Origin of the sequence: Streptomyces canus, assembly GCF_030816965.1 — a bacterium.
Lineage (GTDB): Bacteria > Actinomycetota > Actinomycetes > Streptomycetales > Streptomycetaceae > Streptomyces > Streptomyces canus_E.
The window spans coordinates 9,307,485-9,363,625 of sequence record NZ_JAUSYQ010000002.1 but is presented as its reverse complement, the minus strand read 5'-3'; the positions used below and the strand labels follow the sequence as shown (position 1 = coordinate 9,363,625).

The window sequence follows — 56,141 nt, the reverse complement described above, 5'->3', positions numbered from 1 at the left end:
GTCGAGAAAGCCGTGGTAGGCGGACTCGTAGGCGGCGACCAGTTCGGCCTCCGTGCTCCAACGCTCCCCCGGGTTGAGGGGTGTCGAGAAGTCGTTGAGCCCCAGTCCGATGACGACGGCCTGCGGCCTCCAGTCGGCCGGCTTCTGCCAGACGTCGCCCTCCACGCTCAGCAGGGCACGGTCGTAGTAGGTGCGGAAGTCGGTGCCGGGGCTGCTGCCGTTGTAGTTGCGGACCATGCCACGGCCGGAAAAGGCGTTGATCTGGTAGTCGGCGCCGAGGCGTCGGGCGGTGAGGGCGCCGAAGGAGAGGTCGGAGTTGGTGTTCCGGTCGACTCCCCCGTTGTTCGAACAGTCACGCGTGCCGGAGACGTTGCCGTAGCCCGCGGTGTTGGAGTCGCCGATGAACTCGATCTGCCTGCGCCGGGCGGACGGCCTGGCGAGGATCGCACCGCCCGGAGCGGCGACGAAGCCGCCGAACCGGCCCTCGGCCCAAGGGCATTCCGTCCGCTTGACGAGCCGCACGCGATGCTCGGTGTCGGTGAGCCCCTTGACCCAGGCGGTGGTTCGGCCCGGGGTCACGAGGGTGGCCGTGGTCCTGCCGTCTATCTGGACGTCGTAGTCGTTGACGGAGTCGTCGAGGACAACGCCGACGCCGGTACCGCGGAAGCGGCCCTCGAAGTAGATGCCGGGCCAGCTGTACCGCACGAACCCGTCGGCGGCCGCTTCGACCCGGCCCACCGTGTGGAAGCGGGCCGGGGCGGCGCTGGACGCCCGCGAGGGAGCGGTGACGGCGGCGACCAGGCCGGCGGCGGTGGCGGTCACCAGTGTTCTACGGGATAAGTGACGGGGCGCAGGGGGCTGCATGTGGCCATCCTTCTCAGGCGGGGACGGTCGAAGCGGGATGCGGTGCCTGGCCCTGGGAACTTTCCGCACGGCACGGGAGCGCTCCCACATCCCTGGCGTTCTTCAAAGTGACCGCCTCAGGCGTGCCGGTCAACCCCTCCCGACAGCATCTTCACGCGAGCCTGCGAGGGCGAGGGAATGAGTCCGGATCTTCCGGGTAGCAGAGTCGATGCTTGCCCGGGGGAAGGGCCGTCACACCTGGGGAGGTCAAGGCGGCTCTTCCCCCACTCATGTGCCGAGTCATGCTGGAGGGTCTCGGTGGGGCGTGGCGGTGTCATACGCCGAACAGACTTCTCGCGTTGTCGTGGCACACGGCCCGCAGCCACTCCGGTCCCAGGTCCAGCCGTTCCAGGGCGTGGAGTTGGTGCAGGTAGGAGTAGGGGATGCTGGGGAAGTCGGAGCCGAGCAGGATGCGGTCGCCGAGTGCGGCGAGCCGGGGCAGCGCCCGGCGCGGGAACGGCATGAACCCCTCGGTGAAGTCGGTGAACGCCATCGTCGTGTCCAGCCGCACCTGGTCGTACCGCTCGGCGAGATCGAGGAACTCCTCGTACTCGGGCATGCCCATGTGCGCGACGATCAACCGCAGCCTCGGGTGCCGTGCCAGCACCCGCGCGATCGGCTCGGGGCTGGTGTGCTTGCCGGGTGCGGGCCCGGAGCCGCAGTGGATCACCACGGGGACGCCTGCCTCCGCCAGCAGTCCCCAGGCCGGTTGGAGGCGTTCGTCGGCCGGGTCGTACCCGCCCACCTGGACGTGCGCCTTGAACACCCGCGCCCCTGCTTCGATGGCCTCGCGGACATAGGTCTCGACGTCCGGCTCGGGGTGGAGGGTGGCGGTGTGCAGACAGTCGGGGGTGCGGTGGGCGAAGTCGGCCGCCCATCCGTTCAGCCATCTGGCCATGCCGGGCTTGTGGGGGTAGAGCATCGCGGTGAAGGCCCTGACCCCGAACTCCCGCAGCAGGGCCGTTCGCTCCGCCTCCGCCTTCCGGTAGGTGATCGGCCATCCCAGCCCACCGATCAGCGGCCCGTTGGTGTCGAAGTAGTCCCAGACCTTGTGCAGGACCCGCTCGGGCATGAAGTGGGTGTGGACGTCGATCAGGCCCGGCAGGCCGAGCCCGCCCCAGAAACGGCGGATCTCGCCGGCCTCCTCGTTCGACGCCACGTCGCGGTCGTTCATGCCGCCCACGATCGTCCCGGGTGAAGGGCGGAGCGACCCTTTCCGCGCGGGGCGCGGTGAGGGATGGGTCACACCGGCAGGTTTCCGAAAGTCTTTCGCCGGGCCTGCCTACCGCACGATGCTCCCGGCCCGCGCTCGTGGCAGGTCGTCACGAGCGCGGGACGGGGATCGATTCTCGGGTCAGGCGCCCAGCGCCGCCAGCACCACGGACCTTGCCTCCTCCTGGACCCGGCGCAGATGGTCCGGGCCGAGGAACGACTCCCCGTAGATCTTGTAGACGTCCTCGGTGCCCGAAGGACGGGCCGCGAACCAGGCGTTGGCGGTGGCCACCTTGATACCGCCGAGCGCGGCGCCGTTGCCGGGCGCCTCGGTGAGGACCTGGGTGACCGGCTCTCCGGCGAGGGTGTCGGCGGTGACCTGGCGCGGGGACAGCTTGGCGAGCAGGGCCTTCTCCTCACGGGAGGCCGGGGCGTCGACGCGCGCGTAGGCGGGGGCACCGAAGCGCTGGGTGAGCTCGGCGTAGTGCTGCGAGGGACTCTTGCCGGTGACCGCCGTGATCTCGGAGGCGAGCAGGGCCAGGATGATGCCGTCCTTGTCGGTGGTCCACACCGAGCCGTCGCGGCGCAGGAAGGACGCGCCGGCCGACTCCTCGCCGCCGAAACCGATCGTCCCGTCGGACAGGCCGTCCACGAACCACTTGAAGCCGACGGGTACTTCGACCAGTGTCCGGCCGAGATCCGCAGCGACCCGGTCGATCATGCTCGACGACACCAGGGTCTTGCCGATCCCGGCTTCCGCGGGCCATTGGTCCCGGTGCGAGAACAGGTACGAGATCGCCACGGCCAGATAGTGGTTGGGGTTCATCAGGCCGGCGTCCGGCGTGACGATGCCATGCCGGTCGGAGTCGGCGTCGTTGCCGGTGGCGATGTCGAACCGGTCGCGCTGCTCGATGAGCGAGGCCATGGCGTACGGCGACGAGCAGTCCATGCGGATCTTGCCGTCCCAGTCGAGCGTCATGAAGCGCCAGGTGGGATCGGTGAGCGGATTGACCACCGTCAGGTCGAGCCTGTGCTGTTCGGCGATCCGGCCCCAGTAGGCGACGGAGGCCCCGCCGAGCGGATCGGCGCCGATGCGCACGCCGGCGGACCGGATCGCCTCCAGGTCCAGCACGTTCGGCAGGTCGGCGACATAGGCCCCGAGGAAGTCGTGGCGGCCGGTGCCGGGCGCGGCCAGGGCACGGGCGTAGGGGATGCGCCGTACGTCCTTCAGGCCGCCGGTGATGATCTCGTTGGCGCGGTCCTGGATCCAGGAGGTCGCCTCGGATCCGGCGGGGCCGCCGCTCGGCGGGTTGTACTTGAAGCCGCCGTCGGCGGGCGGATTGTGCGAGGGGGTGACGACGACTCCGTCGGCGAGCGCCGAGGCCCGGTGCCGGTTGTGGGTGAGGATGGCGTGCGAGACGGCCGGGGTGGGCGTGTATCCGTCGGCCTGGTCGATGAGGACGGTCACGTCGTTGGCCGCGAACACCTCCAGCGCCGTGGCCCGGGCGGGCTCGGACAGGGCGTGGGTGTCGGCGCCGAGGAAGAGAGGGCCGTCGGTGCCCTGGGCGGCGCGGTACTCGCAGATGGCCTGGCTGGTGGCCGCGATGTGGTCCTCGTTGAACGCCGCCGCGAGGGACGAACCGCGGTGTCCCGAGGTGCCGAAGGCCACCCGCTGTCCCGGTTCGGCCGGGTCGGGGTGCAGCGTGTAGTACGCCGTGACCAGACGGGCCACATCGATGAGGTCCTCTGGCCCGGCGACCTGCCCCGCTCGCGCGTTCTGCATTTCCCGGCTCCTCCGCAAGGGTCGACCGTTGGGTACGCCCCTCATTCTCCCCCGCCGGGCCCGCGGGGACGCGCACGGGGGCCACGGTTCTGTCCTCACCCGGCCTGCGGGGGGGGGACCGAGCGGCATGCCGGCGAGCGAGGTCGCCGGGCCGGCTTATGCCACTGCAAACCACCGGCCCACCGGCCCGCCGGACCCCTGGCCCCTGGCCCCTGGCCCCTGGCACCATCCGCATACGTGGCCGGCGCGGGACAACCCGCCTGCGATCAGCATCGGCCACCGCTCGCCCGGCTCGGGGCCGCGCCGCCGCAGTGCTACGACCCGCCTGGGCCACCCCTGGCCCGGATACGAGGGCCCAGGCGCCGAACACATGGAGCACGGGACCACTCCACCGCGTCGGCGATGCCGACCGCGACGGCGGCGAGCAGGCTCAGCCTCGATCGGCTCGTCGCCCCTCCAGTCGGCGGACATCAAGGAGTTCGCTCTCCACGACGACGGCGCGCCTGCCGTCGTGTGTCCTCCGGTGATGGAGCCGGACGGGTGGGCGGGGTCGCTCGTCGGGGCTCAGACGGGGCTCAGCGGCCGGGGGCGCGCTCGGTGACCTCCTGCAGGAACCACTCGTTGCCGTCGAGGTCCTTGAAGGCGGCGAACGTGCCGTAGCTGGCCCGCTCGGGGTGCAGTCCGAGCACCCGGTGGGAGTCACCGGCGTGATGGAAGGCGCCGGTCTCGTCGCGGAACGGTCCGGAGACCTCCACACCGCAGGAGGTCAACTCCTCCTTGGCCTTGAGGATGTCGGTGACAGTCAGCTGGAGACCGTGCAGCGTGCCGGCCTCCTGCCGGGTCAGGCCGTTCCCGAAGATGATCGAGCACTCGGAGCCGGGCGGAGTCACCTGCACGATCCGGTAGCCGTCGTTGACGGGGAAGTCGGCGTCGAGGCGCCAGCCGAGCTGCTCCACGTAGAAGCCCTTGGCGCGGTCGACATCGGAGACGGGCAGGATGACGACTTCGAGCTTCAGGTCCATGGCTGTGTTCTCGCTTTCGTTGGTCAGGTTGGCGTTGGCGGGGTTGGCCCGGTGGTCGCCTGCGCGGGCCAACGATCCGTTCTCCAGAGAAAGTTGGGGCGGACGAGCCGTCATGGCGGCCATGTCATGCCCTCAGGAGGCAGCGGCCCGGGGTGAAAGGTCTTCGCATGCCTGCCGACACCAGGATGCCCCGTCACCAGTTTAGGCAGTGACGCCACCATGACAGCCCTGCCGTCACCAGTCAAGGCGGTGTCACGCCCGCACGCACCTCACCGTCGGGAGACACCAACGCCACACACGAACGATGTCGTCACTGGTTTGACAGGTGACGAATGCCGTGGGAGGGTCGTCGCCTCGAGACCGACAGCGGTCACCGGAAGCACACGGCGGAGGGCTTCACATGATCAACAGGCGTACCTTCAACAGGGCCGTGGGCCTGAGCACCGGCGCGGCCGCGGTCTCACTGTCCGGCCCGCAGACCAACGCATCCGCCACCACAGGCTCGGCTCGGCCGAGCAGCGCCACCGTGCCCACCGTCGCCCCGGGCACCCATACCGGGTTCGGCACGATCAAGCAGGTCAAGGCGGGGCTGCTGAACATCGGTTACGCCGAGGCGGGCCCCGCCCACGGCCCGGTCGTCCTCCTCCTGCACGGATGGCCGTACGACATCCACAGCTTCGTCGACGTCGCACCACTGCTCGCCGGCCAGGGCTACCGCGTCATCGTTCCCTACCTGCGCGGCCACGGCAGCACCCGCTTCCTGTCCCGGCACACCCCACGTACCGCCGAGCAGTCGGCCATCGCGCTGGACGTCATCGCCCTGATGGACACTCTCAAGATCCACCAGGCCGTCCTCGCCGGCTTCGACTGGGGCTCACGCACCGCGGACATCATCGCCGCCCTGTGGCCCGAGCGCGTCAAGTCCCTTGTCTCCACCAGCGGTTACCTCATCACCGACCGCAAGGCGCAGCTGACGCCCGCGATCCCGGCCGTGGAGCACAACTGGTGGTACCAGTGGTACTTCGCGACCGAGCGCGGCAAGGAGACGATGGAGGACGTCGACAAGCGCCTCGCGCTGTGCCGCTACGTGTGGACCCTCGTCTCCCCCAACTGGGACTTCGACGACGCCACCTTCGCGCGCACCGCCGAGGCCTTCAAGAATCCCGACTACGCCGCCGTCGTGCTCTACAACTACCGCTGGCGCATCGGCCTCCTCGATGGCGAACCCCGCTACGACCGCTACGAGAAGCTGCTGGCGGCCCAGCCTTCCATCGGCGTTCCCACGATCACCCTCGACGCGGCCCTGGACCCCTTCACGCCGCCCGGCGACGGCTCCACGTACCGCGGTCACTTCACCGGCGCCTACGAACACCGCACCGTCGCGGACATCGGTCACAACCTGCCGCAGGAGGCGCCGAGTGTCTTCGCCCAGGCCGTGGTCGACGCCGACCGTCTCTGAGTGCTCGTCGACGACGCCGTCCGCGCACGCCGCGACACCTCGTCCGCGCGGTGGACACCTTCCTCCACCACCTCGTGTCCCGCCGGCTGCCCGAACTGAGCCCGGGCCACGCCTGCCAAGGCGCCGGCTCGGGCGTAGGTGCGGTCTGAGGTGGCCACGAAGATGATCGCGGCCGGCACCTCGCGGCCGGCGGCCTCCCGCCCCGGCCGGTGGTCCGCGCAGGCACGGGAGCGCCGCCGCCCTCACCGGAAGGTGAAGCGCGGCGGTGCTGACCGGTACGGGCCCGGCGAGGATGCTCGACGAACCCGTACGGTTCGGATCAGTGGTCGCGCTGAACAGGTGCCGGCATCAGCTTCTGGCCCACTGCTGGTTGCTGCTGCCGTTGCAGTACCAGACATCGACCGCTGTTCCGTTGCCGGTGCCCGCTCCGGCTGCGTCCAGGCAGAGCGCAGGGTTCGCGACGCTGGTCACGGAGAGGTCCGCGTTCAGGTTCCACTGTTGTGCCGCCGCGCCGGTGCAGTCGTCGATGACCACGGGGTCTCCCGCCGTGGCTCCGGTGCCTCCCACCGTCATGCACTTGTTGCCGTAGACGGTGAGTTCTTTGTCCGCGTTCCAGTTCCAGGTCTGGTTGCCGCCGCCGTTGCAGTCCCACAGGTCGAGTTGGGTGCCGTTGGCCGTGCTGAAGCCGGGCACGTCGACGCAGCGGTTGGAGCCCACCCCGCGCAGGACCTCGCCGGGAGGCGCGGGCGGCAGGTCGTTGACGGGCGGGGTCTTGCCGAAGCCGTAGCCCCAGCGCAGCAGGGCGACTCCGGTGGCACTGTTGTCCACCAGGTTGCCCTCGGAGTCCAGCGACTCGATCGAGTAGGCGTCGCCGAACCTCAGCCCCGGCCAGTACACCAGTCCCATGCCCTTGCTGCGGGCGGTGTTGGCCACCGCCGCGAGATACGAGGTGTAGACGTTGCCGTTCCAGGCGCCGTAGTTCAGGCCGATGGTCATCGGGGAGCCGGCCTCGTCGATGATGGTCCGGCCGGCGTACGTGCCGATGCGGGCTTCGAGGTCGGCGGTCCAGTCCGCCTGCTGGGTGTAGCTGGCCCAGAAGCCGTAGAAGTGCAGCGACAGCAGCGTTCCCCGCAGTTCGGGTGCCGCGCCGACACCGGTGACGTTGTCGTTGTAGCCGGTACCGCTGATCACGACACGGCCGCGCGGGACGTCCTTGTGCTGGGCGAGCCAGCCACTGGTGACGGACACCCACTGGTCCAGTGTGTAGCCGTGCGGCTCGTTCATGGGCTCGAAGTAGACCCGCGGGTTGTGCTTGTACTCCCGCACCACGGTGTTCCACATCGTCTTCCAGGCGGCCGTGTCGTCGACCAGGCCGTCCTTGCTGCTGTCGGCCTCCCAGTAGCTGACGATGACCTTGTCACCGTCGGCAGTGGCAGCGTCGATCGTCGCCCGGTACGACTTCCACCAGGTGGTGCCCACACTCGCCGGGTTGATCGGCAGTCGCAGCGTGTTGGCCCCCAGGTTCTTCTTGAAGCCGCGCACCATGCGACCCGTGGTGCGGTACACCGTGCGGTAGTCGTCGGTCACCGACAGCCCGCTGGGCACCACGGCGTCACTGGCGTAGTTGTCCCGCGGGTCTGCCCAGTTCACCCCGCGGAAGTCACTGGTACCGCCCTTCGGCGCGTACGAGGCAGCCGGCGTCTCGGCGGCCGGCTGGGCGAAGGCGGGGGCGGTCAGGAACATGAGTGTCGCGCCGAAGCCGGCCATGAGCACACTGGCCAGTCTTCTCGGTCTCGTCGGGGTCTTGGTCATGTCGTCTCCAGTGACGGAAGGTGCGGAAAGCGGAGTGCGGGTTCGTCACCTGAGCCGAGGCAGTGATGAATGAGGGGCCGGATGCAGTCCCTCAAACCCGTTCAAACCGGCAATGGTTACGTAACCATGGCCCGGACACTGGCACGCCGCCCGCATTGGTGACAAGACCCGCGACGCTTCTCGGTGTCCTGACGAGGTGGTGCCCAGCTCAGCCCCAGGGCCCCACCGGCACGAACGAACTGTCCTGCCGGAACAGATCCGTCCCGGCCGTCCGTTCCACCCGGAGTTGGTAGTTGTAGTGGCGCAGGTAGTACCCGGGATAGTTGTACGACTCCCAGCGGATCGCGCCCGAGGACGAGCCCGTGCGGGCGATGAACGTCGCGTCCTTGGCGAAGGTCGACGTGCCGTCGTTGGCGTCGAAGCGGCCGCGGAAGTCCCAGTGGCGCAGGTAGTTGCCGGAGGCGTCGCGGAAGGAGTAGCCGTTCGGGTCGGCGAGGCCCGCGACGACCGTGAAGGTGGCCGCCGACTTCTCGGCAGCCGTGCTGGAGCCGGTGACCACCGGGAGGTTGAGCAGCGAGGACTGCACCTGCCAGTAGCGTGTCGAGTAGTTGGCCGACTGGAAGGACCGCGTGACGTTCTTCGCGAGCGAAGGCCCGCCGGACACCGTCTCCTTGATGACCGTGAAGTGCCGGGCGGTACCGGAGACCACCGGCAGCGCGGTCGGGGCGGACCATGTCGCGAACGTGTCGTAGCTGTCGCTGTAGTAGTAGGTGCCGTCGCCGTAGCCGTCGAAGAAGATCCGCCAGGCGCCGTTGTCGAGCTGGATCACGGACGGGCCCTCGCGATAGCTGCCCCAGCCCGCCCAGTCGCCGGTCCGGGAGATCGTGTAGGGGCCGGTGAGCGAGGAGGCCGTCGCGTACTCGATGTACTTCGTCGTCTCGTTCTTCGTGAAGGCGTGGTACGTCGAGCCGGCCTTCACGATGTACGTGTCGATGTGGTTCGAGCCGATCCCGGAGAGGGCGACCGGCGCACTCCATGCCGTCAACGCCGAGTTCGTCGCCTTCAGCCGGTACGGCGTGAAGATCCACTCGTCGCTGGTGACCGAGCAGGACACGATGACGTTCACGCTGCCGTCGCTGTCGACGAACCACTCCGGCGCCCACGCACGGGACAGGTTGGCGATCGGGACCGTGTAGTCGTACAGGAAAGTCCAGTTGGCCCGGTCGGAGCTCCGCGCGAAACCGATGGTGGTGCTGACGTCCTGCCAGGTGTGGGTCGTGTAGGTCAGGTAGTAGTAGCCGTCGGTGTGCTTGAAGACGCTCGCGTCGCGGATTCTGTTGCTGGGCGGCGTGTAGGCGGAGGACTTGAGCAGCCGGAAGTCCGTGGCGTCGTCGGACTGGTAGACGTTCACGGTCCCGTCGTTGCTGTTGAGGAACGGCACGATCGTGTAGCGGGTGGCCGAGCCGCTGGGCGGGGCGGCGGCCAGCGCCGTGCCGGCGAGACCGGGCAGTTCGCCCAGCAGGACGGCCGAGGCGGGCAGGGCCGCCATCGCGCGCAGCAGCGTGCGGCGGGACGGCGTGGGGGGTCGTGTGCTCACGGGGCGGCTCTCCCTCGGACAAGAACAAGACGCGACTCTGACGTTCGACGGCGTTCGACCTGCACGTCCGACATGCCGAACAAAGTTCGGGAAGTCGATCAGAAGGTAGGGCTGTGACCGGAACGCGTCAATGCTTCGCGCACGACCTGGTGAGCCCTGTGCGAAAGCTGTGGCACCCGCATGGCCGCCACTCCGGCCTGGCACGTTCCGGCGAAGCGCTTTCCGACGTTACCGTTCGGTAGGCAACGTCGTCCCGGAGTCCCGGAGGTGCCCCCGTATGACGCACGACCGTTCCGCAGGCCTGGTGGAGACCGCCCGCGCCCTGGCCGACGGCACGATCACCTCCCGGGCCCTCGTCGAACAGGCCCTTGAGCGGATCGAGACGTCCCAGGCCTCCCTCAACGCCTTCCGGGTCGTACGGACGAAGGCCGCTCTCCTTGAGGCCGAGGCCGCGGACGCCCAACTGGCCGCCGGGGTGCGGAAGCCGCTGCTCGGGGTGCCCGTGGCCGTCAAGGACGACATGGATGTGGCCGGTGAACCCACGGCGTTCGGCTGCCGGGGGGAGTTCCCGGCGGTCGCCCGGGACGGGGAGGCGGTACGGCGGCTGCGCGCGGCCGGGGCCGTGATCGTCGGCAAGACCAACACCTGCGAGTTCGGGCAGTGGCCGTTCACCGAGGGGCCCGCCTTCGGCGCGACCCGCAATCCGTGGAGCCCGGAGCACACGCCGGGCGGCTCGTCCGGCGGGTCCGCCGCGGCCGTCGCCGCAGGTCTGGTGCCCGCCGCGCTCGGCTCGGACGGGGCCGGTTCGGTACGGATCCCCGCTTCCTGGACCCACCTCGTCGGCATCAAACCCCAGCGCGGCCGTATCTCGACCTGGCCGCGCGGCGAGTCCTTCCAGGGCATCACCGTCAACGGCACGCTCGCCCGCACGGTCGCCGACGCGGCCCTCCTCCTCGACGCGGCCGCCGGCAACCACGCCCTGGACCCGCATCGCCCGCCCGCCATCGATGCCTCGGCGGCGATCGGCCGCGACCCCGGCCGGCTGCGCATCGCGCTCGCCCTGAAGCCGCCGTTCACCGCACTGCCCGCCCGGCTCCAGCCGGAAGTGCGGGCCCGGGTCGTCGAACTCGCCGGGAAACTGAGCGACTTGGGGCACAGCGTCGAGGAGGCGGATCCGCCGTACGGGCAGATCGGGCTCACCTTCATCCCGCGCGCCACGGCCGGTATCGCCGAGCGGGTCCGCGAGGCGCCCTTCCCCGCGCTCCTCGATCGCCGCACCCGGGACGCGGCCCGGCTCGGCGGACTGCTCGGCGGGGCCCCGCTGCGGGTGGCGCGGCGCGCGGAGGCGGTCCTGCACCGCCGTATCGGCGGGTTCTTCACGTCGTACGACGTCGTCCTGGCCCCCACGACGGCCGCGCCCCCGCCGCGCATCGGGGCGATGGCGGAGCTGGGCGGGCTGGCCACGGACCGCGCGATGATCGCGGCCTGTCCCTACGCCTGGCCCTGGAACGTGCTGGGGTGGCCCGGGGTCAGTGTGCCGGCCGGGTTCGTCGGCGGCGGACTGCCCGTCGGAGCGCAGTTGCTCGGCCCTGCGAACAGCGAGCCGCTCCTGCTGTCGCTCGCGGCGCAGTTGGAGGCGGAGCTGCGCTGGCCCGAGCTCTGGCCGGAGTCCCACGTCAGCGCGGATTCACCTGCCGTGTGAGCACCCCTGGCCCGTACCCTGTGACCATGGACGATGCGTCGATGGTCGGGCTCATGGGGCGGGTCACGGGGACGATCGGGCCGGGGCTCGTCGGCGAGGTGATCGTCCGGGTCCGGGGCGGCGCCGAGCACTTCCTCGCCTACCCCGCCTCCGGCACGGACCGGATCGAGCGGGGGACGGTGGTGATGGTGGTGGAGTACCTGCCGCCGAGGACGGTCTACGTCCAGGCGGCGTACGACAGTTGAGCCTGCTCACGCGCAGGTGAGAGGCGTGTGTATCAAGGTTTCGACAAGGATGCGTCAGCCTCTTCACCGTGGCCTCGAACAGGCGCACACTCCCTTCGTTCGGTGCCGAAAGGGCACCATGCAAAGGGGGCGTATGCCGATGGTTGTCGGCGTCGTTGCGGGGGTGGCCGTAGCTGCCATCGCCGTTCTGATCGGTCTGTTCAAACTGATGTGGCGTGTCGCGGAACCCAACGAGGCACTGATCATCTCGGGCTCCAACCACAAGACGGAGGGGCTCGAAGCGGGGATGGGATTCCGCATCGTCACCGGACGCGGCACGCTGGTGCTGCCCGGTGTACAGGCGGTGCGCAAGCTCTCGCTCGACCTGAACGAGACCGAACTGCATGTGGACTGCGTGACCCACCAGGGCATTCCGCTCAAGGTGCGGGGCGTGGTCATCTTCAAGGTGGGCGACGACTTCGTGTCGATCGCCAACGCGGGGCGTCGCTTCCTCGACCAGCAGAAGCTGATGTCCGAGCGGGTGCACAACGTGTTCGCCGGTCATCTGCGGTCCATCGTCGGCGGGTTGACCGTCGAGGACATGATCCGCGACCGGGAGAAGCTCACCGGTCAGACCCGGGCCGCCTGCGGCACGGAGATGGAGAAGCTGGGGCTCATCGTCGACTCCCTGCAGATCCACGAGATCGAGGACCCGACCGGGTACATCCAGAACCTGGCGATGCCGCACGCGGCGGCCGTCCAGCGGGACGCGCGCATCGCGCAGGCCGAGGCGAACAGGCTCGCCACCGAGGCCGAGCAGAAGTCGTACGCCCGGATGGCGGAGGCCACCCGGGACAGCGAGATCCTCCAGGCCGGCTACCAGGCCGAGCGGGACAAGGCGGGCGCCAAGGCGCGCCAGGCCGGTCCGCTCGCGGACGCCGCGGCCCGGCAGGAGGTCGTCGTCCAGGAGACCCGGATCGCCGAACTGGAGGCGCACCGGCGCGAACAGCAGCTGCAGGCGGACGTCCGCAAGCCGGCGGACGCCAAGGCCTACGAGAAGCGCACCCTCGCCGAGGCCGAGCGCGACGCGCAGATCTCCGGGGCCGAGGCCAAGGCCAAGGAGACCGAGCTCGCCGCGGCGGCCGAGGCCACCCGGGTCAAGACGGCCGCGATGGCCGAGGCCGAGGCGACCAAGGCCCGCGGTACGGCCATGGCCGCGTCGACCCGGGCAACCGGTGAGGCCGAGGCCGCGTCGGCTCAGGCCAAGGGCCTCGCGGAGGCCGAGGCGGCCAGGGCGAAGGGCCTCGCGGAGGCGGAGGCCATCAAGGCCCGCGCCGCCGCACTCGCCGAGAACCAGGAGGCGGTCGTCGCCCAGCAACTCGCCGAGAACTGGCCGGAGATCGTCAGGGCCGGCGCGTCCGCGTTCGGCAACGCCGACAACATGGTGATCCTCAACGGCGCCGACGGCATGGCGGACATGTTCGCCAAGGCGCTCACCATGGGTGGCACGGGGCTGGGTCTGGCCCGTCAGCTGCTGGCGTCGATGAACCAGAACGGGCAGCCCGTCAACGGCAGTTCGCTCAACGGGGTGGCGTCGCCGCCCTCCCAGAAAGTGCCGGTCCAGGAGTAACGGGCAGCGGCACCCGACATCCGTCCGGGGCTCTCGGGTACGAGGGTCCCGGACGGCCCGCGTTCACAGCGCGAGCAGCGTGACACCCAGGCCGAGCAGGGCGACGACCTTGGCGGCCTCGAAGGCGACGTAGAAAAGGTGGCCGCGCGAGCGGGGCAGGTCCTCGCCGGCCAGAACGCGGTCGGAGCGGCGGTTCAGGCGGGGGCGGACGACGGCCAGTTGACCGACCAGCAGCACCACCGCGGCCACGGTCCACCCGACGATCCGGCCCGGTGGGTCACCGGCGGCGACGGCCACGACCACCGCGGTGGCCAGGACGCACTCCACGACGTTCAGGGCCCGGAAGACCAGTCGCCCGATGGCCAGGCCGATGCGGACACTGACGCCCGGGGCGCGGAACTTCAGCGGCGCCTCCAGGAAGGAGATCGCCAGCACCATCCCCAGCCACACGAAGGTGACCGCGCTCGCCGTCGCGGCCGACGTTGCGTTCATCCAACCGACCGTACCGCTCGCCCGGTTCGCAGAACGCCTTAAGGTTCCCCACGTGACTGCGTTTACCGATGAGAACGTCCCCGGCCGCTTCGGCGCCACCGCCACCACCGAGGCCGAACCCCGCGAGGTCGGCAGGGTGCGCACCGAGTACTCCCCCGCGCACGACGGCGACCCGGACCCCGGCGAGATCGTGTGGACCTGGGTGCCCTTCGAGGAGAACGACGGACGCGGCAAGGACCGTCCCGTGCTCGTGGTCGCCCGGGAGGCGGCCGGCACCTTGCTCGCCGTACAGCTGTCGAGCAAGCGGCACGACGGGGACCGGGAGTGGGTGCCGATCGGCAGCGGGCCCTGGGACCGGACCGGACGGGACTCCTGGGTGGACGTCGACCGCATCCTGCGCCTCCACGAGGAGGGCATGCGCCGGGAGGCGTGCGCGCTGGACCGGGGGCGGTTCAATTTGGTCAGGCAGCGGCTTCATGAGCGGTACGGCTGGCGCTGAGGCCCCCTTCGGAGAGCTGACGGTCACCGCTGGAGCTGACGCTCCGGAAACGCCCGTACGAACGCTGCGCGCACCACCGCGCCCCGCGTCCGGTCCAGCACCCCGAACACCACATGCTCGAAGGCTCCGGCGAACCGTCCGCCGGGCTCGAGCAGCGCCCGGAACGCCCCCGCCACCTGTGCGGGGTCGTTCTGGAAAACCCCGCACCCCCAGGCGCCCAGCACCAGCCGCCGGTAGCCCTCCGCGACGGCGACCGACAGCACCTGCCCGGCTCGCGCCGCGAGAGCTCGGGGCAGCTCGGCGGTCCGCTCGGGTGCCGTCCGCCGGACCACCCCGGCGTTCGGGGCGGCCGCCGTCAGGAAGCCCACGAGGTGTGCCGCGTCCAGCAGACGGCCGCGATCGTCCCGGAACACCGGCACGGCCGGTGCGTGGATGACCCGGTCGGTGTAGAACGGGTCGCGGTGGGCCCGGTGGTGGTCGTAGAACTCGCGGGCCCCCAGCTGGCAGGTGTACAGCGCGGACGCCCGGCACAGGGCCTCTTCCTGTGCCTGAGCGCCGTTCAGATAACCGCCGCCCGGATTGCGCGCCGAGGCGAAGTTCAGTACGGCGGTGCGCCCGCCGAGCCGATGGGCCGCCTCCAGGCTGCTCTCGCCCGTGACCTCGAAGAACGTGTCCACAGCGGCGAAGACCGGCACCTCGACGGGGCCCGGTCCGTACATCCGCGTCGCCGCCCGGGCCGCGTCGGTCTCGGCGGCCACCACGACCTCGCGGCCGTCCGGGGCTCGATAGCGCCCGGCCGCGACGATCTGTTCCGTCTCCTGCGCGATCCCGCGCAGACGCGCGCTCATGGCGCCACCCCCGTGAGCGCCATGACCGCACGCCGCGCGGTCTCCCCCGTCGTGCCCATGGAGGAATCGTGGGCGATGGCGCGGATGCGGTGCAACAGAGTTTCCGGCGCCCGGCACAGCAGGAAAACGCCTCGAAAACCCCGGGAAAACGGAGATCCACAGCCCCTAATGCAAGGATGTGCCCCCTTGTGCGGAACGAGATGAGGGTCTTGGGTGGGACGAGCGTTGCCGGTCCGACCCACCTGATCCCCGGACTGGTGGCATGGTGGAATCTCAGGAGGATCCCGACATGTCCGACACACCCAGCGACTGTACGCCGGGCGACTGTACGAAGCCCCGTACATCCCTGCCCGAAGCAGAGCTCGAGGCCCTGGTCCGCGGCATCTGCTTCAAGACCGGCCCACCCCGCCGCATCGGGGTGGAAGTGGAATGGCTTGTCCACGAGCTGAGCAGCCCTCGGCTCCCCGTCACACCCGAACGACTCGCGGCGGCCTACGCCGCACTGCGGACCGTGCCCCTGAAGTCGGCGCTCACCGTCGAACCGGGCGGTCAGCTGGAGCTGAGTTCTCAGCCCGCCGACTCCCTGATGGAGTGCATCGGTACCGTCTCCGCCGACCTCGCCGCCGTCCGGGCGGCCCTCGCCGAGCACGGCCTCGGCCTCGTCGGCATCGGCCACGATCCCTGGCACCCGCCCCGCAGGTATCTGCACGAACCGCGCTACGACGCCCTGGAGGCCTGCCTCGACCGCACCGGCCCGGCGGGCCGCGCGATGATGTGCACCTCGGCCTCCGTGCAGGTGTGCGTGGACGCCGGACACGAGGAGCCCGGCCCCCTCGGCCTCGGACGACGCTGGTCGCTGGCACACCAGCTGGGCCCGGTCCTGGTGGCCGCCTTCGCCAACTCCCCGCTCGCCGGTTCCGAGCCCACCGGCTGGCTCTCGACCCGCCAGCTGCTGTGGACGGAGATCGGCGAGGACCGGGCGGGCGGCCCCTCCCTGGACACCGACCCCCGCACTGCCTGGGCCCGGCACGTCCTGGACGCGCCGGTGATGTGCATACGACGGGACAGCGGCCCCTGGGACGTCCCCGAGAGGCTCACCTTCCGGGAGTGGGCCAGGTCGTCAGTGCCCCGGCCGCCGACCCGGGAGGATCTCGACTACCACGTCTCCACCCTGTTCCCGCCGGTCAGACCGCGCGGCCATCTCGAGCTGCGCATGATCGACGCCCAGCCGGGCGAGGACGGCTGGATCGTGCCGCTCGCGGTGACGGCGGCGCTCTTCGACGACCCCGAGGCCGCCGAGACCGCCTACCGGGTGGTGAAGCCACTGGCCGAGCGCACCCACTCGCTGCCCGCGCCGCACAATCCGCTCTGGATCGACGCGGCCCGCCACGGCCTGGCCGACCCCGAACTGCACGAGGCGGCGATCGCGTGCTTCGGGACGGCGCTGGAGGCGCTGCCACGGCTGGGCGCCACACGCGAGGTCACGGATGCCGTCGAGACGTATCTGCACCGCTATGTGATCCGGGGCCGTTGCCCCGCCGACGATCTGCTGGACCGGACGCACGGTTCGCTCGGGAAGAAGGAAGTCCGCACATGACCAACCCGTCCGCCGACGCCTCCGTCGACCCCGAGACCGTCCGCGAGCGGGCCGTGACCACCCTGGTCACCGCCCGGGACCGCACGACCCTGCTCACCAGCTGCGTGGAGGACCCCGACCTGACCGCCCAGCACTCGCCGCTCATGTCGCCGCTCGTGTGGGACCTCGCCCACATCGGCAACCAGGAGGAGCAGTGGCTGCTGCGGACCGTCGCCGGCCAGGAGGCGATACGGCCCGAGATCGACGGCATCTACGACGCCTTCGAGCACCCGCGCTCCGAACGCCCCACACTGCCCCTGCTGTCGCCCGCGGAGTCCCGGCGCTACGCGGCGGAGGTGCGCGGGCGGGTGCTGGACGTCCTGGAGGGCGCCGCGCTCCACGGGACCCGGCTCACCGAGGCCGGGTTCGCCTTCGGGATGATCGCGCAGCACGAACAGCAGCATGACGAGACGATGCTGATCACCCATCAGCTCCGCAAGGGCCCCCAGGCCCTGACCGCCCCCGACCCGGAACCGGCCCCGCTGTTCACCGGCCCGGCCGAAGTCCTCGTCCCCGGCGGCCCGTTCACCATGGGTACCTCCGACGAGCCGTGGGCGCTGGACAACGAACGCCCGGCGCACCGGCGTGAGGTGGATCCCTTCTACATCGACACCACTCCGGTGACGAACGCCGAGTACCAGGCCTTCATCGACGACGGCGGCTACGACAACGAGCGCTGGTGGGCCCCGGCCGGGTGGGCACACATCCGCCGGCACTCCATCCACGCCCCGCTGTTCTGGAGCCGCGACGGCAAACAGTGGCTGCGCAGGCGCTTCGGCGTCACCGAGGTCGTGCCGCCCGACGAGCCGGTGGTCCACGTGTGCTGGTACGAGGCCGACGCCTACGCCCGCTGGGCCGGACGGCGGCTGCCCACCGAGGCCGAGTGGGAGAAGGCGGCCCGCCACGACCCGGCCGCCGGCCGCTCGACGCGTTACCCGTGGGGCGACGCCGATCCCGCGCCCGAGCACGCCAACCTGGGCCAACGGCATCTGCGACCCGCCCCCGCCGGAAGCTACCCGCAGGGCGAATCACCGCTCGGCGTAAGGCAGTTGATCGGTGACGTGTGGGAGTGGACGGCGAGCGACTTCGAGCCCTACCCCGGGTTCCAGGCGTTCCCGTACAAGGAGTACTCGGAGGTGTTCTTCGGCCCCGACCACAAGGTGCTGCGCGGTGGTTCGTTCGCCGTGGACGCGGTGGCCTGCCGGGGCACGTTCCGCAACTGGGACTATCCGATCAGGCGGCAGATCTTCTCCGGCTTCCGCACGGCCCGTTCGGGATCCGTCTGATGTGCCGTCACCTGGCGTATCTGGGCCCTGGGGAGCCGCTCGGCAGCCTCCTCGTGGCGCCCCCGCACAGCCTCTACCGCCAGTCCTGGGCGCCCAGGCGGCAGCGGTACGGCACCGTCAACGCCGATGGTTTCGGGGTCGGTTGGTACGCCGAGGGCGACCCGGTCCCGGCACGGTACCGACGGGCCGGACCCATCTGGGCGGACCTGTCCTTCGCGGATCTGGCACGGGTCGTGAACAGCACGGCGATCCTGGCCGCCGTACGGGACGCGACGCTTGCGGGAGCCGACGCCGAGGCCGCCGCGGCGCCGTACGCCTCGGGGCCCTGGCTGTTCAGCCACAACGGCGCGGTCAAGGGGTGGCCAGGTGCCCTGGCGCCCCTGACCGCCGCGCTGCCCCCGGCGGATCTGCTGTCGATGGAGGCCCGCAACGACTCGGCGTTCGTGTGGGCGCTGGTCCTGAACCGGCTGCGCGGCGGCGACGAGGAGGGCCAGGCGCTGGCCGACACGGTCCTGGAGGTCGCCGAGGCGGCCCCGGGCTCCCGGCTCAACCTCCTGCTGACCAACGGGGAGTCCATCGCAGCGACCGCCTGGGGCGACACCCTCTGGTACCTCCAGCGCCCCGGCACCGGCACCGTCGTGGCCTCCGAGCCCTACGACGACGATCCGCACTGGCAGGAGGTCCCCGACCGCACTCTGCTCGCGGCGAGCCGCACCGACGTCCTGCTCACGCCGCTCAAGGAACCGTCCGCGGAACCACTCGAGGAGCCCAGCACGTGAGTCCGTTCCTTCTGACCCGCACCCTGCCCGAGGACGCCACCGAGGCCGCCCTGCGCGCCGACGTCCTCAAGGGCCTGACGCACACGCCGAAGACTCTGCCGCCGAAGTGGTTCTACGACGCCCACGGCAGCGAACTCTTCGAGCAGATCACCGAGTTGCCCGAGTACTACCCGACCCGCGCGGAACGGGAGATCCTCGTCGCGCGCTCCGGCGAGATCGCCGCGGCGACCGGTGCCCGCACCCTGGTCGAGCTGGGCTCCGGTTCGTCGGAGAAGACCCGGTACCTGCTCGACGCGCTGACCGGGCTGCACACGTACGTGCCGGTCGACGTCAGCGAGAGTGCCCTCACCCAGGCCGGGCACGCGCTCATCGCCCAGCGGCCGGAGCTGAGCGTGCACGCGCTGATCGCCGACTTCACGGGCGGTCTGACCCTGCCGGGGACGCCGGGCCCGCGCCTGGTGGCCTTCCTCGGCGGCACGATCGGCAACCTGCTGCCGGTCGAGCGCGCCGCGTTCCTCGCCTCCGTCCATGCCCTGCTCTCGCCCGGTGACGCGCTGCTGCTCGGCACCGACCTGGTCAAGGACGAGAACGTGCTGGTCAGGGCGTACGACGACGCGGCCGGGGTGACGGCCGCGTTCAACAAGAACGTCCTGACCGTCGTCAACCGCGAGCTGGGCGCCGACTTCGATCCCGGCGCCTTCGACCACGTGGCCCTCTGGGACGCCGAGAACGAGTGGATCGAGATGCGGCTGCGCTCCCGCGCGGAGCAGACCGTGAAGGTCCCCGCGCTCGACCTGGCCGTCGACTTCGCGGCGGACGAGGAGCTGCACACCGAGATCTCGGCGAAGTTCCGCAAGGAGGGCGTCCGTGCCGAACTGGCCGCCGTCGGGCTGGAGTTGGCGCACTGGTGGACGGACAGCGAGGGTCGGTTCGCGCTGTCGCTGAGCGTGGTGCGCTAGCACGGACTCGCGGGGGCCGGTTCTGGCCGGTCCCCGCGGTCAGTCGAGGGCCGCGGCCATCCGCCGGACCGCCTCGGTGATCAGCTCGGGAGACGTCGCCAGGTTCAGCCGTACGAAGCCGGCGCCCCCGGTGCCGAACGGGACGCCGGAGTTCAGGGCGACCCGGCCATGCTCCAGGAAGACGTCCGCCGGATCGCCGGGCAGATCCAGCGCGCGGCAGTCCAGCCAGGCGAGGTAGGTGGCCTGGGCCGGTTCGTGGCGCACGGCGGGCAGCGCCTCGGCGAGGAGCCCGGCCAGCAGCCGGCGGTTGTCGTCGAGGCCGGTGAGCAGTGCGTCGAGCCAGGCGCCGCCGTCCCTCAGCGCGGCGGTGTGGGCGATGACGCCGACATGGCTGGGACCGTGACCGACCTCTTCGGGAAGGCGCGCGAGGTCGTCGGCCGCGTCGGGCCCGGCGACGGCCACGGCGGCTTTGAGACCGGCCAGGTTCCACGCCTTGGAGGCCGACATCAGCGACAGCCCGCTCCCCGCGCCGGGCACACTCAGGTAGGGGACGAACGTCGCACCCGCCGCCATGAGCGGGGCGTGGATCTCGTCGGCCACGACCCGCACGCCGTACGTCCGCGCCAGCGCCGCGACGTCCGCCAGCTCGTCGGCGGAGTGGACGGCGCCGGTCGGGTTGTGCGGGCTGCACAGCAGATAGGCGGGCCGGGCCGCGCCCTTGCGCACCCGCGCGAAGACGCCCTCCAGGACCTCGAAGTCGATCCGGCCGTCCGCACCGAGCTGAGCCTCGACGACCTGCCGGCCCATGTTTCCGACGAACGGGTAGAAGGGCGGGTACACGGGCGAGTTGACGACCACCGGATCGCCCGGTCCGGAGACCAGCTTGAGCATCTCGACGACGCCCAGCATGACGTCCGGGACGATCGCCGTACGCTCCACCGCGAGCCCGTCCCAGCTCCACCGCGTGCGCGCGAAGTCGGCCAGCGCCTCGGCGTACGCCGTCCCGGCCGGGTATCCGGTGTCTCCCAGCGCCACCGCGTCCCGGACGGCCCGCGCGACCGGCTCGGCCAGGGGGACGTCCATCTCGGCGACCCACAGCGGCAGTACGTCCTCCGGGTAGGTCCGCCACTTCATGCTCGTACGCCGTCGGAGCTGCTCCAGGGTGAGCCGGCGCAGGGGATTCACCTCGGCGGGGGCAGGGGTCTCACGAGGCATACCGTCCATGGGCCAACGATAGGGTCGGACAGCTCGCGCTCCGCCGCCGCCTGAGGCACCGTGGAACCATGACGAACCACACCTACCGGGTGACCGAGATCGTCGGCACCTCGCCGGACGGCGTCGACCAGGCGGTCCGCAACGCCATCACCCGTGCCTCGCAGACCCTGCGCAACCTCGACTGGTTCGAGGTGACCCAAGTGCGGGGCCAGATCGAGGACGGACAGATCCAGCACTGGCAGGTGGGGCTGAAGGTCGGCTTCCGCCTGGACGAGTCCGGCTGACCGCTCTCAGGTCCGCCCCTCCCGCTCCTGGGCCACCTCCAGCGCCGCGGAAGGGGCGGTCCAGCGTGCCCGTACGACGGTGAATCCGGCGCGTTCGGCGTCCTCGCAGACCAACTCGTCGTCGTCCACCAGGACCCGGATCTCGCGGGTGCGGGCGAGCTGCTTCAGGATCTCCAGCTTGGTGCGCCGGGCGGGCCGCCGGTCGTCGTTGCGCCGCATGTACACGCGCCCCTCGGGGAGCCCCTGTGCGCCGAGCCAGGCCAGCGTGTCGCGCCGGCAGCGCTCGGGCCGCCCGGTGAGGTAGCGGATCTCGCACTCCTCGGCGCGCTCCAGCACCAGCGCGATGCCCTCAGGGATCGGCGGATCCTCCGGAGCGGCCGCGAAGAAGGCGTCCCAGTCGCGCGGCCTGCGCTCCAGGAACCGCTGCCGGTGGGCCGTGTCGGCCAGGGTGTTGTCCAGGTCGAACACGGCGAGCGGGCGCTTGCTGCTGTCGGTCACCTCACCCACCCTAGACCCGGCAACCTTCCCGCCCCGGGCGACCACTGCCTGGCGATACAGCAGTCAGGCCGAGGCGGGAGACCCCATGCACGTGAACAAGGCGATCTGGACGGCGGCAGCGGTGAGCGCCGTACTGATGACGGCATTACCGGCGACCCAGGCGTCCGCGGCGCCGACGACGCTGGTGGTGGCGACGGACGGGAACGACACCGCCCCGGGCACCCTCGACCGGCCCTTGCGCACCGTCCAGCGGGCCGTGGACCTGGCGAAGCCCGGCGACACCATCGCCGTACGGGCCGGGACCTACGCGCTCACCGACAACATCACCATCGCCACCTCCGGCACCGCGTCCCAGCCCATCTCTCTCGGCGCCTATCAGGGCGAACGGGTCGTGATCGACGGCGAGCAGCTGGCCGCCAGCCACACCCCGGTCGGCGGCAGCATCCCGCGGGCCGAGCGCGGGGCGATCCACCAGGAGGCGTCGTACTGGCGGATCTCGGACCTGGAGATCGTCAACGGCCCCTACGGCGTCTACTGCGACGGGTGCAACGGCAATGTCTTCGCCCGTCTGAAGACCCACGACAACTACGAGTCCGGCTTCCAGCTCCAGGGCGCGTCCAGCGGCAACCAGATCCTGGACCTGGACAGTTACGCCAACCGCGACCCGCGCAAGAACGGCGAGAGCGCCGACGGGCTGGCCATCAAGGAGGGTTCGGGCACCGGCAACGTGGTGCGGGGCGCCCGGCTGTGGAACAACGTCGACGACGGCTTCGACGACTGGAAGTTCACCTCGCCGGTCCTCGTCGAGAACACGATCGCGTACGGCAACGGTTTCAACCGCTGGAGCTTCCCCGACTTCGCGGGCGACGGCAACGGCTTCAAGCTCGGCGGCGGCAGCCCGGCACCGGCGGTGGCGCACACCCTGCGCAACTCGATCGCCTTCAAGAACGCGGCGCACGGCGTGACGGACAACGGCAACACCGGCGCCCTCGCCCTGTCGCGCACCACCACGTGGGCCAACGGCGGTACCGGCTTCGACGCCGACGTCTCGGGCGGCACGGCCAGGCTGACCGCGAACCTGTCCGTCGCCGACGCCAAGGCCGCCGCACTCGGCTCGGCCACCGTCTCCAGCGGGAACTCCTGGGATCTGGGCGGCACGTGGAACGCGTCCTCGGTACTGAGCACGGATCCGGCGCCGCTCACGGGCGCACGCGGGGCCGACGGTTCACTGCCGTCGGCGCCGTCGTTCCTGGTGCCGCGGAGCGGGGCCGCCATAGGAGCGAGGTTCTGATCCGGCCGACCCGGTGGCCCGGGGCGCGAACCGCATGGATCATGCTTCTTCCATGTCCTCGACGCCCCGCTCCTCCCTGATCGGCTCCGCCTCCTGCACCGTCGTCGTCTGCCGGGGCTGCTGCTGCGGCGACGTCCGCAAGCACCCCGGCACCGACCATCCCTGGCAGCTGGAGCTGCTGCGGGCGGGGGCGGCCGAGCACGGCTTCCAGGTCCGTACGACCGACTGCCTGGGCCCCTGCGACCAGGCGAACGTCATCGTCGTGCGGCCCTCCGCAGCCGGGCGCCGGGCGGGTGGCCGGGCCGCCTGGATCGGGTTCGTCATGGACGACGAGGGCACCGAGGAGGTCGTGCAGTGGGCGGCCGCGGGCGGCCCGGGGGTCGCCGAGCCGCCGCTCACGCTGGAGCTGCAGTTCATCGAGCCGCCGCGGGAGGCCCGGGTACGGTCCCGTCGCCGCCGCTGATTGTTAATGGGATCCATTTTCATGTAGCGTCCTCGGTGCTCACCCACCGAGGAGGTTCCCGCCATGGCTGTCCCCAAGCGGAAGATGTCCCGCAGCAACACCCGCCACCGTCGTTCGCAGTGGAAGGCCACCACCACCCAGCTGGTGCCGGTCACGATCGAGGGCGTCGCACATCTCGTCCCGCAGAACCTGGTCAAGGCGTACGAGCGCGGCCTGCTGCGCCCCGAGGGCTGAGGGCCGGGTCCGATGCCGTACGACCGCCTGCCCGTCACCGTTGTCTCCGGCTTCCTCGGGGCGGGCAAGACGACGGCGTCTCCTCCACCGTCTTCCGCTCCGAACTCCTTTTCCACCCGGGCCGGTTGTGGGACTTCGTCACCGAGGAGCTGGACAGCGGGGCGTACGGGCGGATCCTGCGCTCGAAGGGCTTCTTCACCCTGGCCGGCCGCCCACAGGTGACGGGCCTGTGGTCACAGGCCGGCTCGGTGGCCCGGTTCGAGCCGTCCGCCGCGAGGGACATCGAGGCGCCGTACGCGCAGGAACTGGTCTTCATCGGGACGCAGTGCGCACAGGACGGACTGCGCAGAGCCCTGGCGGCCTGCCTCATGGCCCCGGACGAGGACCGCCCGCTCGTGGACCCCTTCCCCGCCTGGGAGACGTACGGCGTCGACGACACCTGTGACCACGAGGCCGCTGCAGCCCACGCTCACGCCGCCGTGTCGTAGAACTCCGCGCGGACGCGGCGCAGCCACGCCTCGGCCGGTGCCTCGTCGGGCCGGTCCGGCAGGACACTGCGGGTCTCGGTGAACGCGGTCTCGTAGTGGGCGAGCAGTGACCGGGCCGACGCGGGATCGGCGGCGACGGCGTCCCCGAAGCGGTGGTACTCCTCGGGGTCCACGACCCGCACCGCGAGCCGTCCGGTGGTGTACAGCTCCAGACCCTGGTGGCAGAGCCGCTTCAGATGCCGGGCGTGCTTGGCGGTGCGGTGGTCGCCGGCGCGGCTCTCCAGTTTCCTGAACTGATGGGTGGCGTACCCGAGATAGGCGTCCCGGACCCGCTGGGCGCTCAGGAACGACCCGCGGATGCCGATGAGTTCGTCGCCCAGCGGGGTGCGCACCTCGTACAGCTCGTCCGGCAGCCAGACCAGCTCCATCACGGTCGGATTGCCGCCGAGGGCGAGCCGGCACCACTTCGCCGCCTCGTGCAGGGTGCGGTCCGGTGCCGTGGTGACGTGGGACTCCTTCGGCGTGTGCAGGCCGAGCAGGGTCTCGGTGGGCGCGGCGAACATGCCGAGCCGGTCCACGTCGGAGCCCTCGCGGGCGAGTCCGTACGCGGTCGAGCCGACGATGCCGGAGAGCAGGATGTTCTGGACGGTCACGCCGTCCATTGTGCTGACCTGCGGCGATCGCGGTCATCCGGTTTTCCGGCGGGAATACCCCACCCGGTCACGCGTTGAACCCTGTGTGAGTTCCGTGATCGCCGCCACCCGCTTCTCCGTCCTGGACCGCTCCCGCACCCGCGAGGGCGGCACGAACGCGCAGGCGCTGCAGGACACCGTCCGGCTGGCACGGGAGCTGGAGGGGCTCGGCTACCACCGCTTCTGGGTCTCGGAGCACCACGGCGTGCCGGGAGTCGCGGGCTCCGCACCGACGGTGCTGGCAGCCGCCGTCGCCTCCGCCACGGACAGGATCCGGGTGGGCACCGGCGGTGTGATGCTGCCCAACCACCAACCCCTGGTCGTCGCCGAACAGTTCGGTGTGCTCGAGTCCCTCTTCCCCGGCCGGATCGACATGGGCCTGGGTCGCTCGGTCGGGTTCACCGACGGTGTGCGCAAGGCGCTGGGCCGCGGCAAGGACGACGCCGACGACTTCGCCGTACAGCTGGAGGAACTGCTGGGCTGGTTCCGCGGCACCTCCCCGACGGGCGTGCACGCCCGACCGGCCGAAGGCCTGACCGTGCCGCCTTTCGTGCTGGCCATGGGCGAGGGGGCCACGATCGCGGCCCGCGCGGGCCTGCCGATGGTCATCGGCGACCTCAGGAACCGAGAGAAGATGCAGCGGGGCATCGACCACTACCGCGCGCATTTCCGGCCCTCTCCCTGGGCGCGGGAGCCGTACGTCGTCATCTCCGGGACGGTCGCGGTGGCCGCCACCCCGGAGGAGGCACGGCGCCTGCTGATCCCGGAGGCCTGGGCGATGGCGTACTCCCGCACGCACGGCACCTTCCCGCCGCTCCCGCCTGTGGAGCGCGTCGAGGGTCTCGCGATGACGGAGAAGGAACGCGGCTTCTACGAGGGCGGTCTCGCCGGGCACATCGCCGGCACCGAGGAACAGGTCGCCCACGAGCTGGAGACGGTACTGAAGGAGACGGCGGCCCAGGAGGTCCTGGTCACGACCAGCACGTACGACCGCGGGGCCCTGCTGGACTCCTACCGGCGGCTGGCAACGATCACCTCCGGTTAGAGTCGTTCTCATGCACGGCCCCGATGACCCCGACGGCTCCCACGACCCCTACGTACGCGTCCGCGGTGCCCGTGAGCACAATCTCAAGGGTGTGGATGTCGATGTCCCCCGGGATGTGCTGGCCGTGTTCACGGGGGTGTCCGGGTCGGGGAAGTCGTCGCTGGCGTTCGGGACGATCTACGCGGAGGCTCAGCGCCGGTACTTCGAGTCGGTGGCTCCGTACGCGCGCCGGCTGATCCATCAGGTGGGCGCGCCGAAGGTCGGCGAGATCACCGGACTGCCGCCCGCGGTCTCGCTCCAGCAGCGCCGTTCGGCGCCGACGTCCCGCTCGTCCGTGGGGACCGTCACCAATCTCTCGAACTCGCTGCGCATGCTGTTCTCCCGGGCCGGTGACTACCCGCCGGGCGCCGAACGGCTCGACTCGGACTCCTTCTCCCCCAATACGGCGGTCGGCGCCTGCCCGGAGTGTCATGGTCTGGGCCGCGTCCACCGTACGACCGAACAGTCGCTGGTCCCCGACCCGTCGCTGTCGATCCGGGAGGGCGCCATCGCGGCGTGGCCGGGTGCCTGGCAGGGCAAGAACCTGCGGGACATCCTCGACGCGCTCGGCTACGACGTGGACCGGCCCTGGCGTGAGCTGCCCGCCGAACAGCGGGAGTGGATCCTGTTCACCGACGAGCAACCGGTCGTCACCGTGCACCCGGTGCGGGACGCCGACCGCATTCAACGCCCGTACCAGGGCACGTACATGAGCGCCCGCCGCTATGTCCTCAAGACGTTCGCGGACTCCAAGAGCCAGACCCTCAGGGCGAAGGCCGAGGGGTTTCTGGTCTCCGCCCCGTGCCCGGCCTGCGGCGGCAGCAGGCTGCGCCCGGAGGCGCTGGCGGTCACCTTCGCGGGCCGCACGATCGCCGACTTCGCGGCACTGCCGCTGACCGAGCTGGCCGCCTCGCTGGTCGCCCGCGGCGAGACCGCGCGGGTCCTCACCGACGACCTCACCTCCCGTATCGCACCCATCGTCGAGCTCGGTCTCGGCTATCTCAGCCTGGACCGCGCCACGCCCACCCTGTCCGCCGGTGAACTCCAACGGCTACGGCTCGCCACCCAGTTGCGGTCCGGGCTGTTCGGAGTCGTGTACGTCCTCGACGAACCCTCCGCCGGACTGCACCCCGCGGACACCGAGGCACTGCTCACCGTGCTGGCGCGGCTGAAGGCGGCCGGCAACTCGGTGTTCGTGGTGGAGCACCAGCTGGACGTCATGCGCGGGGCGGACTGGCTGGTGGACGTCGGGCCGCGGGCGGGTGAGCACGGCGGGCAGGTGCTGCACAGCGGCCCGGTGGAGCAGCTGGCCGAGGTCGCGGACTCGGCGACGGCTCGGTTCCTGTTCGACCGCGCCCCCGTGGTGAAGCGTGAAGTGCGGTCATGGCGCGGCCGGTTGAAGGTCGGTCCGGTCACCCGGCACAACCTGCGCGGGGTGACGGCCGAGTTCCCGCTCGGCGTGTTCACCGCCGTGACCGGGGTGTCGGGCTCGGGCAAGTCCACGCTGGTCGGCGAGATCACGGAGGAGCGGGAGCGGGTGGGCCGTCTGGTCTCGGTCGACCAGAAGCCGATCGGCCGGACCCCGCGCTCCAACCTGGCGACCTACACGGGACTGTTCGACGTCGTGCGCAAGGTCTTCGCCGGTACCGACGAGGCGCGTGAACGCGGCTACGGTGTGGGCCGGTTCTCCTTCAACGTGGCGGGAGGGCGCTGCGAGACCTGCCAGGGCGAGGGGTTCGTCAGCGTCGAGCTGCTCTTCCTGCCGAGCACCTATGCCCCCTGCCCGGACTGCGGCGGGGCCCGCTACAACCCCGCCACGCTCGACGTGACGTACCGGGGACGGAACATCGCGCAGGTGCTCGACCTCACGGTGGAGTCGGCGGCGGACTTCTTCGCGGACACCCCGGCCGTGACCCGCAGTCTCACCACCCTCCTCGACGTCGGTCTCGGCTACCTCCGCCTCGGCCAGCCGGCCACCGAACTCTCCGGCGGCGAGGCCCAGCGCATCAAGCTCGCGAGCGAACTCCAGCGCGTCCGCGGCGCCCACACCCTGTACCTCCTCGACGAACCCACGACCGGCCTCCACCCGGCCGACGTGGAGGTCCTCATGCGCCAACTCCACGGCCTCGTCGACGCCGGCCACACGGTGATCGTCGTCGAGCACGACATGTCGGTCGTGGCGGGCGCGGACTGGGTCATCGACCTGGGCCCGGGCGGCGGCGACGCCGGCGGACGGATCGTGGCGGCCGGAACGCCGGGGGAAGTGGCCGGGGTGGAGGGGAGCGCCACGGCCCCTTACCTGGGACGGGCACTGACGTCGGGCACCTGACCACGGGGTGCCCGACGGTGACCGCCCCCGCCGCGTGCCACAGGCTCAGGGCTGTCGCCCGTCGGGCGGTCGGCCTCGCCGCCGTGGCCGTCGGGGTGTCAGCCGACCGTGTGCTGCCCGGTCCGCCCATGGCACGAGCACGACTGCGCCGCCCGGGCCAGTGAGCGGCGGTCGGGGTGGCTGCCCGGGGTGACGGGGTCTACCACCTCCACCTCGGCCATCAGCCCCCGTGCCGACACCACCCGCCACACCGACGCGAGCAGAGAGTCGTCGCCGATGAAGGCGGGGGCCGTACTGGACCCGCCGTCGACCAGGCGGTACCGCAGACTCACCGGCTGGACCGGCACCCCGGCGTCCAGGGCCGCCTGGAACACCGCGCGACGGAAGTGGCCCTGTGCGCGGCCGCACCAGGTGCTGCCCTCGGGGAAGACGGCGACCGCGGAGCCCCCGCGCAGCGCTTCGGCGATCCGGGCGACCGTGTCCGGGAGGGCACGCAGCCGGTCCCTCTCGATGAACAGCGCGCCGCTGCGGGCCGTCAGCCATCCCGCCACGGGCCACTGCCGGATCTCGGACTTGGCGAGCATCCGCGCGGGGCGTACCGCGGCGAGCAGCGGGATGTCCAGCCAGGAGATGTGGTTGGCGACCAGGAGCACCCCGCCCGGGGGCGTGGTGGCGCCGGACATGCGGACCCGGACCCCCGAGGCCCGCACCACCGCCCGGCACCACCACCTGACCGCGCCGGCCGGGATCAGCCGGCCGACCGGCAGCAACGCGATTCCGGCGAGCAGCACCGACGTGACCGCGAGGAGCCGCACCACGGCCCGGGGTACGGCCGTGGCGGCCCCCGTCCGCTCCCCACACGCCCCCGGGGTGCAGGGCGCGCTGGGCAGCCAGACGCTCATCGGGCCGGGGCGAGCGAGAGGAAGTGCCGCAGATAGCGGGCGTTGACCCGGCGCATCGACAGCAGCACGTACATGTCGGCGACCCCGAAGTCCGGGTCGTGGGCGGGTTGACCGCACACCCAGGCGCCGAGGCGGAGGTAGCCGCGCAGCAGCGGGGGCAGCTCGGTGTGGGCGGCGGGCGTCCCCTCGACCGGCTCCCAGGGCAGCAGGGGTCGTACCCGGAACTCCTCGGGAGCCAGGTACTTGGTGCGCACCCGGTCCCAGGTGCCGGCCGCGAGCGCGCCGCCGTCGGCGAGCGGGATCGAGCAGCAGCCGGCCAGCCAGTCATGGCCGCGGTCCACCATGTAGCGAGCGATCCCCGCCCAGATGAGACCGATGACGGCCCCGTCGCGGTGGTCGGGGTGCACGCAGGAGCGGCCGACCTCGACGAGGCCCGGGCGGATCGCGTCGAGCGGCGCGAGGTCGAACTCGCCCTCCGAGTACAGGCGTCCGGCCACCGCGGCCCGCTCCGGAGACAGCAGCCGGTAGGTGCCGACGACCTGGCCGGTCACGGTGTCGCGGACGAGCAGGTGGTCGCAGTAGGCGTCGTAGCCGTCCATGTCGAGGCCGGGTTCCGGGGTGGCCAGGAGGGCACCCATCTCCCCGGCGAACACGTCGTGCCGCAGCCGCTGCGCGGCCCGTACGTCGTCCTCGTCGCGGGCCAGGCCGACGGTGTAGCGGGTGGGGGCGACGCTCTGCGGGGGACGGTCCAGGGTGGAAACGCCGTTCATGGCACTCTCCAGGTCACAGGCGGAGGCGGCGAGCGGTGCCGCTGTCCCTGTTCTCCCGACGCCGGTTGGCGTGTACGTGGCGGGTTCCAAGAGCGCGGATGTGCGGAGGTTGAACGGCTCGGGCAAGGTGTCCGGGGCCTGCGACTCCGCCGACCGGCCGGTGTCCCGCCGGTGGCCGGGGCAAGGCAACCCCGGGGCGGGGGCTACCGCGCACTGATCGACACGGCCCTCTCCAAGTGACCTTGGCGGGGCCGGACCAGAACACCACGTCCGGCCCCGCCCGTCCGCACCTTGTCGGCGAACGGCTCTCAGCGCCTGGCGACCTTCCGTGTCGCGCGCAGCCATTCCTTGTTCATGCTGGTGATGGAGACCAGCGGAATACCCTTGGGACAGGCCGTCGCGCACTCACCCGTCAGCGTGCACCCGCCGAAGCCCTCCTCGTCCATCTGCTCCACCATGTCGATCACCCGGGTCTCCCGCTCCGGAGCCCCCTGCGGCAGCACGTTCAGGTGATTCACCTTGGCCGAGGTGAACAACATCGCCGCCCCGTTGGGGCAGGCGGCGACACACGCCCCGCACCCGATGCACTCGGCGTGCTCGAAGGCGAGGTCGGCATCGGGCTTGGGGACCGGCGTCGCATGGGCCTCGGGTGCCGCACCCGTGGGCGCCGTGATGTATCCCCCGGCCTGGATGATCCGGTCCAAGGCCGACCGGTCCACGACCAGGTCCTTGATCACCGGGAACGCGGACGCCCGCCACGGCTCGACGTCGATCGTGTCGCCGTCCGAGAAGGACCGCATGTGCAGCTGACAGGTGGTCGTCCGCTCGGGCCCGTGGGCGTCGCCGTTGATGACGAGCGAGCACGCGCCGCAGATGCCCTCGCGACAGTCGTGGTCGAAGGCCACCGGATCCTCACCGCGCAGGATGAGCTCCTCGTTGAGGGTGTCCAGCATTTCCAGGAAGGACATGTCGGACGAGATGCCGTCGACCTCGTACGTGGACATCGCGCCGTCGGCGTCGGCGTTCTTCTGTCGCCAGACGCGCAGGGTGAGCTTCATGCGTAGCTCCGCTGAGTGGGGTGGACGTACTCGAAGACCAGGTCTTCCTTGTGCAGGACGGGAGCCTCGCCGGTGCCGGTGAACTCCCAGGCCGCCGCGTAGGCGAACTCGTCGTCCCGGCGGGCGGCTTCGCCGTCGGGCGTCTGTGACTCCTCGCGGAAGTGACCGCCGCAGGACTCGGCGCGGTGCAGTGCGTCGAGGCACATCAGCTCGGCGAGCTCCAGATAGTCGACGACCCGATTCGCCTTCTCCAGCGACTGGTTGAACTCCTCGCCGGTGCCCGGGACCTTGATCCGCCGCCAGAACTCCTCACGGATCTGCGGGATGCGCTCCAGCGCCTTGCGCAGACCGGCGTCGGTGCGAGCCATCCCGCAGAACTCCCACATGAGTTCGCCGACCTCGCGGTGGAAGGAGTCCGGCGTGCGGTCGCCGTCGACGGCGAGGAGCAGGTTGATCCGGTCCTCGGTCTCCGCCAACACCTCCTGCACGGCGGGGTGTTCGCCGGTCACCGCGTCCTGGTGCGGGTTGCGGGCGAGGTAGTCGTTGATGGTGGCCGGCAGCACGAAGTAGCCGTCGGCCAGGCCCTGCATCAGCGCAGAGGCGCCGAGGCGGTTGGCTCCGTGGTCGGAGAAGTTGGCCTCGCCGATCGCGAACAGGCCGGGGATCGTGGTCTGGAGGTCGTAGTCGACCCACAGGCCACCCATCGTGTAGTGCACGGCGGGGTAGATGCGCATCGGCACCTCGTACGGATCCTCGTCGGTGATCCGCTGGTACATGTCGAAGAGGTTGCCGTACTTCGCCTCCACGGCCCCCCGGCCGATGCGCTGGATGGCGTCGGCGAAGTCGAGGTACACGCCCTGTCCGCCCGGCCCCACTCCCCTGCCCTCGTCGCAGACGTTCTTCGCGGCGCGGGAGGCGATGTCGCGCGGGACCAGGTTGCCGAAGGACGGGTAGATGCGCTCCAGGTAGTAGTCGCGCTCGTCCTCGGGGATCCGGTTCGGCGGACGGGTGTCGCCCTTTGCCTTCGGCACCCAGATCCGGCCGTCGTTGCGCAGCGACTCGCTCATCAGCGTGAGCTTGGACTGGTGGTCGCCGGTGCGCGGGATGCAGGTCGGATGGATCTGGGTGAAGCAGGGGTTGGCGAAGTGGGCGCCGCGGCGGTGGGCCCGCCAGATGGCCGTCGCGTTGGAGTTCATGGCGTTCGTCGACAGGTAGAAGACGTTGCCGTAGCCGCCGGAGGCCAGTACCACCGCGTCCGCGAAGTACGTGTCGATGCGACCGGTGACGAGGTCGCGGGCCACGATCCCGCGTGCCCGTCCGTCGACGACGATCAGGTCGAGCATCTCGGTGCGCGGGTGCATCTCGACGTTCCCGGCCGCGATCTGCCGCGACAGCGCCTGATACGCACCCAGCAGGAGCTGCTGACCCGTCTGGCCGCGGGCGTAGAACGTCCGGGAGACCTGCACCCCGCCGAAGGAGCGGGTGTCGAGCAGACCGCCGTACTCCCGCGCGAAGGGCACGCCCTGCGCCACGCACTGGTCGATGATCTCCACCGAGATCTGCGCCAGGCGGTGGACGTTGGACTCGCGCGCCCTGAAGTCGCCGCCCTTGACGGTGTCGTAGAAGAGGCGGTGGATCGAGTCGCCGTCGTTGCGGTAGTTCTTGGCCGCGTTGATGCCGCCCTGAGCGGCGATGGAGTGGGCGCGGCGCGGGGAGTCCTGGTAGCAGAACTGGACGACGTGATAGCCCTGTTCGGCGAGGGTCGCGCCCGCGGAGCCGCCCGCGAGGCCGGTACCGACGACGATCACCGTGTGCTTGCGGCGGTTGGCGGGGTTGACCAGCTTGGCCTCGAAACGGCGCTTGTCCCAGCGCTCGGCCACCGGACCTGCCGGAGCCTTGGTGTCGACGACCGGTTCGCCGGTCGCGTAGTCGGTGTACGTCATGTTCAGCTCACCACTCCGGTCATGACACCCACGGGCACGGCGATGAAGCCGGCCGTGAGCAGCAGTGCGAGGACATCGGCGACGGCCTTGAGGGCACGGTCGCGGGTGCGGCTGCCCACGCCGAGGGTCTGGGCGGCGCTCCAGAAGCCGTGCCGGACGTGCAGGCCGAGGGCGAGCATCGCGACGATGTAGATGACGTTGCCGTACCAGGTGGAGAAGGTGTCCACGACGTTCTGGTACGGGTGGCCCTCCTGGAAGCCGCCGGAGTGCACGGTGCCGGTCGTCAGGTCGAGGACGTGCCACACGATGAACAGGCCGAGGATGATCCCGCCCCAGCGCATGGTGCGCGTCGCGTAGCTCGCCCGCGGCTTCTTGTGGACGTACTTGCTGGGCCGGGCACGGATGTCACGGCGGCTGAGCTGGTACGCCGAGACGGCGTGCGCGACGACGGCGATCACCAGCACGATCCGGATGAGCCAGAGCGTCCACTCGTAGTGCATGAACGGTTCGCCGACCGTGCGCAGCCAGTGCGCGTAGTGGTTGAACTCGCCCGTCCCGAAGAAGATCTTCAGGTTGCCGATCATGTGGACGACCAGGTACAGCAGCATGATCAGGCCGCTGACGGCCATCACGGTCTTCTTGCCGACGGAGCTGTCCCACACGGTGCGTGCCATGGACGGCCGTCGGTCCGTCCGCGTTGCCAGAGCCATGGTCAAGACGCTAGAGCCGAACGACCCGATCGGTCCAAGACATGGTCCGGCTTGATTCCATAGGGACCGGCTATCGTACGAGGATGCAGTTCCAGCAGCTCCAGTACTTCGTGGCGGTCGCCGAGACCCGGCACTTCACCCGCGCCGCCGATCTCGTCCATGTGGCGCAGCCGTCCCTGTCCCAGCAGATCAAGGCCCTTGAGCGGGAGCTCGGGGCCGATCTGTTCCTGCGGGCGCGCGGCAACATCACCCTCACCGACGCGGGCGAGGCCCTGCTGCCGCTGGCCCGCCGCATCCTGGCCGACGCGGACACGGCCCGGCACGAGGTGCAGGAGCTGGTGCAGCTGCGCAGCGGCCGGGTCCGGCTCGGCGCGACCCCGAGCCTGTGCACCGGCCTGCTGCCGGACGTGCTGCGCGCCTTCCACGACCGCTATCCCGGCATCCGGCTGATGATCGAGGAGGGCGGCTCCCACGATCTTGTACGGCTGCTCGCGCGCGGCGCCCTCGACCTGGCCCTGGTGGTCTCCCCGTTGCCGTCGCCGTCCCCGGCGCTGACGACGGTCGAGCTGCTGCGCGAGGACCTGGTCGTCGTGTCCTCGCCGGAGGCGCCGGCCCCCGGTGGCCCGGGCCGCCGTACCGTGCGCGTCGCCGACCTGGAGAGCGAGCCCCTGGTGATGTTCCGGCACGGCTACGACCTGCGCGAACTGACCGTGGCCGCGTGCCGTGCCGAGGGCTTCGAGCCGGACTTCGCGGTGGAGGGCGGGGAGATGGACGCGGTGCTGGGCTTCGTTCGGTCGGGCCTGGGGGTGGCCGTCGTACCGCGCATGGTCGCCACCCGCTCGGGCCGGGGGCTGCGGGTCACCCCGCTCGCCCGTCCCGGCCTGCACCGGACGATCGCGCTGGCCCACCGCAGCGACGTGGCTCCGCCGCGGGCGGCACGGGAGTTGCAGCGGATGCTCCTGGAGCGCTGAGCGGTCGTAGCAGGGGTCTTCTTGCACGGGGCGGGCGGATGGCGCGGCGGATCGTCGTGTCGGGCGCGGCGCTGATGGTGCCCGCGGGGTGCCCGGGCACCACCGCGTCCGGCGGATCGCGGAGCTCCGGGCCGACACCGGCCCCCGCTTCGCTGCCGGTCTCGGGCCCGTGGCGCGCGTGGACGACGTCCGTCTCCGCCCACGACGTCCGCGGCTCCTGCGACGCGACGGCGCACCGGCTCAGGCGGGATCGTCCGCCGGTCACGGGCCACCGGCAAGGCCACCTGGACGGTCCCCGCCCGGCGGATCGACGACGTCCGTCTCCGCCCACGACGCCCGCGGCTCCTGCGACGCGACGGCGCACCGGCCCAGGCGGGATCGTCCGCCGGTCACAGGCCACCGGCAAGGCCACCTGGACGGTCCCCGCCCGGCGGATCGACGACGTCCGTCTCCGCCCACGACGCCCGCGGCTCCTGCGACGCGACGGCGCACCGGCTCAGGCGGGATCGTCGGCCGGTCACGGGCAACAAGGTGAGCTGGACGGTCCTCGCGCCGGGCCGGCGCGTACCCCGTGGCGGTCGCGCCGGGCGCGGACGCGGGCCATCGTGGTCACCAGCCACACCTACGGGTCCGCGCGCTCACTCCCGCTGCCCTGAGCCGGTCGGCGGCGGGAGGTCCGCTCAGCCCGTCGCGTCCACCAGCGCCAGCTCGTGCAGCCGCTCCGGCGGGCCCGGGCGGGCGTAGTACCAGCCCTGGGCTGTGTCGCAGCCCAGTATCCGCAACTGCTCGGCCTGCGCCCCGGTTTCGACCCCCTCGACCGTCACCGCGAGGTTCAGGCCGTGGGCGAGCGAAACGATGCCCTCGACGATCTTGAGGTCGACGGGATCGGCGGGGAACTGCTGCATGCTCTGGGTGAAGGAACGGTCCAGCTTCAGGACGCTGACCGGGAGGCGGCGAAGGTTCGCCAGGTTCGAGTAGCCGGTGCCGAAGTCGTCCAGGGCGATGTCGACGCCCATCTCGGCGAGCCGGCGCAGCGGCTTGAGGAGGTCGTCGTCGGCGCCGATGAGGGCCGACTCCGTGACTTCGAGGCACAGGGCGTCCGGCTCGACGCCGGTGCGCTCCAGGATGTCGACGGTGTCCTGGACCAGGCCGGGGTGGGTGAGTTGGCACGGCGAGAGGTTGACGTTGATCCTCAGGGGACCGTTCTGCCCGTACCGTTCTCGCCATTCACGGGCCTGCCGTACCGACTGCTCCAGGACCCAGCGGCCGAGCGGCACGATCAGCCCGGTGTGCTCGGCGAGCGGGATGAACCGGTCCGGGCCGAGCACCCCGTGCTGCGGATGCAGCCAGCGCACCAGCGCCTCGGCGCCCCGCACACTGCCGTCGCCGAGGTGGACCAGCGGCTGGTACTCGATGAAGAACTCGCCGCGGTCCAGGGCCGCGGGCAGCGCCGTGGTCAGCCCGTGCCGGGTGATGGCGCGGGCGTCGGCCTCCGGGTCGGCCAGCTCGAAGCGGTTGCCGCCCGCCGACTTGGCCCGGTACATGGTGATGTCGGCGCTGCGCAGTACCTCCGCAGGACCCCGCTCGCCCGTGGGGCCCTCGACGATGCCGATACTGCCGCGCACGGTCAGCTCGCGGCCGTCGATACGGACCGGGGCGAGCAGCACGTTCATGATGCGCGCCGCGAGGTCGTCGACCTCGCTCTCGGTGTCGGGGCCGGTGGTCAGCGCCACGAACTCGTCACCGCCGAGCCGGGCCACCATCTCGCCCGGCGCGGTGGCACACGACTGGAGCCGGTCGGCGACCTCGACGAGCAGCCGGTCGCCGGCCGCGTGGCCGAGGCTGTCGTTGATGGTCTTGAAGCCGTCTAGGTCGAGGTAACACAGCCCGAACCGCTGGCCCTCGCCCGCGTTCAGCGCCTTTTCCAGGCGCTCGAAGAACAGCGTGCGGTTGGGCAGTCCGGTGAGCGCGTCGTGCGTGGCCTCGTAACGCAGCCTGAGGTTGAGCAGCCGGCGCTCGGTGGTGTCCTCCATGAGGGCGAGCTGGTACTGCGGGACCCCGTCGGCGTCGCGCAGCAGGGAGACCGTCAGGTTGGTCCACAGGACCGTTCCGTCCGGGCGGGAGAAGGCCTTTTCGAGGTGGTAGTGCTCGCGCTCACCGCGGACGAGTTCGTCGTAGAGCGTCCAGGTCTGCGGGGCGTCCTCCGGGTGGGTCCACTCCTGGACCCTGCGGCCGCGCATCGTCTGGTCGGTGATGCCGAACATGCGCAGCAACGCACCGTTGACCTGGAGGACGTTGCCGTCCAGGTCGGCGATGCCGATTCCTATGGCCGCGCCCTCGAACACCGCGCGGAACCGGGCTTCCGTCGCGTGCAGCGCCTGCGCCACCACGCCCTGCGCCTCGAGGGCGGCCTGCGCGATGGCCTCCTGCTCGGCCAGCGTCCGCTCCCGCAGCGCGTGCGCGAACCCGGCGGCCATGGCGTGCTGGAGGCGTGCGGAGCGCGACCTCAGATCCTCGCGGTCGCCGTCGCCGCCGCAGTAGAGCACCAGATAGGCGTCGACACAGTCCAGGGAGCGGGTCAGCGCTTCCGGATCCGTGCAGTGCGCGTCGACGAGCGCGGCTCCGACCGCCCGGCCCTCGTCGGTGTCGACGACCCTGGCCGCGAGCGCCTCGCTCAACCGGCGGGCCAGCGGCAGCAGTTGTTCCTCGAACTCCGGCCGGGTCGCGGACGTCGACGTCACCGGGAACACGGCCCGGCTCCAGATCGTCGCGAACCGGCGCAGTCTGTCCTCCGGCCCGTCCGGCTCGGCGATCACGCCGTACGCCCCACGCCGGCGAACCCGGAGAAGGCCCACGGATCCTCGTCGTCGGGGTTCCAGGTCGCCGACTCGGGCCGCCACCGCGGCGGCGACACCAGTCCCGGTTCCACCATGTCGTACCCCTCGAAGAACCGCGCGATCTCCTCGCGCGAGCGCATGATCAGCGGGTTGCGAATGTCCTTGTACACGTCCACCGCGCCCTCGGTCCGCTCCTGCGGAAGCGGGATTCCCTCGTACGACGCGTGCGTGAGCACCAGCAGGCTGCCGGGCGCGAGTGCGTCGCGCAGCTCCGCCACCGCTCCGTAGGGGTCGTCCGCGTCTTCCACGAAGTGCAGTATGGCAACGAGAAGCAGTGCCACCGGCCGGTTCAGGTCGATCAGGCGCTGAACCTCGGGACTGCCGAGGATCTCCCGGGGCTTGCGAAGGTCGGCGGCGACGACTCCCGCGTCCGCGTTTCCCTCCAGGACCGCCTGGCTGTGCGCGACGGCCACCGGGTCGTGGTCGACGTAGACGACACGGGCGCCGGGGCGGGCGCTCTGGGCGACCTCGTGGACGTTGCCGAAGGTCGGGATGCCGGAGCCGATGTCCAGGAACTGGGTGATGCCCTCGTCGGCGGCGAATTGCACCGCCCGCCGCAGGAAGGCCCGGTTCGCCTGCATGGTCTTCGGCAGCCCCGGTGCGAACTCCATGACCCTGCGGGCCGCCTCCCGGTCGGCCTCGAAGTTGTGCGAACCGCCCAGGTAGAAGTCGTAGATACGCGAGACACTCGGCACCGAGATGTCGATGCTCCGGGGAGCCCAGGCGGGACGCTCCATGTATCTCTCCAAGGCGTAGACGATCCGGTGTTCGAGCTGAGGCTACTGATCGACCGCCAACGGAGCGAGTGGAAACGGAAATTGACCGTCCGTTCCCGGTCACTGCCTGCGGCACGTGCCGCTGCGGGACGGCGTGGATTCCCTACGAAAAGTAGGCGCCGCACTCCGGAGAGTTCCGGAGCGGGCGCCGACTCGCGGTGAGTTGGGGGGAATGACGGCAAAACCGGTCCGCCCCCTCCGTGCGGCGCGGAGGGGGCGGACCGGTGGTTCGGGCGAGACCGCCGTCACTTGTCGGAGACGCCGACCATCTCTCCGTTGGGACGGACGGCGTACCAGGTGCCGCCGACGCCCTGGCCGTTGGTGTCGCCGGGCTGCTTGTCCGCCGCGAAGGTGTAGATGGGGGAGCAGTTGACCGTCTGCTGCTTGACGCCGTCGGAACGGGTGAAGCTCATCAGGCCCTTCTTCTGGACGTCCTTGGTGTCGTTCGCCGATACCGGCGCCACGACCGGCCACTTCTCCAGGCAGGCACCGGTGCAGTTGGAGACCGGCTCGGGCCAGGCCTTGTCCTTGGCGAAGCGGTAGACCGTCATGCCGTTCTTGTCGACGACGATCTCGCCCAGGTTGGGGTCGTTGCGCGTGGACAGTCCGGGCAGGCTGGCGACCGACGCCTTCTTGCCCGTGGGCGCCAGCGCGTACCACTTGCCGCCCACGCCCTGGCCGGTCAGATCGCCGGCCTTGGTGTCCTTCGCATAGCGGTAGGCCGGCCAGCCGCCGATGGTCAGCTGCTTGCTGCCGTCGGCCCGGGTCACCTCACCGAGCAGCGCCTTGTCGATACCGGCGCCGGCCGAGGCGTCGTTCGCGGGTACCGGCGGCCAGGCAGTTGCGCAGTCGCCGTTGCAGTTCGACTTCGGCGGCTCGGCGGTGTCCTCGTCGAAGCGGTAGAGGCTGAGACCGGCGCTGTCGGTCAGCACGTCCCCGAGCTCGGCGTTCGCGGAAACCTCGAGCTTGCCGGCCGAGGCCGACTGGGCTCCCAGGTTCCCCTGGCCACCGCCCACGGTCGAGCTGGGGCTCGGGCTGGTCCCGGTCCCGATACCGGAGCCGACACCGCCGTAACCGCCCGCCGCCGCCGTGGCACCGACGTTCTGGCTGCCCACCGACGACGTGCCGCCTTCCTGACCGCACGCCGTCGTCAGCACCAGCACCGCCGCGGCGCTTGCCACGAGTGAGGCGTTCCGCCAGGAGGTCTTCATCGTCAACTCCCCATAATTCAAAAGGGTGTTGCAGCGCCCTGCTGCGCCGCCGCACGACAATGGGTACGCACCGGAGCAGGGGTTGTGTTCAACCGTCCCGCATATTTCTTTTCGGAAGCTGTGAGCACACCCGCCTCAGACCGCACAGATGTACCCCCCACCGGACGGACGAGCGCCGGGAATTCAAACATCGGGCGGTCCTTTGCCCCTCCTTCGGACCAATCCCTTCGCGCCCGCGCGTGAGAGGGCGTGGCAGGCCTCATGATCTCCGTCGTGCATCGACCCGCATCACCCCAATCAACCTCCGCCTTACGGGTGTTGGCCCTGCTGACGTTGACGTGGGCGCTCATCGGTCCCACGGCCGGGGTGGCCGAGGCGGATGCCTGCGCGTACGCCTCTGTCGGCCCCGACGGCGCGGAGGCAGTGGCGGTCGCCGGAAGCCCCACCTGGCCCACTCTCCCGCCGTGCCCGAAGCCCGAGCCTCCACCCCCGCCCACTCCCCCTCCCACTGCGACTCCCCCACCCTCCGAGCCTCCGTGTACGCCGACCCCTGCTCCCGACCCCACGCCGACACCGACGCAGAAGCCGCCGAAGCCCAAACCGACGCCGACACCCGAGCCGCCGGCTCCCCCGCCCCCGCCCCCCGCACCGGCACCGCAACCGGCCGCACCGCGGCCGCGCCCCACAACGCCCCCCGTTCCCACCCCGTCACCGGCTCCCACCCCGACGCCGACGCCGACGCGGAAGCCACCGCCCAGGCCGGCCCCAGGCCCCTCCGCGACCCCGGTGACCTACCCGGCCCACCACCACGCGAAGGCGCCCGACCGGTCCACGCACAGCACGACCTCGCCCGTGATCTACGTCCTGCTCATCACCGCGCCCGCGGTGGTCGCCGTGGCCGCCCTGCGGCCCCGCTAGTGCCGATCCTGGAGGCATCCCTTGCCGGAATGGCTTGTTCTCGTCCTCGCGATGCTGGCCGCATGCGCCGTGGTGGTCGCCATCACGCTCATCCGCCACAAGGCGGCACCCGTGGACGAGGATCCCAGCGAGACCCCCGACGTCATCGAGTACATGACGATGTGGATCGGGGTGGTGTACGCCATCGTCCTGGGTCTGGCCATCGCGGGCGTCTGGGAGGCCCGCAGCTCCGCCCAGGACCACGTCCAGGCGGAGGCCCAGGCGCTGCACGAGATCTCGGAGCGGGTCCAGGTCTATCCGGCCGACACCCGTGACCGCATTCGGGACGATGTCAACGCCTATGCCGGACACGTCGTCACCACCGAGTGGGAGGAGATGGCCGACCACCGCCGCATGACCGGGCGCGGCACCGAACTCCTCGACCGGCTCCGCACGGACGTCACCTCCTACCAGCCGAAGACCGACTTCGAGGCCCAGGCCTACCAGCCGCTCGTCGACCAGGTGGCGGCCGTGGACCAGGCCCGCAACGCCCGCGCGAATTCGGTCGAGCCCACCATGCCCGGGGTGGTCTGGTTCGGCCTGCTGGGCGGCGGCGTCGTCACCATCGGCATGGTCTTCGCGCTGCAGATCCGGCGTACGACACGCGAGCTGATCCTGGCCGGCCTGTTCTCCGCGCTGATCGCCTTCCTGCTCTTCCTGATCTGGGACTTCGACGCCCCCTACAGCCGTGGCATCACGGCGTCCGCGGAGCCGTTCCTCGTCCTCTTCCCGGACATCAAGGGCTGACGACGCGTCCCACCCGGGCACATCGGGGATGTCCGGCGTCCGACACGCCGTCGGCGTCCCCTGAGCGGCCCACACATATGCCCCATTCGGAGCGACAGCGATCGCGCGGACGGACAGCTGTTCCTAGCGTTTCGGTCATCGAGGCGCATTTCCGACGAAGGCGGAGAGGGTCCGCAGCTGCTCCTCGGGGACCGGAGGAACCACCATGCGCGTGATACGCGTCGCCGCGGCCGCACTGCTGGGCGCGACCGCCCTGACCTTCTCCGCACCGGCCGCCGTGGCGAAGGCCGACACCAACATCACGCCCTTCGGTTTCAGCGTCCTGCCCTCGACCATCGCCGCGGGCGGACAGGTGGCGCTCCTGCTGGAACGCAACCACGACGGCTGCAGGGGCTCGGCGACCGTCACATCGGCGGTACTCGACACCGTCATCATCCCGCCGCACAAGAGTTACGCGACGGCCATCGTCGACTGGGACGCCAGACCCGGTTCGGTGTACCGAGTGACGTTCACCTGCGACGGCGTGAGCGGGTCCACGAGTGTGACCATCGCAGGCGGCCACCCGGACGGTCCGACACCGATGCCGCTCCACCCCGACCGGGGTGTGCACGCCGGTGAGGGCGGCAGCAGCATCGCCGGTTTCGACCTCAAGGAGCTCGGCATGGGCGCCGCGCTGATCACGGGGTCGGTCGGGGCGGCGTACCACTTCTCCCGTCGTGGCACCGGCGAGGACGACGCGTGACGGCTCCGCCGGGCGCGCAGACCTCCGCCCCGGTGGTTCCTCTCGGAATCCGGGGCGAAGGCCTGTGCCGCGTACGGTCGGAAATCTCCGAAGGGGGCGGAGATCAGATGTGCTTCTCGGACCGCCGGCGCATCCAGAACACCCCGCCGCCGATGACGGCGAGGGCCACGAGACCGCCGCCGATGGCCATGTCGGTCGGGGTGGCCCCGGCGGAGCTGCTGCCACCGAGGCCGCCGCGGACTCCGCCGATGACGGTGAAGGCCGTGGGGTTGATCACGGTGCCGTTGTGGCAGACGACACTGATGCTGTGCGATCCCGTGGCCGCGTTCCGGTTGACCGTGGCGCGTCCCGTCGCCAGGTTGTTGGGCCCCGTCCTCAGCCTGATCGTCCGGAACGCGTCCGAGCTCGCGGTGGCGTTGCCGGTGCAGTTGTTGACGGTGATGGTCAGCTGTCCGCCCCGGGCGATGACGCTGGGAAGGGCGACGACGTTGCTGGGGCTCAGGTTCATGCCGTCCCGCGCGACGGCCGCCGGGGCGGCGAGTCCGAGCACGGCGACCGCGGCGCCGGCGGCCGCCAGGGCACTGGTAGTACGCATGTGAATCCTCCGCGGGAGACGCCCCGGGAACGGTCCCCGGTGGATCGGCGAGAAAACGCCTCCCAGGAAGACCCTCAGATGCCGTGCGCAAGCCCGCATTTCGGCACTGGTCCGTACTGGTGAGAGGACACGCCGAACGAAAAGCGCACAATCGGATATCTCCGCAGGTCACGGACCGTCAGAAAATTCCTGCTCACGGCAACTCGGATGGCGCACCACGCGCGTCCGGGAGCCACCCGTTCGCCGCCGCCCCGTCGCTGGTTTCGCGCGCCGGACTTAGCGTTCTCGTATGCGCGAATGACGTGGCGACGGCCGCGTCGAGAGGGGAAGTCAATGTCTGCGTCCGAGCTGGCCGAGCTGGCCGAAGAGGAGGAGCGGCGGAAGAAGCGCGCTCCCTGGGGCGTGATAGCGCTTGTTCTGCTGACCGGTCTCGCGCTCATTCGGAACGGTTCGGGGGAGTTCGACGTCGGCCCGCCGCAACCCGCGTCGGCGGCCGCGGCGGACAGCCGGGTGCACGGCACCGCCTTCGGCAACGCCCCCGCTCCCCTGCCGTACGCCGCGCCCGACCGGGTCTCCATCCCGGCGATCCGGGTCGACGCGCCGATGCTGCCCGTCGGCCTGGACTCGGACGGCTGGGTCGGCGCGCCGCCGCCGGAGGACCCGAATCTGGCCGGCTGGTTCACCGGCGCGGTCTCCCCCGGCGAGAAGGGCACCGCGGTCGTCGTCGGCCATGTCGACAACAAACAGGGCCCCGCCGTGTTCTACGGACTCGGGGCCCTGAAGAAGGGAAATCGCGTCGAGATCAGGCGCAAGGACGGAAAGACGGCCGTCTTCGAGATCTACGGCGTCGAGGTATTCGAGAAGAACAATTTCCCCGGAGATCGTGTCTACGGCTCCAAGGGGACCCCCGAATTGCGGGTCATCACCTGCGGGGGCGGATTTTCCAAGCACAACGGCTACGACGGAAACGTCGTCGCCTTCGCCCGCCTGGTCGAGGTCCGCTGAGCGTTCCCCGACCCGGCGGGCGCGTTCCGGCTAGACGTACTGCCGTCGCGGGACGGTGATGTGATAGCCGGAATCGATGAGCTGCGGCAGATAGTCGCGCAGCGCCCGGACGCTCTGGGAGCGGTCGCCCCCGGCGTCGTGCGAGAGCACCACGACGCCGGGGGCGGCGCCGTTCTCCACCGTGCCGACGATGCGGCGGGTGCCCGGGGTGGTCCAGTCGAGGGTGTCGACGGTCCACGCGAGGGGTTCCATGCCGAGCTCGGCGCCGAGCTGGAAGGCGGCGCGGTTCCAGGCACCGTAGGGAGCACGGAACCATTCGGGCCGCTCGCCGTAGGCGTCCTCGATGACGTCGCAGGTGCGTTCCATCTCGGAGCGGATGCGGGAGCGGGTGAGCCGGGTGAGCAGGGGGTGGGACCAGGTGTGGTTGCCGACGACGTGCCCCTCGTCGGACATCCGGGCCAGCAGGTCCTGGTTGTCGACCGCCATCTCCCCGCACACGAAGAACATCGCCCGTACGTCGTACTCGGCCAGCGTGTCCAGGATGTGCGGGGTGTAGCGGGGGTCGGGTCCGTCGTCGAAGGTCAGCACCATGGTCCTGCCGCGTCCGGAGACCTTCAGCAACGGCTCGTGGCGCACCAGCGTCTTCCGGCGGGCGGCGTGCGGCGGGCCGTAGCCGGTCAGGGGCTGGAGGCGGTAGGCCGAGGACTTGACCGCGCGGTGGGCCGGTGGGCCGGCGGCGGGGAGCGCCGGCCCGACCGGCTCCTTGCCGGTGACCGCAGCGAGCACTCCGGCCGTGCCGGCGGCCCCGACCGCGGCGGCGCCGGCCACCAGGGCCCGACGCCGGGTGAGCACCACCGCCGTCGACGACAGCCGTGTGAGCAACTGATCCTTCGTCATGACTCATCAGTCGCCCGGCGGAGCTTAGACGCACCTCAGCAACACCGGTGCGGCGGCACGATTACACCCACCCGGCCCAGTGAAGACGTGTCCGTCGGCATGGCGGAACGTCAGGCCGACGTCGTACGAGGGCAATCGGCTTCGGCCCCGGCCTCGTCCCCTCCGGCGAGGCCGGGTGCCGAGGGCGGCGGCGGGCTTCGGTGGCGGCCCGCTCGCGGCCCGCCCCTCGGGTGCCCCATTTCGCCAGAACTTGCCCACCCATGTCGACGGGTCCCCGAATGCCGCCTGGACCTGCGGCTTCCGATAGCCTCACAGCCGTGACGGAACAGCATGCGCACCAGTTCGAGCGGGGCACGGACGGGCCCAAGGTCATCGTCGTCGGCGTGGACGGCTCCGACTCCTCGCTCCGCGCCGCGGCATACGCCGGCGGTCTGGCCCGGCGGCAGCACGCGCTGCTCGCCGTCGTGTACGTCCAGCCGGTGATCGCCTCGGGCGCCGCGCTCGGCGCGCCGGTCGCCGAGACGACCGACGAGATCGCCGAGGACCTGGTCGCCCAGATCCGGCACGCGACCGAGCAGAACAAGGGGATATTCGATGTGCGCTGGGAGTTCCACACCTTCCGTGGCGACCCCTACAGCGGGCTGACGAAGGCGGCGGACGAGCTCAAGGCCGACGCGGTCGTCGTAGGAGCCTCGGAGCAGGCCGGCCACCGGATCGTCGGTTCCGTCGCGGTGCGGCTGGTCAAGGCGGGGCGGTGGCCGGTGACCGTGGTGCCATAAGCCTGCTCGGGGTCAGGCGAGCACCTCCTCGCGCAGCCCTTTCGGGTGCTAGTACAAGCGGTCGGTGCCGGCGGGGTGTTGGAGCGAGCGCAGGAAGTCCAGCACAATCGCGTTGAACTCCTCGGGCTTCTCCAGGTTCGGGAAGTGCGAGGTGCCCTCCACCAGCACCGAGCGGCCGTTCTGAGCGGTGTCGGCGAAGCGTTCCGCGTCGGCGAGCAGGTCCGGGGAGTCGAGCGTGCCGTTGACGGTGAGGACCGGGACGTCGATCTTCGGGACCCGGGCCCAGGTGTCGGTCATGGGCACGTGCCAGTTCCGTTCGCCCGGCGTGTGCTTGGAGATGGTGTGCAGGGCCATCTCGCGCAGGTGGTCCAGGATCCGCGGGTCGGTCTCGTCGGGCTCGCGGAAGGGGCCCGCGACGGACCGCAGGAACACCTTGAGCCAGCCCTCGATGTCGCCCGAGTGCAGGGTCCGGTGGGACTCGGCCACTCTCTGTCGGGTCACCTCGTGGGTGTACTCGAAGTCGCTGACCGAGGCCCCGCTCAGGACGATCCCCCGGACCAGTTCCGGATACTCGATCGCCGTGTCACCGGCGACGGCCCCGCCCATCGAGACACCGACCAGGACCGCGGGGCCCGCGTCGAGGTGGCGCAGCAGTCCGGCGAGGTCGTCGGCCCAGCGGAAGGGCCGGGTCGCGTTGGCGGTCCAGCCGTGGCCGCGGATGTCGACGGCGATGACGCGGTGGTCGGCGGCGAGGACCGGTGTCTGGGCCTCGAAGAGGCGGTGGTCGACGTAGCCGGCGTGCAGCAGGACCACAGGGTCCCCGGTTCCGGTGTCGAGATAGGCGATGTCCCCGTCGGTGGACGCGAAAAAGCTCAGTTCCGAAGCGACTGTCATGACAACCAAGGTGTCATCTTCTGGCGACTTTGACAACCAGGCTGTCATGATGAGCCGGTGCATGATGAGCGGGTGAACGACATCGACGCCCCGCTTCCCCCCGACGAACTCGGCCACCGCGTCTCCGAGGTGTTCGACCTGATCGGCGCCCTCTACCGACGCGGCCTGCGCAAGCTCGAACAGAGCCAACAGATCGAGGGGGTCTCCGTCGGCGTGCGCTCCGTACTGGTCCTGCTGCGCCGGTACGGCGCCATGACGGTGCCTCAGATGGCCCGGCTCATGGCGCTGACCCGGCAGTTCGTGCAGCGCATGGTCAACGACGCGGTGGCGGCGGGCTGGGCGGAGGCCACACCGAACCCCGCACACCAGCGGTCCTCGCTGATCCGGATCACCGCCGAGGGCGAGGCCGTCATCGACGCGATCCTCGCCCGCGAGCACGCCCTGAACCGGCAGGTCGGCGGCGATCTGACGGACGCCGAACTGCGGGCCTGCGCGCGCGTCCTGAAGGAGATGCTGCGGACCTTCGACCATGTGGACGTGGACTGACCTACTCCCCCATCGCCAGCCCGTCCTTCGCCGCGCCCCGGCTCAGCACCACCTGGCGGATCCGGTCGCGGACGCCCTCGAGATCGGCGCCCTGCGCGATCGCCTCGTTGAGGTTCACCGCCCGGCCGGCGTCCACGTCGAACATCTGCGGCACGAACTCCGCCTTCGCGACCCGCCAGCGCTCACCCGGCCGGGCGGGCGGGACGAACGTGAAGCGGCCGAGGGTGGACTGGTTGCCGCGCGGGTCCTGCGCGCCCTCGTGGTTGGACATCTCGCCCGCGATCTGGTCGCCCATGCCGTAGACGACCCAGGTGTCGTTGACCTTCTCGTACGCCTGCGGGACATGCGCGTGGGTGCCGAGGATCAGGTCGACGTCGGGACGCCCGCCGGTGCGGGCGGCGGTCAGATCGCGCGCCAGGGCCACCTGCTGCTCATCGGGCGCGTCCTGCCATTCGGTGCCCCAGTGCAGCGATACGACGACCACGTCGGCGCCCGCCTTCCGGGCGGCACGGGCATCCGCCAGGATCTTCTTCTCGTCCATCAGGTCGACCGCCCAGGGCTGCCCCTGGGGCAGCGGGAAGCCGTTGGTGTCATAGGTGTAGGCGAGATGGGCGACCTTCGCCGACCCGGCACGCAGGACGGTGACCGTGCGCGCCTCGGCCTCGGTGCGGGCCGACCCGGCGTGCCGTACGCCCGCACGGTCCAGGGCGTCGAGGGTGCGGCGGATGCCCTCGGAGCCGTCGTCGAGGCTGTGGTTGGAGGCGGTGGAGCAGCCGTCGTAGCCGGTGGCGGCAAGTGCCTGGGCCACCTCGGGCGGTGACTTGAAGGTCGGGTAGCCGGTGTAGTCGCCGTTCGCGCCGTAGACGGTCTCCATGTGACACAGCGCCAGATCGGCGGGGGAGACGACGGATCGGATTCCGGCCAGCATCGGACGGAAGTCGTAGCCGTTCCCGCCCCCGTCGAAGCGGGCCCGGTCGATGATCGAACTGTGCGGCAGGACGTCACCGGAGGCGACGAGTGTGAAGCCGCGCGGTGCGGCGGCGGCCGGGGCCGGGCGCCCGGGTGTCTCGTGGTCGTGCGCCTGACAGGCGGCGCCCCCGGCGAGAAGGGCCGTGAGGGCCAGGGCAACCTGCCGTCTGCGTGCAATCATCAGCTCACCCCACTGTGGTCATATTTGCTGACGAATAGGTATGAGCTTGTCCGCGTCCGCAAACGGCCTGACCGCCTTCTTGACCCGTCCGGGGTGGACGGGACGCGGAAAGGACGCGGAACGGACCGTTCACCGAACCGTTCGTCGACGCGATCGACCGTCCGCCGCAGATCCTTGTGCGTGCCCTGTCCCCCGGCCTCGTGCTGAGGTGCCATACGGCCATGACGGCCGGAACCACCCTCACGAACGGGACGACCGCCGAGCACGAGCTCGCCGCACTGCAGCGGGAGCACGGCCGGCCCCTCTTCGCGCTCCTGCTCCGGCTCAGTGACGGCGACCGGCAACGCGCCGAGGACCTGGTGCAGGAGACCCTCGTGCGCGCCTGGCAGCACCCCGAGGCGCTGCGCGCCGACGCCTTCGAGTCCGTACGGCCATGGCTGCTGACCGTGGGACGCCGGCTCGCGATCGACGCGCGACGGGCCCGGCAGGCACGCCCCGCCGAGGTCGGCGACGCGGTTCTGGAGAACGCCCGGGTGTGCGCCGATCACGCCGAACGGGCGGCTGCCGCCCTCGACGTACGCGAGGCTGTGAAGACACTCACTCCGGAGCACCGTGAAGTCCTGGTGCTGGTGTATTTCCAGGGGGCGAGTGTGGCGGAGGCCGCCGAAATCCTCGGAATTCCGCCCGGTACGGTGAAGTCCCGCGCGTACTACGCGCTGCGGGCCCTGCGCCGGGTGCTTCCGGGATACGCGGCCGACCTGCGGTGAAACCAATGGGAAAGTCAAACCTCCGTAAAGCGCCTTGCTGAGGACCCCGGTTGAGTAATCGGCTGTCCTCATCCGTGTTCCGGATGGGGTCCCGGCGACGGGCGACGCGCACGCACCGGAGGAAGGCAGGAAGGGATGCTGCACAGAGGTCAAGAGAGCACGGACGGCACCGGCGGGGGCGAACTCCTCGTCCCCATGGCCTGGTTGTACGCCGAGTACATCGCCGACGAGCTGCTGCGTTCCGGCGATCTGATGCCGCCGACGTCCTTCGAGTTCCGCGCCGGGCGGGACGCGCTGGCGCTGACCGTCTTCCTCGCCGACACCGAGGGAGAACTCTCCGGCATCCAGGTCGTCTCCCAGCTGGAGAACTGGCTGTCACTGACGGCGTACGACCAGCCGTGGCAGGACTGGGTGTGTGAGCGGATGGCCGCGCTGACCGCCGCGGCGGTGGCCACCGGCGAGCCCGCGCCGGACCTCGAACTCGCGGCGGCGGCCTGGCGCTGGCTGGAGGAGACAGAGCTGCTCGCGCCCGATCTGAACGCCGTGCCGGGCGGCGGGGCGGGCGTCGGTGAGGACGAGGGGCCGAAGGTGTGGACACCGGCGTGGCAGCTCGGTCTGCCCCTCGGTCACCTCGCCATTCACCTGTTCTAGATTCCTTTCGATTCGGACCAATCCGCGGGGCCGACCGCTCCGAATCCCTTGGTCACGATTCTGTGCATGCCTTGAGTGATTCGGCGGGCTGGTGCGTACCGGTGGGAGCAACCAGTAACCCCACCCACACTCAACGGCACGAGGTTTCCGCATGAGGTCCTTGGAGAGGCATCGCGACGTCGGCGCGTACGCAATCGGCGTGCTGGATGAGGCGGAGGCCTTCCGCTTCGAGGATCACCTCATGGAGTGCCCCAAGTGCGCGGCACACGTGACCGAGTTCGGTCCTGTGACCCGTCAGATGATGCTCTACCGCCGGGCGACTCCGCGCGTCGTGCACCCGATGGCGCAGCCCGGCCCCCAGCTCCTCAACCGACTCCTCGGCGAGGTCGCGACGCGGCACCGGGCGCGCCGCAGGCGGCTGTTGTACGCCGTCGCCGCCTCGGTGGTCCTGACGGTGGGCGGTTCCACCCTCGCGCTGACGGCGGGCGGTGACCCGGACGGCACCACCAGTGTCGAGGCCACCGACGTCCGGTCCGGCGTGTGGGCCCAGGTCACCACCGAGGACGAGGACTGGGGCACCCAGGTGGAGCTCAAGGTCAAGGACGAGTCCGGCCCCCGCGCCTGTCACCTCGTCGCGATCAGCCGCGACGGCAAGGAAGAGACCGTCACCGGCTGGAAAGCCACCGGGCACGCCACCGACGACAACACCATGATGGGCAGCTCCACCTTCCACGCCGACCAGATCGACCACTACGAGGTCAGGACGTCGAGCGGGGAGCATCTGGTGACGCTGGATCCCGGCTGAGCACGTCGGATCACTTGAGCAGTCTCGACAACCTCCGGTCCGCCAGTGGTCTGCCGCCCGTCTGGCAGGTGGGGCAGTACTGGAGCGAGGAGTCGCTGAAGGAGACCTCCCGGATGGTGTCGCCGCAGACCGGGCAGGGGTGGCCGGTGCGGCCGTGGACGCGGAGGCCGGACTTCTTCTCCGACTTCAGGCGGCCTGCTGCCACACCCCTTGAGCGTTCCACCGCCTCGGTGAGGGTCGTACGCAGGGCCCGGTAGAGGACTTCCGTCTCCTCGGGGGCCAGGGAGGCGGCGAGCTTGAAGGGGGACATTCTCGCCGCGTGCAGGATCTCGTCGCTGTAGGCGTTGCCCACACCGGCGATGAGCGTCTGGTCGCGCAGGGCGCCCTTCAGCTGCCGGCGTTCGTCCTTCAGCAGGGCCGCGAAGCTCGCCTCGTCGAAGTCCTCGGCCAGCGGGTCCGGGCCCAGGCGGGCGATGCCGGGGACCTCGTGCGGGTCGGCCACCACGTACACCGCCAGGCGCTTTTGTGTGCCGGCCTCCGTGAGGTCGAAGCCCGCGCCGGTCTCCAGGGCCACGCGCAGGGCGAGGGGGCCCTTGCCGGGGCGGGGCGGGCCGTCGGGGAGGCGGTCCTTCCAGTGCAGCCAGCCCGCGCGGGCCAGGTGGGTGACGAAGTGCGGGCCGCCGTCCGTCTCCAGGTCGAGGAACTTGCCGTGGCGGTGCACGGCGACCACCTCGCGGCCCTCGACGGCGGTGAGCGGAGGGTCGTACGTCTTCAGGACGCTGATGGCCACCGGCAGTACGCGCACGATCTCGTGGCCGACCAGGTTCTCGCTCAGGAAGTCCTTGAGCGCTTCCACCTCGGGGAGTTCCGGCATACGTCCAGAGTGCCACCGGGGGCCGCTGCGGTCAGGTCAGGTCCGCTCACGTACGACGAACTCGCACCACACGCACTTCCCGCCGCCCCGCGCCTCCACGCCCCAGACATCGCTCAGCAGGTCGACCAGGAGCAGGCCTCGGCCCGAGACCCCCGACTCGCCCGCCTCGCGGCGGCGCGGCAGGGCGCTGGAGGAGTCCTCGACCTCGACGCGCATCCGCCGGTCGGAGCCGGTCAGGACCCGCAGGGTGACGATCGCGGCGCCCTCGGTGTGCATCAGGGCGTTGGTGATCAGCTCGTCGGCGACCAGTTCGATCTCGTCGGAGCGCTCCCGCGCGCCCCAGGCGCCGACCGCGGCCCGGATCATGTGCCGGGCCTGGGTGAGGGCCTCGGGGTCCCCGGGCGGCACATGCTGTTGGAGGCGGCCGCCGGGCTGCTGGGCGTCCAGGCCACGGCGGAGCAGCAGGAGCAGCGCCACGTCGTCGTCGCCGGCGCGTTCCTCGGCCACGTCGATGAGCCGGTCGGCCAGCTCCCACACGTCGGTGGGACCGTCCGTGATGAGGGTCGTGAGGGTCTGCATACCGTCGTCGAGGTCGGCACCGGGCTCTTCGACCAGCCCGTCGGTGCACAGCAGCAGGGTGTCCCCGGGGTCGAGTTCGAGGGTGGAGACGGGATAGTCGAGCTGCCCGAACTCGGCGGACAGCCCGAGCGGCAGTCCACCTTCCACGGTCACCCGGCGGCAGGTGCCCGCGGCCTGCCGGACCAGCGGGTCGATGTGGCCCGCCCGGACCACCTGGACGACTCCGGTGGACAGGTCGGCCTCCGCGTACAGGCAGGTCGCGAAGCGGTCGGTGTCGAGCTCGTGGAGGAACACGGAGGCGCGGGCCATCACGGTGGCCGGGGTGTGCCCCTCGGCGGCGTAGGCCCTGAGGACGATCCGCAGCTGACCCATGACGGCGGCGGCGTGCGTGTCATGGCCCTGGACGTCTCCGATGACGGCGCCGACGCGGCCGCCGGGCAGCGGGATCAGGTCGTACCAGTCGCCGCCGATGTCCCGGCCCAGCGAGCCTTCGGCGCTGGCGGCCCGGTAGCGGACGGCGACATCGACGCCGGGGACGCTCGGGATGGTGCGCGGCAGCATCGCCTGCTGGAGCCCGGTGGCGAGGTCCTTCTCCTGCTCGTACAGCATGGCCCGCTGGAGACTCTGGGCGATGCTGCTGCCGAGGGCGATCAGGACGTTGCGATCCTCGGGGGTGAACCCGTACCGGTCGCTGTACAGCAGACCCATCGCACCGATCGGACGGGCCTCGGCGATCAGCGGGAGGTAGGCGGCGGAGGTGATGTTGAGGCCGGTGATGTGCGGCCACAGGATCGGGTAGCGATCGGCGAACTCCTGCGGCGACTCGATGAAGCGCGGGGTGAGCGTGCGCACGGCCTCGCTCATCGGGTACGGCTCGTCGATCCGGGTGATGTCGGTGCCGGGCACGAAGCTGCCCGCGGGGCCCTCGGCGATCAGCCGGATCCGGCCGGCCTCGACCAGACCCATGACCAGGCTGGTGGCGCCGAGGTGGGTGAGGCCGTGGGTGTCCTTGAGGACGTCGATGACGTCCTGGACGGTCCGGGCATGGGCGAGAGCGGCCGTGGTGAGCTGGACGACGTTGGTCTGCTGGCGCCTGGCCTCGTCCTCGGCGACCTGCTCCCGGTGGTTCTCCAGCTCGCCCACTTCCTGGGTGGCGTCGCGGACGATGCCGATGATCCGGCGCGGGCGGCCCGTCCCGTCCCGTCGGATGTAGCCCTGGGTGTGCGTCCAGCGCAGGCTGCCGTCACGGCAGCGCAGGCGGAAGTAGGCGCCGTAGTTCTCGCTGCCGTCCTTGATGGCCTGGGCGACCAGGGCGTCGAGCCGGTGCGCCTCGGCCCTCGGCACCCGGACGGCGAGGCTCATCGGGTTTCCGTCGTACTCGTCGGGGCGCAGGTCGAAGACCTCGTGGGCCTGGGCGTCCATGTGGAACAGACCGCTGTCCAGGTCCCAGTCGAAGCTGCCCATGCGGTTGAGCGCCAGGATCGGATCCGGGTGGGCGGGCCAGTCGTCCGGGAGTGACAGGGCGCTCGCTCCCCGATCAACCATGGGGCCACCTTGCCAGGATTTGTCCGATTCTTCGACCGGGAGACACATACGCTCCGAGTCCATCAGACACCGAAGACGTCGGCGGGGCCGGCGAAGACGGTGTCCGCGCCGGCCGGCTCCGACGGACCGTCGGGGATCAGTCCGCCGCCGTCGGGGAGATCGGGGGTGTCCGGGACGGTCTCGGGGCCGATTCCGGTCTCGGGGTCCCCGGGGACGGCCGTACGGGTGCCGTCCGGCGGAAGCGCGGGAAGGCCGGGCCCGGTCGTGGGCAGCAGGGTGGCCGCGGGGCAGTTCTCGTCGTACGGCTCCGCGGTCGCGACGACGCCGGGTGCGCCGGTGAGGGTGACGCAGTCGCTCCCGGTGCTCGGCGAGGCCTCCGGGGACGCCGTCTCGTCCGGGCGCGGACCGAGAGGCGTCGCGGGAGCCGACGTGGGAGTCGGCGGTTCCGGCTGCGGCGGAGGTACGACATGGTCGTGCCGGCAGTCGTTGCCGATCAACCGTTCGATCCAGGTGGTGTCGACGAGGTCGATGATCGTGAGGTTGGTGATGACCCGCTCGCTGGGGGCCACCACGACCACCCGGGCGGGCCGGTATCCGGGCCACGGCTGCCCGCCCACGACCGCGCCGCCCGGAATCGCCACCGGCGGCGTCAAGGGGTTGCCACAGGCGCAGCGGACCCGCGGGACACCACGGTCGTCGACGAGGACGGCGGTGTCCGCCTGGAGGACGGACTGGAAGCCGCTCGCCCGGCCGGCGCGATAGCGGTGGTCGGTGACGAGGGTGTCCGCCCGCAGGACGACCGGGGCGAGCCCGCGCAGGAAGTCCGGCACCGCGTCCGGAGAGACGCCCACGACCTGGGCGAACGCACGCTCCCTGGACCGGTCCGCGGTCAGCTCGTCGAGCTGCCGAGCCACGTCACAGCTGCCGACGCGCTCGATGCCGCCGTAGAGACCGGGCATCCCGCCGGAGACGGTCCTCGGGGCCGGCTGGGGCGTTCGGGTGAGGGGCGGGGGTACGGTCACCGACTTCACCGAGGTCACCGAGGTCACCGAGGAGCGGGTGAAGGGGCTCGGGCCCTGAGCCGCCGCCGGCTGAAGAAACACGTCACCGTCCGCCTCGGCGTTGTTCTCGTCGCCGCCTCCGCCGCATCCGGCAACGAGGAGTGCCGCCGCGAGCACGCAGGCCGCGACGAGGGCCTGGGTGGGTATCCGCACCATGTTCTCCCATCCATACCGCACAGTTCGTCACTATTGTCTGCTTCGCTCACTTTGGTTACGCAAGCGGAGGGAAGGTACACGGGGAGTCACGCAGGGTTCGGCGGGACAATGGAGGCAGGAGAAGACGGCCGTGGACTGGTTCACCGCACCCGACTACTGGCTGAGCCGGCTGGTCTTCCAGCGGGCTCTGGCCGGGCTGTACTTCGTCGCGTTCCTGGCGGCGGCCCTGCAGTTCCGGGCGCTGCTCGGGGAGCGCGGGATGCTGCCCATCCCGCGTTTCGTCGCCCGCGTGCCCTTCCGGAGGGCGCCGAGTCTCTTCCAACTGCACTACTCGGACCGTTTCTTCGCTCTCTGCGCGGGGACGGGTTGCGCGGTGGCGGTCGCGCTGGCGGCGGGCCTCGACTCCTGGCTGCCGCTGTGGGGCGGGATGCTGCTGTGGCTGGTGCCGTGGCTGCTGTATCTGTCGATCGTCAACGTGGGCCAGACCTGGTACGGCTTCGGCTGGGAGTCCCTGCTGCTGGAGGTCGGCTTCCTCGCGGTGTTCCTCGGCAACGACGACGTGGCCCCGCCGGTCCTGGTGCTGTTCCTCCTGCGCTGGATCCTGTTCCGGGTCGAGTTCGGCGCGGGGCTCATCAAGATGCGCGGCGACGCCTGCTGGCGCAAGCTCACCTGCCTCGACCACCACCACGAGACCCAGCCGATGCCGGGGCCGCTGAGCTGGTTCTTCCACCATCTGCCCCGGCCGCTGCACCGGGTGGAGGTGGCCGCGAACCACGTCACCCAGCTCGTGGTTCCCTTCCTCCTGTTCACCCCGCAGCCGATCGCCACGGCGGCCGCGTCCCTGATGATCGCGACTCAGCTGTGGCTGGTGCTCTCGGGCAACTTCGCCTGGCTGAACTGGATCACGATCGTGCTGGCGGTGCCGGCGCTGGACCTCTCGGGCGAGGCACCGGACCTGCCCGCCACTCCGCTCTGGTACGAGGTGGTGGTCCTCGCCGTCGCCGCGCTGCTCCTGGGCCTGAGCTACCACCCGGTCCGCAACATGATCTCCCGGAGCCAGATCATGAACCGCTCCTTCGACCCGCTCCATCTGGTCAACACCTACGGCGCGTTCGGCAGCGTCAGCCGGATCCGCTACGAGGTGGTGGTCGAGGGTACGGCGGACGACGTACCGCGCAGGGACTCCGAGTGGAAGGAGTACGAGTTCAAGGGCAAGCCGGGCGATCCACGGCGCTGGCCGCGCCAGTTCGCGCCCTACCATCTGCGTCTGGACTGGATGATGTGGTTCGCCGCGCTGTCCCCGGCGTACGCCCAGGCGTGGTTCGGCACCATGGTCGAACGGCTCCTGGAGAACGACCCCGCCACGCTGAGGCTGTTGCGCCGCTCACCGTTCCCGCCGGACGAGCCGCCCCGCCATGTCCGCGCCCGCCTCTTCCGGTACCGGTACACGACGTGGCGGGAGCTGCGGGAGACGGGGGCGTGCTGGGAGCGGACGTATGTGCGGGAGTTTCTGCCGCCTACGCGGCTGGCGGAGGTCGTGAGTCCCTAGAAGGGGTCGGCGTACGGACGGGACGGTTACGTCCCGGAGTCGCCGAGTCCGTAGACGCGCGTGGCCGTGGCCCCGAAGACCTGGGGGTGTGCGGACACGGGTGTCAACCGGCGTGCGGCGTCGAGCACTTCCCCGTATGTCGCTCCCAGTGTGCACACCGGCCAGTCTGAGCCGAACATGAGA

Annotated in this window: 53 protein-coding genes and 1 pseudogene (2 of these 54 cut by a window edge); 27 read left to right on the top strand and 27 right to left on the bottom strand. The window is 70.9% G+C overall.

Features of this window, described 5'->3' with window-relative positions:
• From QF027_RS43710 to QF027_RS43695, 4 genes are all read right to left on the bottom strand, one after another.
• Positions 1-864: the 5' portion of an SGNH/GDSL hydrolase family protein gene (locus QF027_RS43710; protein ID WP_307080993.1), read on the bottom strand. 303 nt of this gene lie to the left of the window's left edge; only the first 864 of its 1,167 coding nucleotides appear in the window; its start codon is at positions 862-864; the stop codon falls past the left edge of the window.
• Positions 865-1,177: 313 nt separating this feature from the next.
• The gene (locus tag QF027_RS43705) at positions 1,178-2,077 is read right to left on the bottom strand and encodes an amidohydrolase family protein (protein WP_307080991.1); all 900 of its coding nucleotides are present in this window, start codon (positions 2,075-2,077) and stop codon (positions 1,178-1,180) included.
• A 180-nt stretch (positions 2,078-2,257) separates the two neighbouring features.
• Entirely contained in the window at positions 2,258-3,898 is a 1,641-nt protein-coding gene (gene pgm / locus QF027_RS43700; RefSeq protein WP_307080990.1) for a phosphoglucomutase (alpha-D-glucose-1,6-bisphosphate-dependent), read from the bottom strand.
• Positions 3,899-4,473: 575 nt separating this feature from the next.
• Positions 4,474-4,920, bottom strand: a complete 447-nt coding sequence (locus tag QF027_RS43695) for a VOC family protein (RefSeq protein ID WP_306986443.1) — start codon at positions 4,918-4,920, stop codon at positions 4,474-4,476.
• Positions 4,921-5,320: 400 nt separating this feature from the next.
• Between QF027_RS43695 and QF027_RS43690 the strand changes: the two genes are divergently transcribed.
• Entirely contained in the window at positions 5,321-6,379 is a 1,059-nt protein-coding gene (locus tag QF027_RS43690) for an alpha/beta fold hydrolase (protein WP_307080988.1), read from the top strand.
• 348 nt (positions 6,380-6,727) lie between these two features.
• On the opposite strand, the gene QF027_RS43685 is transcribed toward QF027_RS43690, so the two are convergent.
• Together QF027_RS43685 and QF027_RS43680 are read right to left on the bottom strand one after the other, a co-directional pair.
• A complete protein-coding gene (locus QF027_RS43685; protein ID WP_307080986.1) occupies positions 6,728-8,191 on the bottom strand; it encodes a ricin-type beta-trefoil lectin domain protein in 1,464 nt (487 codons plus the stop codon).
• Between the two features lie 208 nt (positions 8,192-8,399).
• Positions 8,400-9,788, bottom strand: coding sequence for a glycoside hydrolase family 43 protein (locus QF027_RS43680; protein ID WP_307080985.1), 1,389 nt, complete (start codon positions 9,786-9,788; stop codon positions 8,400-8,402).
• Positions 9,789-10,065: 277 nt separating this feature from the next.
• Here QF027_RS43680 and QF027_RS43675 point away from each other — a divergent pair, with 277 nt between their 5' ends.
• From QF027_RS43675 to QF027_RS43665, 3 genes are all read left to right on the top strand, one after another.
• Complete coding sequence (locus QF027_RS43675; RefSeq protein ID WP_307080983.1) at positions 10,066-11,490, top strand: amidase; 1,425 nt, start codon at positions 10,066-10,068, stop codon at positions 11,488-11,490.
• Positions 11,491-11,516: 26 nt separating this feature from the next.
• Entirely contained in the window at positions 11,517-11,735 is a 219-nt protein-coding gene (locus QF027_RS43670; protein WP_030044637.1) for a hypothetical protein, read from the top strand.
• A 133-nt stretch (positions 11,736-11,868) separates the two neighbouring features.
• On the top strand, positions 11,869-13,344 hold the full coding sequence (locus tag QF027_RS43665; RefSeq protein WP_306973324.1) for a flotillin family protein: 1,476 nt from the start codon (positions 11,869-11,871) through the stop codon (positions 13,342-13,344).
• Between the two features lie 63 nt (positions 13,345-13,407).
• On the opposite strand, the gene QF027_RS43660 is transcribed toward QF027_RS43665, so the two are convergent.
• The gene (locus tag QF027_RS43660; RefSeq protein ID WP_306973325.1) at positions 13,408-13,836 is read right to left on the bottom strand and encodes a hypothetical protein; all 429 of its coding nucleotides are present in this window, start codon (positions 13,834-13,836) and stop codon (positions 13,408-13,410) included.
• Between the two features lie 52 nt (positions 13,837-13,888).
• Between QF027_RS43660 and QF027_RS43655 the strand changes: the two genes are divergently transcribed.
• On the top strand, positions 13,889-14,335 hold the full coding sequence (locus QF027_RS43655) for a type II toxin-antitoxin system PemK/MazF family toxin (protein ID WP_306973326.1): 447 nt from the start codon (positions 13,889-13,891) through the stop codon (positions 14,333-14,335).
• Positions 14,336-14,358: 23 nt separating this feature from the next.
• Here the strand turns inward: QF027_RS43655 and QF027_RS43650 are convergent, their stop codons facing one another.
• A complete protein-coding gene (locus QF027_RS43650; protein WP_307080981.1) occupies positions 14,359-15,183 on the bottom strand; it encodes a TIGR02452 family protein in 825 nt (274 codons plus the stop codon).
• Positions 15,184-15,472: 289 nt separating this feature from the next.
• On the opposite strand from QF027_RS43650, the gene egtA reads away from it, so the two are divergent.
• Genes egtA through egtD form a run of 4 tightly spaced genes read left to right on the top strand, consistent with a single transcriptional unit; the run spans position 15,473 to position 19,843 of the window.
• Positions 15,473-16,780, top strand: a complete 1,308-nt coding sequence (gene egtA / locus QF027_RS43645) for an ergothioneine biosynthesis glutamate--cysteine ligase EgtA (RefSeq protein ID WP_306973328.1) — start codon at positions 15,473-15,475, stop codon at positions 16,778-16,780.
• Positions 16,777-18,105, top strand: a complete 1,329-nt coding sequence (gene egtB, locus QF027_RS43640; RefSeq protein ID WP_306973329.1) for an ergothioneine biosynthesis protein EgtB — start codon at positions 16,777-16,779, stop codon at positions 18,103-18,105. The genes egtA and egtB overlap by 4 nt, the downstream gene beginning before the upstream one ends.
• Positions 18,105-18,884, top strand: a complete 780-nt coding sequence (gene egtC, locus QF027_RS43635; RefSeq protein ID WP_306973330.1) for an ergothioneine biosynthesis protein EgtC — start codon at positions 18,105-18,107, stop codon at positions 18,882-18,884. The genes egtB and egtC overlap by 1 nt, the downstream gene beginning before the upstream one ends.
• Positions 18,881-19,843: an L-histidine N(alpha)-methyltransferase gene (gene egtD, locus QF027_RS43630; protein WP_307080979.1), complete on the top strand. Its 963-nt coding sequence runs from the start codon at positions 18,881-18,883 to the stop codon at positions 19,841-19,843. The genes egtC and egtD overlap by 4 nt, the downstream gene beginning before the upstream one ends.
• Before the next feature lie 39 nt (positions 19,844-19,882).
• Here the strand turns inward: egtD and QF027_RS43625 are convergent, their stop codons facing one another.
• On the bottom strand, positions 19,883-21,067 hold the full coding sequence (locus QF027_RS43625; protein WP_373432474.1) for a MalY/PatB family protein: 1,185 nt from the start codon (positions 21,065-21,067) through the stop codon (positions 19,883-19,885).
• Positions 21,068-21,126: 59 nt separating this feature from the next.
• Between QF027_RS43625 and QF027_RS43620 the strand changes: the two genes are divergently transcribed.
• The gene (locus QF027_RS43620; protein WP_307080977.1) at positions 21,127-21,342 is read left to right on the top strand and encodes a dodecin; all 216 of its coding nucleotides are present in this window, start codon (positions 21,127-21,129) and stop codon (positions 21,340-21,342) included.
• A 6-nt stretch (positions 21,343-21,348) separates the two neighbouring features.
• On the opposite strand, the gene QF027_RS43615 is transcribed toward QF027_RS43620, so the two are convergent.
• Entirely contained in the window at positions 21,349-21,840 is a 492-nt protein-coding gene (locus QF027_RS43615) for a phosphatase domain-containing protein (RefSeq protein WP_059210397.1), read from the bottom strand.
• 85 nt (positions 21,841-21,925) lie between these two features.
• Between QF027_RS43615 and QF027_RS43610 the strand changes: the two genes are divergently transcribed.
• From QF027_RS43610 to QF027_RS43595, 4 genes and pseudogenes are all read left to right on the top strand, one after another.
• Positions 21,926-23,131 carry a right-handed parallel beta-helix repeat-containing protein gene (locus tag QF027_RS43610; protein ID WP_307080975.1) on the top strand — a complete coding sequence of 402 codons (1,206 nt, stop codon included), beginning with the start codon at positions 21,926-21,928 and terminating at the stop codon, positions 23,129-23,131.
• Positions 23,132-23,183: 52 nt separating this feature from the next.
• Positions 23,184-23,594, top strand: coding sequence for a (2Fe-2S) ferredoxin domain-containing protein (locus tag QF027_RS43605; RefSeq protein WP_306973334.1), 411 nt, complete (start codon positions 23,184-23,186; stop codon positions 23,592-23,594).
• 63 nt (positions 23,595-23,657) lie between these two features.
• On the top strand, positions 23,658-23,828 hold the full coding sequence (rpmF, locus tag QF027_RS43600) for a 50S ribosomal protein L32 (RefSeq protein WP_266511464.1): 171 nt from the start codon (positions 23,658-23,660) through the stop codon (positions 23,826-23,828).
• A 65-nt stretch (positions 23,829-23,893) separates the two neighbouring features.
• A pseudogene (locus QF027_RS43595) lies at positions 23,894-24,316 on the top strand (GTP-binding protein); the annotation flags it as partial.
• Here QF027_RS43595 and QF027_RS43590 read toward each other — a convergent pair.
• On the bottom strand, positions 24,298-24,969 hold the full coding sequence (locus tag QF027_RS43590) for a nucleotidyltransferase domain-containing protein (protein WP_306973336.1): 672 nt from the start codon (positions 24,967-24,969) through the stop codon (positions 24,298-24,300). The pseudogene QF027_RS43595 and the gene QF027_RS43590 sit on opposite strands and share 19 nt — an antisense overlap.
• Before the next feature lie 85 nt (positions 24,970-25,054).
• Between QF027_RS43590 and QF027_RS43585 the strand changes: the two genes are divergently transcribed.
• Positions 25,055-26,053 (top strand): LLM class flavin-dependent oxidoreductase, encoded by a 999-nt coding sequence (locus tag QF027_RS43585; protein WP_307080973.1) that lies wholly within the window; start codon positions 25,055-25,057, stop codon positions 26,051-26,053.
• A gap of 10 nt (positions 26,054-26,063) precedes the next feature.
• Positions 26,064-28,421: an excinuclease ABC subunit UvrA gene (locus tag QF027_RS43580; protein WP_307080971.1), complete on the top strand. Its 2,358-nt coding sequence runs from the start codon at positions 26,064-26,066 to the stop codon at positions 28,419-28,421.
• A 98-nt stretch (positions 28,422-28,519) separates the two neighbouring features.
• Here QF027_RS43580 and QF027_RS43575 read toward each other — a convergent pair whose 3' ends face one another.
• The 5 genes from QF027_RS43575 to QF027_RS43555 form a co-directional block, all read right to left on the bottom strand.
• Positions 28,520-29,323 (bottom strand): lysophospholipid acyltransferase family protein, encoded by an 804-nt coding sequence (locus QF027_RS43575; protein ID WP_306973339.1) that lies wholly within the window; start codon positions 29,321-29,323, stop codon positions 28,520-28,522.
• A complete protein-coding gene (locus QF027_RS43570) occupies positions 29,320-30,093 on the bottom strand; it encodes a GNAT family N-acetyltransferase (RefSeq protein WP_306973340.1) in 774 nt (257 codons plus the stop codon). The genes QF027_RS43575 and QF027_RS43570 overlap by 4 nt, the downstream gene beginning before the upstream one ends.
• A gap of 308 nt (positions 30,094-30,401) precedes the next feature.
• Positions 30,402-31,151, bottom strand: a complete 750-nt coding sequence (locus tag QF027_RS43565; RefSeq protein WP_306973341.1) for a succinate dehydrogenase/fumarate reductase iron-sulfur subunit — start codon at positions 31,149-31,151, stop codon at positions 30,402-30,404.
• A complete protein-coding gene (locus tag QF027_RS43560; RefSeq protein ID WP_307080969.1) occupies positions 31,148-33,094 on the bottom strand; it encodes a fumarate reductase/succinate dehydrogenase flavoprotein subunit in 1,947 nt (648 codons plus the stop codon). Before QF027_RS43560 ends, QF027_RS43565 begins: the two co-directional genes overlap by 4 nt.
• A 2-nt stretch (positions 33,095-33,096) precedes the next feature.
• Entirely contained in the window at positions 33,097-33,768 is a 672-nt protein-coding gene (locus tag QF027_RS43555) for a succinate dehydrogenase (RefSeq protein WP_307082703.1), read from the bottom strand.
• 119 nt (positions 33,769-33,887) lie between these two features.
• Here QF027_RS43555 and QF027_RS43550 point away from each other — a divergent pair, with 119 nt between their 5' ends.
• On the top strand, positions 33,888-34,775 hold the full coding sequence (locus tag QF027_RS43550; protein ID WP_306973343.1) for a LysR family transcriptional regulator: 888 nt from the start codon (positions 33,888-33,890) through the stop codon (positions 34,773-34,775).
• A 680-nt stretch (positions 34,776-35,455) separates the two neighbouring features.
• Here QF027_RS43550 and QF027_RS43545 read toward each other — a convergent pair.
• The 3 genes from QF027_RS43545 to QF027_RS43535 form a co-directional block, all read right to left on the bottom strand.
• On the bottom strand, positions 35,456-37,591 hold the full coding sequence (locus QF027_RS43545) for a putative bifunctional diguanylate cyclase/phosphodiesterase (RefSeq protein ID WP_306973344.1): 2,136 nt from the start codon (positions 37,589-37,591) through the stop codon (positions 35,456-35,458).
• Complete coding sequence (locus tag QF027_RS43540; protein WP_307080968.1) at positions 37,588-38,409, bottom strand: SAM-dependent methyltransferase; 822 nt, start codon at positions 38,407-38,409, stop codon at positions 37,588-37,590. The genes QF027_RS43545 and QF027_RS43540 overlap by 4 nt, the downstream gene beginning before the upstream one ends.
• Positions 38,410-38,693: 284 nt before the next feature.
• On the bottom strand, positions 38,694-39,659 hold the full coding sequence (locus tag QF027_RS43535) for an SCO0930 family lipoprotein (protein WP_306973346.1): 966 nt from the start codon (positions 39,657-39,659) through the stop codon (positions 38,694-38,696).
• Between the two features lie 786 nt (positions 39,660-40,445).
• Here QF027_RS43535 and QF027_RS43530 point away from each other — a divergent pair.
• The 3 genes from QF027_RS43530 to QF027_RS43520 all read left to right on the top strand — a co-directional run bounded on the left by QF027_RS43530 (position 40,446) and on the right by QF027_RS43520 (position 42,105).
• Entirely contained in the window at positions 40,446-40,577 is a 132-nt protein-coding gene (locus QF027_RS43530) for a hypothetical protein (protein ID WP_306973347.1), read from the top strand.
• Positions 40,578-40,598: 21 nt separating this feature from the next.
• A complete protein-coding gene (locus tag QF027_RS43525) occupies positions 40,599-41,363 on the top strand; it encodes a bestrophin-like domain (RefSeq protein WP_307080966.1) in 765 nt (254 codons plus the stop codon).
• Positions 41,364-41,568: 205 nt separating this feature from the next.
• Positions 41,569-42,105 (top strand): hypothetical protein, encoded by a 537-nt coding sequence (locus QF027_RS43520; RefSeq protein ID WP_307080964.1) that lies wholly within the window; start codon positions 41,569-41,571, stop codon positions 42,103-42,105.
• Positions 42,106-42,208: 103 nt separating this feature from the next.
• On the opposite strand, the gene QF027_RS43515 is transcribed toward QF027_RS43520, so the two are convergent.
• Positions 42,209-42,700: a hypothetical protein gene (locus tag QF027_RS43515; RefSeq protein WP_306973350.1), complete on the bottom strand. Its 492-nt coding sequence runs from the start codon at positions 42,698-42,700 to the stop codon at positions 42,209-42,211.
• Between the two features lie 333 nt (positions 42,701-43,033).
• Here QF027_RS43515 and QF027_RS43510 point away from each other — a divergent pair, with 333 nt between their 5' ends.
• Positions 43,034-43,705, top strand: coding sequence for a class F sortase (locus QF027_RS43510; protein WP_306973351.1), 672 nt, complete (start codon positions 43,034-43,036; stop codon positions 43,703-43,705).
• 30 nt (positions 43,706-43,735) lie between these two features.
• Here the strand turns inward: QF027_RS43510 and QF027_RS43505 are convergent, their stop codons facing one another.
• Entirely contained in the window at positions 43,736-44,602 is an 867-nt protein-coding gene (locus tag QF027_RS43505) for a polysaccharide deacetylase family protein (RefSeq protein WP_306973352.1), read from the bottom strand.
• A 317-nt stretch (positions 44,603-44,919) separates the two neighbouring features.
• Here QF027_RS43505 and QF027_RS43500 point away from each other — a divergent pair, with 317 nt between their 5' ends.
• Entirely contained in the window at positions 44,920-45,381 is a 462-nt protein-coding gene (locus tag QF027_RS43500) for a universal stress protein (RefSeq protein ID WP_057617986.1), read from the top strand.
• A 48-nt stretch (positions 45,382-45,429) separates the two neighbouring features.
• Here the strand turns inward: QF027_RS43500 and QF027_RS43495 are convergent, their stop codons facing one another.
• Positions 45,430-46,275, bottom strand: a complete 846-nt coding sequence (locus QF027_RS43495) for an alpha/beta fold hydrolase (protein WP_306973353.1) — start codon at positions 46,273-46,275, stop codon at positions 45,430-45,432.
• Positions 46,276-46,347: 72 nt separating this feature from the next.
• Between QF027_RS43495 and QF027_RS43490 the strand changes: the two genes are divergently transcribed.
• Positions 46,348-46,821: a MarR family winged helix-turn-helix transcriptional regulator gene (locus QF027_RS43490; protein ID WP_306973354.1), complete on the top strand. Its 474-nt coding sequence runs from the start codon at positions 46,348-46,350 to the stop codon at positions 46,819-46,821.
• A gap of 1 nt (position 46,822) precedes the next feature.
• On the opposite strand, the gene QF027_RS43485 is transcribed toward QF027_RS43490, so the two are convergent.
• Positions 46,823-47,971 carry a CapA family protein gene (locus tag QF027_RS43485; protein ID WP_307080962.1) on the bottom strand — a complete coding sequence of 383 codons (1,149 nt, stop codon included), beginning with the start codon at positions 47,969-47,971 and terminating at the stop codon, positions 46,823-46,825.
• A gap of 221 nt (positions 47,972-48,192) precedes the next feature.
• Between QF027_RS43485 and QF027_RS43480 the strand changes: the two genes are divergently transcribed.
• The 3 genes from QF027_RS43480 to QF027_RS43470 all read left to right on the top strand — a co-directional run bounded on the left by QF027_RS43480 (position 48,193) and on the right by QF027_RS43470 (position 50,194).
• Complete coding sequence (locus tag QF027_RS43480) at positions 48,193-48,738, top strand: sigma-70 family RNA polymerase sigma factor (RefSeq protein ID WP_266511400.1); 546 nt, start codon at positions 48,193-48,195, stop codon at positions 48,736-48,738.
• 135 nt (positions 48,739-48,873) lie between these two features.
• Entirely contained in the window at positions 48,874-49,389 is a 516-nt protein-coding gene (locus tag QF027_RS43475; protein WP_307080960.1) for a hypothetical protein, read from the top strand.
• A 151-nt stretch (positions 49,390-49,540) separates the two neighbouring features.
• Positions 49,541-50,194, top strand: coding sequence for a zf-HC2 domain-containing protein (locus QF027_RS43470; protein ID WP_307080958.1), 654 nt, complete (start codon positions 49,541-49,543; stop codon positions 50,192-50,194).
• 10 nt (positions 50,195-50,204) lie between these two features.
• On the opposite strand, the gene QF027_RS43465 is transcribed toward QF027_RS43470, so the two are convergent.
• From QF027_RS43465 to QF027_RS43455, 3 genes are all read right to left on the bottom strand, one after another.
• Complete coding sequence (locus tag QF027_RS43465; protein ID WP_307080956.1) at positions 50,205-51,068, bottom strand: Fpg/Nei family DNA glycosylase; 864 nt, start codon at positions 51,066-51,068, stop codon at positions 50,205-50,207.
• A gap of 36 nt (positions 51,069-51,104) precedes the next feature.
• The gene (locus QF027_RS43460) at positions 51,105-53,192 is read right to left on the bottom strand and encodes a SpoIIE family protein phosphatase (RefSeq protein ID WP_307080954.1); all 2,088 of its coding nucleotides are present in this window, start codon (positions 53,190-53,192) and stop codon (positions 51,105-51,107) included.
• 62 nt (positions 53,193-53,254) lie between these two features.
• A complete protein-coding gene (locus QF027_RS43455; protein WP_307080952.1) occupies positions 53,255-54,409 on the bottom strand; it encodes a DUF6777 domain-containing protein in 1,155 nt (384 codons plus the stop codon).
• Between the two features lie 130 nt (positions 54,410-54,539).
• Here QF027_RS43455 and QF027_RS43450 point away from each other — a divergent pair, with 130 nt between their 5' ends.
• Positions 54,540-55,958: a lipase maturation factor family protein gene (locus QF027_RS43450; RefSeq protein WP_307080950.1), complete on the top strand. Its 1,419-nt coding sequence runs from the start codon at positions 54,540-54,542 to the stop codon at positions 55,956-55,958.
• 26 nt (positions 55,959-55,984) lie between these two features.
• On the opposite strand, the gene QF027_RS43445 is transcribed toward QF027_RS43450, so the two are convergent.
• Positions 55,985-56,141, bottom strand: the 3' portion of a protein-coding gene (locus QF027_RS43445; RefSeq protein ID WP_307080948.1) for an amidohydrolase family protein. The gene runs 683 nt beyond the window's last position; the window shows 157 of its 840 coding nt (coding positions 684-840); its start codon lies beyond the right edge, outside the window; it ends in the stop codon at positions 55,985-55,987.

Coding starts and splice junctions, on each gene's coding strand:
- QF027_RS43705 (WP_307080991.1), bottom strand. CDS start 2,077: ATGAACGACCGCGACGTGGCGTCGAACGAGGAGGCCGGCGAGATCCGC.
- pgm (WP_307080990.1), bottom strand. CDS start 3,898: ATGCAGAACGCGCGAGCGGGGCAGGTCGCCGGGCCAGAGGACCTCATC.
- QF027_RS43695 (WP_306986443.1), bottom strand. CDS start 4,920: ATGGACCTGAAGCTCGAAGTCGTCATCCTGCCCGTCTCCGATGTCGAC.
- QF027_RS43690 (WP_307080988.1), top strand. CDS start 5,321: ATGATCAACAGGCGTACCTTCAACAGGGCCGTGGGCCTGAGCACCGGC.
- QF027_RS43685 (WP_307080986.1), bottom strand. CDS start 8,191: ATGACCAAGACCCCGACGAGACCGAGAAGACTGGCCAGTGTGCTCATG.
- QF027_RS43675 (WP_307080983.1), top strand. CDS start 10,066: ATGACGCACGACCGTTCCGCAGGCCTGGTGGAGACCGCCCGCGCCCTG.
- QF027_RS43670 (WP_030044637.1), top strand. CDS start 11,517: ATGGACGATGCGTCGATGGTCGGGCTCATGGGGCGGGTCACGGGGACG.
- QF027_RS43665 (WP_306973324.1), top strand. CDS start 11,869: ATGCCGATGGTTGTCGGCGTCGTTGCGGGGGTGGCCGTAGCTGCCATC.
- QF027_RS43660 (WP_306973325.1), bottom strand. CDS start 13,836: ATGAACGCAACGTCGGCCGCGACGGCGAGCGCGGTCACCTTCGTGTGG.
- QF027_RS43650 (WP_307080981.1), bottom strand. CDS start 15,183: ATGAGCGCGCGTCTGCGCGGGATCGCGCAGGAGACGGAACAGATCGTC.
- egtA (WP_306973328.1), top strand. CDS start 15,473: ATGTCCGACACACCCAGCGACTGTACGCCGGGCGACTGTACGAAGCCC.
- egtB (WP_306973329.1), top strand. CDS start 16,777: ATGACCAACCCGTCCGCCGACGCCTCCGTCGACCCCGAGACCGTCCGC.
- egtC (WP_306973330.1), top strand. CDS start 18,105: ATGTGCCGTCACCTGGCGTATCTGGGCCCTGGGGAGCCGCTCGGCAGC.
- QF027_RS43625 (WP_373432474.1), bottom strand. CDS start 21,067: ATGGACGGTATGCCTCGTGAGACCCCTGCCCCCGCCGAGGTGAATCCC.
- QF027_RS43620 (WP_307080977.1), top strand. CDS start 21,127: ATGACGAACCACACCTACCGGGTGACCGAGATCGTCGGCACCTCGCCG.
- QF027_RS43610 (WP_307080975.1), top strand. CDS start 21,926: ATGCACGTGAACAAGGCGATCTGGACGGCGGCAGCGGTGAGCGCCGTA.
- QF027_RS43605 (WP_306973334.1), top strand. CDS start 23,184: ATGTCCTCGACGCCCCGCTCCTCCCTGATCGGCTCCGCCTCCTGCACC.
- rpmF (WP_266511464.1), top strand. CDS start 23,658: ATGGCTGTCCCCAAGCGGAAGATGTCCCGCAGCAACACCCGCCACCGT.
- QF027_RS43580 (WP_307080971.1), top strand. CDS start 26,064: ATGCACGGCCCCGATGACCCCGACGGCTCCCACGACCCCTACGTACGC.
- QF027_RS43575 (WP_306973339.1), bottom strand. CDS start 29,323: ATGAGCGTCTGGCTGCCCAGCGCGCCCTGCACCCCGGGGGCGTGTGGG.
- QF027_RS43570 (WP_306973340.1), bottom strand. CDS start 30,093: ATGAACGGCGTTTCCACCCTGGACCGTCCCCCGCAGAGCGTCGCCCCC.
- QF027_RS43565 (WP_306973341.1), bottom strand. CDS start 31,151: ATGAAGCTCACCCTGCGCGTCTGGCGACAGAAGAACGCCGACGCCGAC.
- QF027_RS43560 (WP_307080969.1), bottom strand. CDS start 33,094: ATGACGTACACCGACTACGCGACCGGCGAACCGGTCGTCGACACCAAG.
- QF027_RS43555 (WP_307082703.1), bottom strand. CDS start 33,768: ATGGCACGCACCGTGTGGGACAGCTCCGTCGGCAAGAAGACCGTGATG.
- QF027_RS43550 (WP_306973343.1), top strand. CDS start 33,888: ATGCAGTTCCAGCAGCTCCAGTACTTCGTGGCGGTCGCCGAGACCCGG.
- QF027_RS43540 (WP_307080968.1), bottom strand. CDS start 38,409: ATGGAGCGTCCCGCCTGGGCTCCCCGGAGCATCGACATCTCGGTGCCG.
- QF027_RS43535 (WP_306973346.1), bottom strand. CDS start 39,659: ATGAAGACCTCCTGGCGGAACGCCTCACTCGTGGCAAGCGCCGCGGCG.
- QF027_RS43520 (WP_307080964.1), top strand. CDS start 41,569: ATGCGCGTGATACGCGTCGCCGCGGCCGCACTGCTGGGCGCGACCGCC.
- QF027_RS43515 (WP_306973350.1), bottom strand. CDS start 42,700: ATGCGTACTACCAGTGCCCTGGCGGCCGCCGGCGCCGCGGTCGCCGTG.
- QF027_RS43510 (WP_306973351.1), top strand. CDS start 43,034: ATGTCTGCGTCCGAGCTGGCCGAGCTGGCCGAAGAGGAGGAGCGGCGG.
- QF027_RS43505 (WP_306973352.1), bottom strand. CDS start 44,602: ATGACGAAGGATCAGTTGCTCACACGGCTGTCGTCGACGGCGGTGGTG.
- QF027_RS43495 (WP_306973353.1), bottom strand. CDS start 46,275: ATGACAGTCGCTTCGGAACTGAGCTTTTTCGCGTCCACCGACGGGGAC.
- QF027_RS43485 (WP_307080962.1), bottom strand. CDS start 47,971: ATGATTGCACGCAGACGGCAGGTTGCCCTGGCCCTCACGGCCCTTCTC.
- QF027_RS43480 (WP_266511400.1), top strand. CDS start 48,193: ATGACGGCCGGAACCACCCTCACGAACGGGACGACCGCCGAGCACGAG.
- QF027_RS43475 (WP_307080960.1), top strand. CDS start 48,874: ATGCTGCACAGAGGTCAAGAGAGCACGGACGGCACCGGCGGGGGCGAA.
- QF027_RS43470 (WP_307080958.1), top strand. CDS start 49,541: ATGAGGTCCTTGGAGAGGCATCGCGACGTCGGCGCGTACGCAATCGGC.
- QF027_RS43465 (WP_307080956.1), bottom strand. CDS start 51,068: ATGCCGGAACTCCCCGAGGTGGAAGCGCTCAAGGACTTCCTGAGCGAG.
- QF027_RS43460 (WP_307080954.1), bottom strand. CDS start 53,192: ATGGTTGATCGGGGAGCGAGCGCCCTGTCACTCCCGGACGACTGGCCC.
- QF027_RS43455 (WP_307080952.1), bottom strand. CDS start 54,409: ATGGTGCGGATACCCACCCAGGCCCTCGTCGCGGCCTGCGTGCTCGCG.